General features: G+C 60.4%; 38 protein-coding genes and 6 pseudogenes. 32 read left to right on the top strand and 12 right to left on the bottom strand.

What is annotated here, in order from left to right:
- Positions 1 to 327 precede the first annotated feature (327 nt).
- Both AC3WRR_RS29940 and AC3WRR_RS29945 read left to right on the top strand, forming a co-directional pair.
- Entirely contained in the window at positions 328 to 837 is a 510-nt protein-coding gene (locus tag AC3WRR_RS29940; RefSeq protein WP_492298857.1) for a TniQ family protein, read from the top strand.
- A complete protein-coding gene (locus AC3WRR_RS29945; protein ID WP_492298859.1) occupies positions 749 to 1636 on the top strand; it encodes a CoA transferase in 888 nt (295 codons plus the stop codon). The genes AC3WRR_RS29940 and AC3WRR_RS29945 overlap by 89 nt, the downstream gene beginning before the upstream one ends.
- Before the next feature lie 53 nt (positions 1637 to 1689).
- Here AC3WRR_RS29945 and AC3WRR_RS29950 read toward each other — a convergent pair whose 3' ends face one another.
- From AC3WRR_RS29950 to AC3WRR_RS29960, 3 genes are all read right to left on the bottom strand, one after another.
- Positions 1690 to 1827 carry a hypothetical protein gene (locus AC3WRR_RS29950; protein ID WP_492298861.1) on the bottom strand — a complete coding sequence of 46 codons (138 nt, stop codon included), beginning with the start codon at positions 1825 to 1827 and terminating at the stop codon, positions 1690 to 1692.
- Between the two features lie 400 nt (positions 1828 to 2227).
- A complete protein-coding gene (locus AC3WRR_RS29955; protein ID WP_492298863.1) occupies positions 2228 to 2659 on the bottom strand; it encodes a hypothetical protein in 432 nt (143 codons plus the stop codon).
- Positions 2660 to 2953: 294 nt separating this feature from the next.
- Positions 2954 to 4153 carry an acyl-CoA dehydrogenase family protein gene (locus AC3WRR_RS29960; protein WP_492298865.1) on the bottom strand — a complete coding sequence of 400 codons (1200 nt, stop codon included), beginning with the start codon at positions 4151 to 4153 and terminating at the stop codon, positions 2954 to 2956.
- 209 nt (positions 4154 to 4362) lie between these two features.
- On the opposite strand from AC3WRR_RS29960, the gene AC3WRR_RS29965 reads away from it, so the two are divergent.
- From AC3WRR_RS29965 to AC3WRR_RS29980, 4 genes are read left to right on the top strand one after another with little or no spacing between them, the layout of a single operon-like run.
- Complete coding sequence (locus tag AC3WRR_RS29965; protein WP_492298867.1) at positions 4363 to 5826, top strand: benzaldehyde dehydrogenase; 1464 nt, start codon at positions 4363 to 4365, stop codon at positions 5824 to 5826.
- 54 nt (positions 5827 to 5880) lie between these two features.
- Positions 5881 to 7056: a mandelate racemase/muconate lactonizing enzyme family protein gene (locus AC3WRR_RS29970; protein WP_492298869.1), complete on the top strand. Its 1176-nt coding sequence runs from the start codon at positions 5881 to 5883 to the stop codon at positions 7054 to 7056.
- On the top strand, positions 7056 to 8228 hold the full coding sequence (locus tag AC3WRR_RS29975) for a CaiB/BaiF CoA transferase family protein (RefSeq protein WP_492298871.1): 1173 nt from the start codon (positions 7056 to 7058) through the stop codon (positions 8226 to 8228). Before AC3WRR_RS29970 ends, AC3WRR_RS29975 begins: the two co-directional genes overlap by 1 nt.
- Positions 8229 to 8253: 25 nt before the next feature.
- A complete protein-coding gene (locus tag AC3WRR_RS29980) occupies positions 8254 to 8697 on the top strand; it encodes a hypothetical protein (RefSeq protein ID WP_492298873.1) in 444 nt (147 codons plus the stop codon).
- A gap of 48 nt (positions 8698 to 8745) precedes the next feature.
- On the opposite strand, the gene AC3WRR_RS29985 is transcribed toward AC3WRR_RS29980, so the two are convergent.
- Both AC3WRR_RS29985 and AC3WRR_RS29990 read right to left on the bottom strand, forming a co-directional pair.
- Positions 8746 to 9465: a TetR/AcrR family transcriptional regulator gene (locus tag AC3WRR_RS29985; RefSeq protein ID WP_492298875.1), complete on the bottom strand. Its 720-nt coding sequence runs from the start codon at positions 9463 to 9465 to the stop codon at positions 8746 to 8748.
- Positions 9455 to 10684: a CaiB/BaiF CoA transferase family protein gene (locus AC3WRR_RS29990; protein ID WP_492298877.1), complete on the bottom strand. Its 1230-nt coding sequence runs from the start codon at positions 10682 to 10684 to the stop codon at positions 9455 to 9457. Before AC3WRR_RS29990 ends, AC3WRR_RS29985 begins: the two co-directional genes overlap by 11 nt.
- Positions 10685 to 11011: 327 nt before the next feature.
- Here AC3WRR_RS29990 and AC3WRR_RS29995 point away from each other — a divergent pair.
- Positions 11012 to 11206, top strand: a pseudogene (locus AC3WRR_RS29995) (tyrosine-type recombinase/integrase); the annotation flags it as partial.
- 142 nt (positions 11207 to 11348) lie between these two features.
- On the opposite strand, the gene AC3WRR_RS30000 reads toward AC3WRR_RS29995, so the two are convergent.
- Both AC3WRR_RS30000 and AC3WRR_RS30005 read right to left on the bottom strand, forming a co-directional pair.
- The gene (locus tag AC3WRR_RS30000; protein ID WP_492298879.1) at positions 11349 to 11543 is read right to left on the bottom strand and encodes a DUF2783 domain-containing protein; all 195 of its coding nucleotides are present in this window, start codon (positions 11541 to 11543) and stop codon (positions 11349 to 11351) included.
- A gap of 21 nt (positions 11544 to 11564) precedes the next feature.
- Positions 11565 to 12569 (bottom strand): annotated as a pseudogene (locus AC3WRR_RS30005) (FAD-dependent monooxygenase); the annotation flags it as partial.
- A gap of 298 nt (positions 12570 to 12867) precedes the next feature.
- Between AC3WRR_RS30005 and AC3WRR_RS30010 the strand changes: the two are divergent.
- Complete coding sequence (locus tag AC3WRR_RS30010) at positions 12868 to 13101, top strand: helix-turn-helix domain-containing protein (protein WP_492298881.1); 234 nt, start codon at positions 12868 to 12870, stop codon at positions 13099 to 13101.
- Between the two features lie 122 nt (positions 13102 to 13223).
- Here AC3WRR_RS30010 and bluB read toward each other — a convergent pair whose 3' ends face one another.
- Entirely contained in the window at positions 13224 to 13892 is a 669-nt protein-coding gene (bluB, locus tag AC3WRR_RS30015; RefSeq protein ID WP_492298883.1) for a 5,6-dimethylbenzimidazole synthase, read from the bottom strand.
- A 164-nt stretch (positions 13893 to 14056) separates the two neighbouring features.
- Here bluB and AC3WRR_RS30020 point away from each other — a divergent pair, with 164 nt between their 5' ends.
- Together AC3WRR_RS30020 and tnpC are read left to right on the top strand one after the other, a co-directional pair.
- On the top strand, positions 14057 to 17056 hold the full coding sequence (locus AC3WRR_RS30020; protein ID WP_492298885.1) for a Tn3 family transposase: 3000 nt from the start codon (positions 14057 to 14059) through the stop codon (positions 17054 to 17056).
- Positions 17049 to 17393: a Tn3 family transposase post-transcriptional regulator TnpC gene (tnpC, locus tag AC3WRR_RS30025; RefSeq protein ID WP_037024439.1), complete on the top strand. Its 345-nt coding sequence runs from the start codon at positions 17049 to 17051 to the stop codon at positions 17391 to 17393. Before AC3WRR_RS30020 ends, tnpC begins: the two co-directional genes overlap by 8 nt.
- Positions 17394 to 17471: 78 nt before the next feature.
- Here the strand turns inward: tnpC and AC3WRR_RS30030 are convergent.
- Positions 17472 to 17872, bottom strand: a pseudogene (locus AC3WRR_RS30030) (EamA family transporter); the annotation flags it as partial.
- A gap of 462 nt (positions 17873 to 18334) precedes the next feature.
- Positions 18335 to 18547, bottom strand: a pseudogene (locus AC3WRR_RS30035) (ATP-binding protein); the annotation flags it as partial.
- Between the two features lie 1522 nt (positions 18548 to 20069).
- Here AC3WRR_RS30035 and AC3WRR_RS30040 point away from each other — a divergent pair.
- The 6 genes from AC3WRR_RS30040 to AC3WRR_RS30065 all read left to right on the top strand — a co-directional run bounded on the left by AC3WRR_RS30040 (position 20070) and on the right by AC3WRR_RS30065 (position 26602).
- On the top strand, positions 20070 to 20465 hold the full coding sequence (locus tag AC3WRR_RS30040; protein WP_010811935.1) for a MerR family transcriptional regulator: 396 nt from the start codon (positions 20070 to 20072) through the stop codon (positions 20463 to 20465).
- A gap of 42 nt (positions 20466 to 20507) precedes the next feature.
- Positions 20508 to 21395 (top strand): transporter substrate-binding domain-containing protein, encoded by an 888-nt coding sequence (locus AC3WRR_RS30045; protein WP_010811936.1) that lies wholly within the window; start codon positions 20508 to 20510, stop codon positions 21393 to 21395.
- 74 nt (positions 21396 to 21469) lie between these two features.
- Positions 21470 to 24586: a sensor domain-containing protein gene (locus tag AC3WRR_RS30050; protein WP_492298888.1), complete on the top strand. Its 3117-nt coding sequence runs from the start codon at positions 21470 to 21472 to the stop codon at positions 24584 to 24586.
- Between the two features lie 272 nt (positions 24587 to 24858).
- On the top strand, positions 24859 to 25428 hold the full coding sequence (locus AC3WRR_RS30055) for a TetR/AcrR family transcriptional regulator (protein WP_081050394.1): 570 nt from the start codon (positions 24859 to 24861) through the stop codon (positions 25426 to 25428).
- Positions 25429 to 25495: 67 nt separating this feature from the next.
- The gene (locus tag AC3WRR_RS30060; RefSeq protein WP_010811939.1) at positions 25496 to 26071 is read left to right on the top strand and encodes a carboxymuconolactone decarboxylase family protein; all 576 of its coding nucleotides are present in this window, start codon (positions 25496 to 25498) and stop codon (positions 26069 to 26071) included.
- Between the two features lie 102 nt (positions 26072 to 26173).
- Positions 26174 to 26602 carry a hypothetical protein gene (locus AC3WRR_RS30065; protein WP_144062253.1) on the top strand — a complete coding sequence of 143 codons (429 nt, stop codon included), beginning with the start codon at positions 26174 to 26176 and terminating at the stop codon, positions 26600 to 26602.
- Positions 26603 to 27333: 731 nt separating this feature from the next.
- On the opposite strand, the gene AC3WRR_RS30070 is transcribed toward AC3WRR_RS30065, so the two are convergent.
- Positions 27334 to 27501 carry a hypothetical protein gene (locus tag AC3WRR_RS30070; protein ID WP_161940243.1) on the bottom strand — a complete coding sequence of 56 codons (168 nt, stop codon included), beginning with the start codon at positions 27499 to 27501 and terminating at the stop codon, positions 27334 to 27336.
- A gap of 268 nt (positions 27502 to 27769) precedes the next feature.
- Between AC3WRR_RS30070 and AC3WRR_RS30075 the strand changes: the two genes are divergently transcribed.
- From AC3WRR_RS30075 to AC3WRR_RS30125, 11 genes and pseudogenes are all read left to right on the top strand, one after another.
- The gene (locus AC3WRR_RS30075; protein WP_492298891.1) at positions 27770 to 29890 is read left to right on the top strand and encodes a putative bifunctional diguanylate cyclase/phosphodiesterase; all 2121 of its coding nucleotides are present in this window, start codon (positions 27770 to 27772) and stop codon (positions 29888 to 29890) included.
- A gap of 272 nt (positions 29891 to 30162) precedes the next feature.
- A complete protein-coding gene (gene flhD, locus AC3WRR_RS30080; protein WP_492298893.1) occupies positions 30163 to 30483 on the top strand; it encodes a flagellar transcriptional regulator FlhD in 321 nt (106 codons plus the stop codon).
- Positions 30480 to 31088, top strand: a complete 609-nt coding sequence (gene flhC / locus AC3WRR_RS30085; RefSeq protein ID WP_010811942.1) for a flagellar transcriptional regulator FlhC — start codon at positions 30480 to 30482, stop codon at positions 31086 to 31088. The genes flhD and flhC overlap by 4 nt, the downstream gene beginning before the upstream one ends.
- Before the next feature lie 478 nt (positions 31089 to 31566).
- A complete protein-coding gene (locus AC3WRR_RS30090) occupies positions 31567 to 36027 on the top strand; it encodes a PAS domain S-box protein (protein ID WP_492298896.1) in 4461 nt (1486 codons plus the stop codon).
- A gap of 157 nt (positions 36028 to 36184) precedes the next feature.
- Entirely contained in the window at positions 36185 to 37369 is a 1185-nt protein-coding gene (locus AC3WRR_RS30095) for a response regulator (protein WP_010811944.1), read from the top strand.
- 92 nt (positions 37370 to 37461) lie between these two features.
- Entirely contained in the window at positions 37462 to 38679 is a 1218-nt protein-coding gene (locus AC3WRR_RS30100) for an EAL domain-containing response regulator (RefSeq protein WP_492298898.1), read from the top strand.
- Positions 38680 to 38873: 194 nt separating this feature from the next.
- On the top strand, positions 38874 to 39269 hold the full coding sequence (cheY, locus tag AC3WRR_RS30105; RefSeq protein ID WP_010811946.1) for a chemotaxis response regulator CheY: 396 nt from the start codon (positions 38874 to 38876) through the stop codon (positions 39267 to 39269).
- A 497-nt stretch (positions 39270 to 39766) separates the two neighbouring features.
- Entirely contained in the window at positions 39767 to 39979 is a 213-nt protein-coding gene (locus AC3WRR_RS30110) for a hypothetical protein (protein WP_010811947.1), read from the top strand.
- A gap of 137 nt (positions 39980 to 40116) precedes the next feature.
- The gene (locus AC3WRR_RS30115; protein ID WP_144062254.1) at positions 40117 to 40341 is read left to right on the top strand and encodes a hypothetical protein; all 225 of its coding nucleotides are present in this window, start codon (positions 40117 to 40119) and stop codon (positions 40339 to 40341) included.
- A gap of 659 nt (positions 40342 to 41000) precedes the next feature.
- Positions 41001 to 41528, top strand: a complete 528-nt coding sequence (locus AC3WRR_RS30120) for an OmpH/Skp family outer membrane protein (RefSeq protein ID WP_492298901.1) — start codon at positions 41001 to 41003, stop codon at positions 41526 to 41528.
- Positions 41529 to 41622: 94 nt separating this feature from the next.
- Positions 41623 to 43315: pseudogene (locus AC3WRR_RS30125) on the top strand (site-specific integrase).
- Between the two features lie 245 nt (positions 43316 to 43560).
- On the opposite strand, the gene AC3WRR_RS30130 reads toward AC3WRR_RS30125, so the two are convergent.
- The gene (locus tag AC3WRR_RS30130) at positions 43561 to 44799 is read right to left on the bottom strand and encodes a tyrosine-type recombinase/integrase (protein ID WP_492298903.1); all 1239 of its coding nucleotides are present in this window, start codon (positions 44797 to 44799) and stop codon (positions 43561 to 43563) included.
- Positions 44800 to 45046: 247 nt separating this feature from the next.
- On the opposite strand from AC3WRR_RS30130, the gene AC3WRR_RS30135 reads away from it, so the two are divergent.
- The 5 genes and pseudogenes from AC3WRR_RS30135 to AC3WRR_RS30155 form a co-directional block, all read left to right on the top strand.
- Positions 45047 to 47092, top strand: a complete 2046-nt coding sequence (locus tag AC3WRR_RS30135; RefSeq protein ID WP_058697625.1) for a hypothetical protein — start codon at positions 45047 to 45049, stop codon at positions 47090 to 47092.
- Between the two features lie 3 nt (positions 47093 to 47095).
- Complete coding sequence (locus AC3WRR_RS30140; RefSeq protein WP_058697626.1) at positions 47096 to 48076, top strand: ATP-binding protein; 981 nt, start codon at positions 47096 to 47098, stop codon at positions 48074 to 48076.
- 1 nt (position 48077) lies between these two features.
- Complete coding sequence (locus AC3WRR_RS30145) at positions 48078 to 49520, top strand: hypothetical protein (protein WP_058697627.1); 1443 nt, start codon at positions 48078 to 48080, stop codon at positions 49518 to 49520.
- A 259-nt stretch (positions 49521 to 49779) separates the two neighbouring features.
- Positions 49780 to 50973 carry a DNA-binding protein gene (locus AC3WRR_RS30150; protein ID WP_492298906.1) on the top strand — a complete coding sequence of 398 codons (1194 nt, stop codon included), beginning with the start codon at positions 49780 to 49782 and terminating at the stop codon, positions 50971 to 50973.
- Positions 50957 to 51062, top strand: a pseudogene (locus AC3WRR_RS30155) (H-NS histone family protein); the annotation flags it as partial. The gene AC3WRR_RS30150 and the pseudogene AC3WRR_RS30155, both read left to right, overlap by 17 nt.

The following is a 51062-nucleotide window of genomic DNA, read 5'->3' on the forward strand; positions in this document are numbered from 1 at the left end:
ACATCAAACTAACTGATTGATCCGTAACGGATTTCTCATCTGCTGTGACGTGGACCACCGTTGCTTGCAGACAACGCATTTTGAGGCGCCGCATCCACTAATTCCGCCAGCGTAGGTCGCCGTTCAGTAAATCGCCTAATGTGTGTGAGACTACGTCGAACTGGCCAAAATCGCAGTTGCTTCGCAGAGCGTGTGCAGCGCCCCACAGGAGCATTGTTTCGCATTGAAAAGCTACGCTAACTGGAGAAGCGTCGCGCGTCCTGACAGTTTCCGCAGAACTCGCGATCCGGGATGGGCAGGAGGCCATCGACCTTGGTCACATAGAGAATGCAGTGCGAACCTTGCTCTCCTGAGGGTGTCAGGCCTTGGCCTGTTGCTCCGCGCCCATTCGATGACGAAGCGTTTGGCGGTTGGCTAGGTCGCCTGGCCGCAAGGTATCAGATCAGTGTTGACCAGTTGTGGCAGATTGGCGACCTTGGGGCGTTTCCCGCGTCGATCAATACAGGCTGGCTTCTATTCCCTCCGATGGACGAGCAGGCACTGTGCCGCCTTGCGCTACTGACCCATGTTGGTCTCCCAAGGCTGGAAGCACTTCAAACACCGATGGCCTGGGTGACAGACCGAGATCAGCTCCCATACTGCTTCGACTGCCTGGTTCTGAATCCCGTCGACGTTTGCTCGCCTCGCTGGAAGCGGGATTGGCTGGATCCGAACACGGCTGTCTGCCAGGTCCCTGGCCATAGGCTGAATGCGCTCCCGCCATGCGCCCTACGCATCTGCAGCAACCTCGCTGTGGTGCTCCGTGCGATCAGCAAGCGACAGCGCAAGGGTAGGTAAAAGCGTTGAGATTTCGATATTGGCGGAAATAACGATCTGCAACAACATCATCCAGGCGTCGTGTGGGCTGGTCGGCGTCAATATGATGGGCCGCGAGGTCCCCGACTATACCGCGAGCCTGATTGCCGACAAGACCACCGGCCTGGCGCTGGCGAATGCCTTGCTGGCGGCGCTGGTCTGTCGCGAGCGGCAGGGGATCGGTCAGTACGTCGAAGTACCGATGCTGGAGACGATGACCGCCTTTATGCTGACCGAGCATATGGGCGGCATGACGTTTCCGGGGCACGAGGCCCCCGCGGGGTATGCAAGGCTGTTGCAGGGCGGGCGCCGGCCGGCGCCTACACGGGATGGCTGGGCGGCGCTGCTGCCTTACACGCCGAGACACTGGCGCGCCTTCTTCGAATGTGCTGGCCGCGACGATCTGTGCGAGAAATACGATATCGACAGCCGTCATTCCCTGAACGGGCTGATCCGGGCGCTCTATGCGGAGCTGTGCGAGATCACGCCCACGAGAACCACTGCGGACTGGATCGCAATCTGCGAACGGATCGACGTGCCTTGTGCGCCGATCTACTGGCTGGACGATCTGCCGCAGCATCCGCACCTGCAGGCGGTGCGCTTGTTCGAGGAGATCGAGCATCCGACCGAGGGGCGGATTCGTCAGATCCGGCCGGCCGCGCGCTTCAGCCGGACCCCGCTGCGGGTACGCAGTCACGCTCCCACGCTGGGTCAGCACACCGGGGAGGTGTTGGCGAGCTTGGGCCTGTCTGCGGAGGATGGGGCATCGTCGGCGAAGTGAAGCCGCCCGATCCAGGGCGCGAGCGAAATGAGCGTCGTCTATCCGACTTTCGCTCATTCGCTGCCTCGCCGTCTGGCGATTTCCATTTCGCGCACGAGCGCGAGACTGCCCCGCACACGTGCCAGTTCGATAGGCTGCAGGCATGAAAAGAAATCCTCTTCGGCTTGAAGTATGTCGCGATTGCTGCGCATGTAGGTTTCCCGGCCCAGATGGCTGCGCTGGATCAGCAGGTACGGGCGTCTTCCGTGCTGCTGGTGCGCTCCAGGAAGCCTCGCTGCTCCAGTGTCTAGGCCGACCCTCCCATGGCTTGCGCGGTCATGTGGGCGAGCCGCGCCAGTTCCCGAAGAGCAGGGCTTGTGGGTTGCCAGCAGATCGAGAAGCAGGAAATGTCGGGCCGTCATGCTTTCCCTTTCCAGGGTTTTCTTCTACGGCCGGCACATGATGAGTCGATTCTGGGCGTGCTACGCAACCCGGTGCGCTCCGAGATCCCGGAAAGATGCTGACGCGTGCGTCGCCGAGTTACGTTGGAGCAGGCTTGGACACTTCCAAGGCCTTGCCTCATACAGAAAAACTGAAAAACTGCAATGAACCCTACCTAAGGGATAAGAGCAACGATTGAGCAGTTGAGATCCAACTTAAGGCAAGTACAACGGCGTTTCCAATTGAGGAGGCACGTCGCTGCATCATGACCGGCACCGACCGCGACGCCATGGAGCATGGGCGGCGTTCGTGATGGCGAATCTGTGAGATTTGAGCAAGAACGATTAGGGAAGTCGGAGCGCTTCCCTCAGGGATCGTGCACGCACGGCCCTGAGAGAAGATGTCGCCCTTATTGTCTCCAGCAATGAAGGAGACGTTTGCTTGCAGCCACACCTTGGCATCCGCGAGCGCGATGCGAGTGCGGCCCTCTGTACTGAATGTCTTCAGTGGATTGGCACGGTGGAGCACGTCCACATCCTGCGCCATTTTGTTAACGACGTCGGTCTGTGTCGGGCGAGCGTCGGTAACAGCAGTCATCGCCATGCCGTCCATCCGGTTGGTTGATATTATGGCTTTTCATTGGATGGGTTTCCAGATCGGGGTGGCACGTTATCAGAACTCGGCCCGTTGCCGCGGGGTAAGGCAGGTGTCGCGGACAATCAGTCGGCCTCCCCAAGTAGCCAACTAGGGAGGCCGCAAAGTCGCCTCTTGCCGTCATATCCCTCGGCAGCAACCGGCCGCGGGTGACTTTCCTGACGTCCGCGCCGACGAGGCCGGTTGAAGGATCGGCACGTCCTCGGTTGGGGCCACCATTATCGATCGTGCAAGGGAGCGCGTTCACATCGTACGCGCGATCAGATCCTTCAGCGTCTCATTCGAGCCGCCATAGATTCTGGCCACGCGGGCATCCATATACAGCTGGGCGATCGGGTACTCACAGATGTAGCCGTAGCCACCGAACAGCTGCAGGCAGCGGTCGATGATCTGGCACTGCTTTTCGGAGCCCCACCACTTCGCCATCAAGGCGTCGTTGCTTTGCAGGGGCTTGCCGTCCACCAGGTCCTTGATGATGCTGTCGATGAAGACGCGGCCGATGCGGGCTTCGGTGGCGCATTCGGCCAGTGTGAACTTGGTGTTCTGGAAATCCCACAAGGTCTGACCGAGCATTTTGCGGTTCTTGGCATGGTCGACGGCCAGTTCGATGGCGCGCTCGGCACATGTGATGCCCACCACGCCAATGGACAGGCGCTCGCGCGTGAACACGTCCATGAGTTGGAAGAAGCCTTTGCCTTCGACGCCGCCAATCAGGTTTTCGGCCGGCACGCGTGCGTCCTCAAGGAAGATTTCTGCGGTGTTCAGGGCGTTCTGACCGATCTTCTGCAGAACCTTGCTGACCTTGAAGCCGGGGGTGTTGGCGGTTTCGACCATGAACAGCGAGATGCCCTTCGCACCTGAGCCGGGATCGCCTGTCCGGGCGGCCACGAGCGCCAGATCGGCCTGCTGCCCCAGCGTGATAAAGATCTTGTTGCCGTTGAGCACATACTCGTCGCCTTCTCGGCGAGCGGTGGTGCGCATCGCCTTGACGTCAGTGCCGGCGTCGGGCTCCGTAATGCAGACGCACAGCATTTTCCTGCCCGACGCAATGCCGGGCATCCACTTGAGCAGTTGCTCGTGCGTAGCCGTGCCATGGAAGAAGGCGGGGCCATTCAACGCGCCCGGGATGAAGCCGAAGGTGGTATCGCAGATGCGCGCTTGCTCCTCCATCACCACGACCTCATGCGCGAACGTAGCACCATACCCACCATATTCCTCGGGGATGCTCATGCACAGCAGACCCAATTCTCCGGCCTTTTCCCATACATCGCGGTCAATGTGGTGCTGGGCGCGGAATTTGTCCGCCTTGGGGGCCACCTCTTCTTCAAAAAAACGGCGCGCGGTGTCGCGCAGCATGTCGAGCTCGTCGGTCATCCAGGGCGAGCGGTAGGTCGTTGGCGTCACATTCATCTCCGGGTCATTGATCGCAGCAATGGCGCCCACATGATGTGGCCGTGCTGGTAGCGACCAATTCTGCGTCAGTCGTCAACTTTTTGTCAACCAACCGGTTGGTTGACATAACGCCGAATCGGCTATACATTTGCCCTAACTCGAGAACGCGGCGAGGCGAGACATCGCACGGGCGGCAGCCTGGCGGCATGCCGAAACAGCCACAGCGACACCAGCAAAGGCAATTGCAATAGGAGAGCCAAATGACGAATAGTGTATTGACAGATGTCGATTGGTCGGGCAAGGCATTCGCAGGGGAATGGCAGTACTTATCCGGCGGACAGATAGACATCAAGGAGCCCGCAACGGGTCAACCGCTCGGTGGAGTGGCTCGCGCGACGGCTGGCGATGTGCGTGCCAGTGCGGTGCGGGCCAGGCAAGCCCAGAAGGGCTGGGTGAGCATGCCCTATGGGGAGCGGGCCAAAGTGTTCCGCAACGCAGCAGCGCTGCTGGAAGCCAACCGCGGCGATTTCGCATCGTGGATCATCCGCGAGACCGGTGGAATCCCGCCTAAGGCGATGTTCGAGATCGATTCCGTGTTGCACCACTTGCACGAGGCGGCCGCCATGCTGACCCAACCGAAAGGGCTGGTTCTGCCCAGCGCGGAAGGCTGCACCAGCATTGCGCGCCGTGTGCCCCACGGGGTGGTCGGGGTGATTTCGCCGTTCAATTTTCCATTTCTGCTGACGAGCCGATCCGCGTTGCCGGCGCTGGCCACGGGCAACGCCGTGGTACTTAAACCCGATCCGAGAACGCCGGTCAGTGGTGGCGTGCTATTGGCGCTATTGCTGGATGCCGCAGGCCTGCCCAAGGGCGTACTTCATATGCTGCCTGGCGATGCCGAGGCGGGTGAGGCCCTGGTGACGGACCCCGACGTGACGATGATCTCGTTTACAGGATCGACGGCGGTGGGGCGCCGCGTCGGCGAACTCGCCGGAAAGCACCTGAAGAAGGTTGCACTGGAACTCGGCGGCAAGAACGCACTGATCATCCTGGCCGATGCCGATCTGGACCTGGCGGTCTGTGGCGGTGCGTGGGCATCGTGGCTGCATCAGGGCCAGATCTGCATGAGCGCCGGTCGGCATCTCGTACACAGAAGCCTGGTCGCCGACTACACGCAGCGCATGGCGGACAAGGCCAGGACGCTGCCGGTGGGCGACCCGCACACCCAACCGGTGGCACTGGGCCCAATCATCACGCTGCAGCAGGTGCAACGCGTGGATCGGATTGTGAAAGAGTCCGTCAGCATGGGTGCAAGACTGCTTGCGGGTGGCAACCCTGACGGGCAGTTCTTTCCGGCTACCGTGCTCGCTGGCGTCACGCCCGACATGCCGGCGTTTCGCGAGGAAATCTTCGGGCCGGTGGTTTCGATCACCGAGTTCGATAGCGAAGCGGAAGCGATTGCGCTCGCCAATGACAGCGAATATGGGCTTTCCGCCGGTATTTATACGCGGGACGTCGGGCGTGGCATGGCCATCGCGGAACAGCTCAATGCTGGCTTGGTGCATGTCAATGACCAGACCGTGAACGACGACGGCACCATGCCCATGGGTGGCCGCGGCGCCTCTGGCAACGGTTCCAGGCATGGCGGCCCCGCCAACTGGGACGAATTCACGCAGTGGCAATGGACCACGGTGCGCAACACCGCGCCGACATATCCTCTGTGAGCGATCCGCACGTACCGTTTTCAGACCCACAACATCTTCCAATCGAGTACTGCCATGACCAGAATCGTCGAGGTCGAATGTCTGCCTGTGTCGACACCGCTGAAAAAGCCGGTGATCATGCCGAACACCCGCATCACCTCGATCGACAGCGTGGTGTTGAAGATCACTACCGATGACGGCACCATCGGATTCTCCGACTCCGGCGATACCTCATCGTGGTACCGCGGCGAACTGCAGGAATCGATCATCGGCATGATTGCCAACGTGATCGCGCCGCGCATTTTGCTCGGCGAAGACCCGCGCAATATCGAGAAGATCGTCGCCAGAATGGACCTGCTGGTGCGCGACAACAACCAGGCCAAGGCCACCGTTGATTTCGCCTTGCACGACCTCAAGGGCAAGCTGCTCGGCGTGCCGGTGTACGAACTGTTGGGCGGGCGCACCATCGAGGCGGCGCGACAAGGCTGGGTGCTGTCGGCGGGTAAGCCGGATGACGTGGCCGCGGAGGCCGCAGAGGCCAAGAAGATCGGCTTTGCCCTGTTCAAGATGAAGATCGGCTATGGCACGTTGCAGGACGACATCGACATGGTGCACGCCGTGCGCGATACGGTGGGCCCCGATGCCTACCTGACCATCGACGCCAACGGCTTCTGGAGCTACGAGAAGGCGTTGCACATCATTCGCAAGATCGACTCTGCCGGCCTGGACCTGATTGAGCAGCCGCTGCCGCACTGGGATATTGAAGGCATGGCTCGCTTGCGCGCGCAGGTCAGGACGCCGATCTATGCCGATGAATCGGCTCAGGAATTGCATAACCTGAAGGAAATCATCGACCGCCGCGCCTCTGATGGCCTGTTTATCAAGCTTCAGAAGGCTGGCGGCCTGGTCAAGTCGCAGCGCTGGCTGACCCTGGCTCGCCTGGCCGGATTGCCGGTTCACTGCGGTTGCATGATCGGTTCGGGGCTGGAACACAGCCCCTCCGCCCATCTCTGGACCGCCAACGAATGGGCCACGCAAGGTCTTAACGAATCGATCGGGCCACTGATGATCCACGGCACGATGGAGAGCAAGAACATCGCGCACGGGACCGATATCGCGCTGAACATTCCACGTTTCGAGGCAGGCCTGTGCTATCCCAATGAGGGTCCGGGCTTCGGCATCGACCTCAACGAGGCTTTTTTGGTGAGCAACAAGACGGCTGGCAAGGAAGGCCGGGCGGTGGCCCTGTGATGGGACGCTCCGGCCCCTTGTCCCACCTCACCGTGGTTGAATTCGCTGGCCTAGGGCCAGCACCCTTTGCGGGCATGATGCTGGCGGACCAAGGCGCCCGGGTCATCCGCATTGACCGTCCTGCGCGGCACGGTGGCAAGTCCGGCGGTATGGCCGCGTTGACCGCGCGTAGCAGCGATGTGCTGTCGCGCGGGCGTGAGTCGATCGCGCTGGACCTTAAACAACCCGAGGCCCGCGAGATCGCTTTGCGCCTGATTGAGCGTGCCGACATCCTGATCGAGGGTTTCCGGCCTGGAGTCATGGAGTCTTTGGGGCTGGGGCCAGACTTGTGCCTGCAACGCCGTCCGAGCCTGGTCTATGGCCGGGTTACCGGTTGGGGACAGACCGGACCGCTGGCGCAAGCGGCCGGTCACGACATCAACTACATTGCCCTTACCGGAGCGTTGCATTCCACAGCGCGACGCGGCCAATCGCCTACACCCACGCCCGGACTGATTGGTGACTTTGGCGGCGGCGGTATGTTGCTGGCGTTTGGCGTACTGGCCGCCGTTTCTCACGCACAAGCGACCGGAAAAGGACAGGTCGTGGATGCGGCGATTACCGATGGCTCGGCCTTGTTGACAGCACTGATCCAGGGCTGGCATTCAGCGGGATTATGGAACGCCGAGGCCGGCACGAATAACGGCGATGGCGGTGCGCATTTCTACGACGTCTACGCGTGCGCCGACGGCAGGTACGTCTCCATTGGGTCCATGGAGCCCCAGTTCTATGCGTTGCTGCGCGAGAAATGCGGGCTGGACGCCTCTGCATTCGATGCCCAGTGGGACCAGACCTCCTGGCCGGCGCTCAAGGAGCGGGTCGCCGAAGTATTCAGCGAAAGGACCCGCAGCGAGTGGTGCGAGTTGCTGGAAGGCAGCGACGTCTGCTTTGCACCGGTGCTGGACCTCGACGACGCGCCCCGCCATCCGCACAACCAGGCGCGCGGGACCTTCATCACGGTCAATGGCATTACCCAGCCGGCCCCTGCGCCGCGCTTCAGTCGCACCGGGCCGCCGGCATGCCGGCCGGTGGGGATCGCAGGCGCCGAAACGCGAGCGCTGCTGGCGGAGTGTGGTCACGCGGATAGCGAGATCGCCAGCCTGCTGGCGCGAGGCGTTGCCGCTGCCGCGTAGTCCATGCCATGCCTGGCTATTGCGCGTGACTAAGAGCCTGATGCGCCAGGTTCGCGAGGCCATGGTCGACGCTGCGCCGTGCGAGCCCATTGTGTCTGCCCGCGACAGAGAGGCTGCGGTGGTCCTCTTGCGGGAGGCCATCGCCGGTCGCGATCCGCTCCAGACCATGATCAGGCTGGCGGCGGCCGTGGAACTGCGGGCAAGCATCAGCAAGGAGCTTTGGCATCGCTGTGGCGAGACGGCCGACACACATGACGATGCGGCGATCCGGCGGTTGTTCCGTAGCGCCAGGGGCCGGTCCTTTGTGCTCGGCCAGCACATCCCGCGCTCGCGCTCATGGGCTGCGTCCCGACACCAGGAAAACCTGCCTGGAGCCCGTTTGGACAACGCCATGTCGCTAGTTCGCGGTCCCGGCGAAGGCGACGCGGACCCGGCGTCGCCCGCGTGCGGCATGCGCTTCTTAAAATAATTGGGTCTGCTGCCTTCGCGGGAGCGGCGGGTATTGCCAAATCGTCTTTTATGCCGGGTGGATGTTGGCGATGCCGGAGTTGACTATATCGAGGAAGGCGTCGACCACTTGTTCAAGGGTCAGCTTGCCGCGGTTATCGAACCAGCGCGGAACCCAGTTCAGCGACCCGAACAGCATGGCCGACACCAATCCGGGATGACAGGGCTTGATGGTGCCGTCCGCGATGCCTTCGACCACCAGCTGGCGCACGGTGGCGTCGAGGCGCCGCTGGAACTTGCGGATCTCGCCACCTGGCATCATGTCCAGCGGACGCGATCCAACCAGGACAAGGCAACGCCCATAGTCATTGTTCTGGGCGAGGGCAAGGCTGCGGGCAAACATGCGCAGGCGCTCGAGTGCCGGGATGGTCCGGTCCTCCATCTTCTCGATGACCGTATCCAGGTCGGCAAAGGACTTGAGCAGGCACTGATAGAGAATGCTCTCCTTGTTATCCACGTAGTGATACAACGTGGCTTTGTGCATGCCCAGCACGTCGGCAATCATGTCCAGCGATGTGGCTTCGTAGCCGTTTGTGGCAAACAACTGTGCAGCCGTGCGCAAAATCGCCGTGCGCTTGTCCTCGTGGCGCACCTCGGTCTGCTTTCTTCTGCGGCTGGTCTTTGCCGCGGGCGGCGCAGGGGCTTGTGCGGGCACCGCCTCGGTATCCGGCTCGCCGCGACCTTCAGGGAGTTCGTGTGTCAGGGATGGCATGGCGAGATTATGCAGCAAAGATCGTCCCGGCTTCGAGCAGGGCCTCGATCTTCGGTGCCTGCATGTCGAGCTCAGCGAGGATTTCACGCGTGTGCTCGCCCAACATGGGGGCGCGGTGACGTACTGCGCCAGGCGTCGCGGAAAGCTTGACGGGAATGCCCGGTACGGTAACGGGGCGGGCACTGCCCGGCTGCTCCACTTCCGGCAGCATCTGGCGCGCCGAAAAATGCGGATCCTCGAAGATATCCTGCGCCGTGTAGATTGGGCTGAATGGTACGCGTCCGCCGAACAACGCGCGCAGCTCACCTTTGGTTTTGGTGCAAGTGAAAGTTTCTATCGCCTCCAGTAGGGCGGCATTGTTTTCCCAGCGGGCGCCCTCGCTATTGAAGCGGGCGTCGGTGATCAGTTCGGGCATGCCGATGAGCCGGCAGAGTTCTGCCCATTGCACATCGTGCGGCGCTGCAATGGCGATAACGCCGTCCTTGACCTTGATGGTGCCAAACGGGGCCAGCCCGGGGATTCCATTGCCGACCGGGACGGGCGATACGCCGCGGTAGCTATATTGCGATACCACGAGTTCCGACATCGCGAGGATACTGTCCGTCATGGCAATGTCGACATACTGACCTTCTCCGGTCGAGCGCGCATGCCACAGGGCAGTCATGGTACCAAACGCCGCAAACAGGCCAGGCACCGTATCGCCGACGCCGCCGCCGACTTTGTAAGGGTGGTTCGCATCCTCCCCAGTGATGCCCATCCATCCGCCCATCGCCTGCGCGACGATATCGAAGGCGGGCCACATCATATAGGGACTCTCTCCGCCGGCCTTGTCGCCAAAACCTCGCACGGAAGTGTAGACAAGGCTGGGCTTGATTGTCTTCAGCGCCTCGTAGCCGAGGTTCAGTTTGTCCAGCACGCCGGCGCGGTAGTTTTCCACCACGGCATCCACGCCCTTGACGAGTTCCTGCACCAGCGCTTGCCCATCGGGATCCTTCAGGTTCACAGCAATTGATCGCTTGTTGCGATTGCAGGACTGGAACAGCCCCCCGAAATGGCGCTGGGTGTCGTCGTCGCGAAACGGTCCAATGCGGCGGAAAAAATCGCCTTCGATCGGTTCGACCTTGATGACATCGGCCCCGTGGTCAGCCAGAACCTGGGAGCAGAAAGGGCCGGCCAGTGCGTGCGTCAGGTCCAAGATGCGGAGTCCTTTGAGGGAACCCGTAGAAGGCTTTGTCATGACTGTCTCATCTCCATAATATCAACCAACTGGTTGGTTGATATTATGGGCAAGAGCTTCGCTTGACGCAAACCTTTTGTTCGCCGGCCGGGTGCGGAGCCCGCGTCTCTGATTTTTGCCCGTGATGCTAGCCGCCCCTGCCTTTGGCGCCGCAGCCTTTGCCCGTCACGGCGGAAGGCTCGACTTTCGCTTCGTGACAGTTGGCCGTGATGCCAATGACTGCGTGAATTCATCACGCGCGCACCATTGACGCCAGGAAAGCGGTTGGGGTGCTTAATAGTACATATTAAGAGGAGTATCCTTGCTATCAGCGAGCCAGTCACGCGGGCGCCGCATCTCGTCATGAAGGAAGTGTTCGCCATGGCGGCCGCCTGCGGGCGGGCCCGAGTTAGAGCCCGGGCAATTCTGGCCAGTGCCTCGGCGCACTGGCTGCGCCATGCCGCCGGCTCGCACATGAGCGACCGGCACGTCGACCCGCGCCATGTGCGCGGCAACTTTGGACACGCCTCGTTGAGGAGTACTCGACGAACATCTGCAGGATTCCCACGCACTCCGTGCAGCCGCGCATTTCTTGCTGTGCAAGAAATGATGCCGGCGCCCAATAGCCAGCCTCGCTTGCATTACCAATGAAACGACGGCCGTTGGGAGGAAGACGTAGCGCGCTTCACAGGCCCTTCAACGCGACCTGCACGTGTTGCTGGAACTGCTGTGGATTTCCCAGCGCGTTGGCGTTGAGCAGCGCCAGCTTGACTAGGAATAACTCCATCTTGTCCGCGCCCGCCTGATCGATGGCACTCGCCAGGGCGTCGTAAACCGACTCCAGGCCGGCAATGGTGAGGCTTTTGTGGTGGGCAGTCATAGAGGCTCTCCTGAGGGATTTTTACTGAGGCAAGGCCGTGTGCAGGGCCGCTTGTAGGCGCGTCGCATCCAGCGTCAGCCAGCGGGCACATATGTGCTGGTCGGGACGCAGCAGGTAGGCGGCGCCGCTGGCCAGCACGCCATAGCGCTGGCGGAAGTGGCCATTGACGTCTTCAAGAGTCAGGTCAGCGCCGGCCACCGGTTGTGCCGCTCCGACGGCGATGACCCGCAGTGGCACGCCGCGGGAGCGGTTCGCTCGGACGACGTCTTGAAGCGGGTCAGGCAGCGCTGGCGCCTCGGTGAAATACAACAGATCGAAGCCGCCACCCAGATGATCGAGCAGGAAATCGTCAGCTGACAGGCGAATGTTTTGCGGCGGGGCACCATGCGCAGGACCCTTCACGAATAGCGCGTTGTCGTCCCCCCGACTGTTGAGCGCCGAATCTGTATACTCGTGCGGCCGCGATGTGCGCCAGTGATAAAGCGGTCGCACAAACGCCTCACTGAGCGACAGCGACAGGACCGCGTCGCGCAGCAGGCGGAAGCCTTCGCTGGGCGGCGTCATAAAGCGTGTGCTCTTGCCCGCCTCCTCGATGATCTCGCGGGCTGCGCCGACGCGCTCGCTGCTGTAGTTGGCCAGCAGCTTGGGGCCGGCCAGCCCGTTGATGACGAAGGCGAGATGCCAACCCAGGGATTGCGCATCCTGGAATGCTGTATTTGCACCGCGCACGCCGAAGATTGGCAGCAGGTGGGCCGCGTCGCCGGTGAAGATCACACGGCCGTGTACATAATCAGGCAGCGTCAGGGTGCGTGCCGAGTAGACAGAACACCAGTCCATCTCCCAAGGGGTGCCGGCGTACCCAATCATCGCCAGTTGAGCATCGATGCGGGCCTTGAGCGACTCGGGCCTGAGCGCCTCCTCGGGCGTTTCACCCGCAGGCAGCTGGTAATCCACCCGCCAGATTCCGTGTGGCTCGCGGTGCATCAGAATCGTATTCCCGGGATTCCAATCGGGGTCAAAGAACGCCGCCGAAGCTAAAAATGCAATTAATCGCCAAGCTTCGCTTGCAACCATCAGTCGTTGGCTGGCATGAGGCTGTTCCCCGTCCCCCCCTCGGGATAGAAGGCAGCCAATCCTGTTTCGGAATGTAATTTCACTATCATGAAACAACATGGTGGGCAGCCTCCACGCGGGCGTCCCATCTTCACGGGACGGGCCTGCATGCCGCGACCATCCCCCTGATCCGATGCCACCTTCGCGCGCGACGATTCGCGCCATTCACCAAGCGGGCGATCGTATTCGAGCAACGCGGGCAAGGGAAGGGATGCCCATCGACCAGGCGGCGAGGCATTGCGGGGTCTCCATCGGCATGCTGTCCACGCTAGAAAGCGGCAAGGGCGCCAATCTCGAGCACGTCCTGAGTGTGATGGACGGACTGGGTTTGACGATGCTGGTCGTTCCCAAGGTCCATGCTCCTTGGCTCGAACAGGCAGCGGCCCATACGGCCAAGACCGGCGAGGATGCGGCCCGGAAACAGCATGCCTGGCTGGAAGAGTAGAGGGCGGCGATCAGGATGAGCGTCAGGGCTCGGAAGGGCTCCTCGATTGGGGTGCGGAAACGCTGAGCGCGTCAACTTATGGCCATCGTGATTTTCTAAGAACACAATTGCCGGATCAATAGTCAGCCCGGGCGATTGAGGGGGCTGGGGTTGGTCCAGCCATTCTCGAACACCATCTCGTCCAGGGATTGCCGTCTGGCCCAGCCTTCCTGTTCCAGCATCGGCTTCTCATAGAAGGTGTCGACCTGGCCGAGGCACAGCACAGCCACTGGCCGGGCACCGGGCGGCAGCCGCAGCAGCCGGCCAAGCTGTTCAGGGTCGAACAAGGAAACCCAGCCCACGCCGATTCCTTCCGCGCGCGCGGCAAGCCAGAGGTTCTGGATGGCGCAGGCCACTGAAGCGAGGTCCATGTCCGGCATGGTGCGCCGACCGAAGATATGCCGCTCACGTCCATCCATCAGCGCTGCCACCAGGACTTCCCCGCAGTCCAGGATGCCCTCCACCTTGAGTCGCATGAACTCGTCCTGGCGTTCGCCCAGGGCGACCGCGGTGCGCTGGCGTTCGGCATCGACCAGCGCGTGGACCTGCGTTCTCAGGCTCCTGTCAGTGATGCGGATGAAGCGCCAGGGTTGCATGAAGCCAACGCTGGGGGCGAGATGCGCAGCGTGCAACAAGCGTTCCAGCAATGCAGGATCGAGCGGGTCCGGCCGAAAGTGGCGCATGTCGCGACGCTCCCGGATGACGCGATAGAGGGCGGCAATTTCACTGTCGCTGTAACGATATGGGTTCATGGTTTGAATAGGGGGTCACGCCAAGATAAGGGCAATCGGCTATCATAAGCCAATAGGTTATATAGGCTAGCAAAAACATTCCCGTCAGTTATAACGCGGGTCTGGAAGTTTGCCATCGTCCTCGGCTAGACTGGCTGGCCCTTCAGAGATTGCCGAGATCCTGTATGGCCACCGTCGAGCGTACCGCCTACCCGCGTTTCCCGAAGGTTTTCTCCACCAAGGAGCTACAGGCGTGTTACACGCCGGATGCCGAGGAACTGGAGTGGGCCACCCGCTCAACCCGTGGACAGGGTCCGCGACTTGGCTTGCTGGTGCTGCTGAAGGTCTTCCAGCAACTGCATTACTTCCCCAACCTGGACAGCATTCCCGTCGTCGTGATCGACCACGTGCGGGGCAGCGCCGGTCTGGCGCCAGATGCCGCGTTTGGCTATGACCGCAAGCTATCCCCCACGCTGTACCGGCATTACACGGTGGTGCGCGAATTTCTCGGCGTCCAGTCCTACATTGGCACCGATGCCAACGAGGTCACGATCCGCGCCGCGCGCGAAGCCGCGGAAACGATGGACCAGCAGGTGGACATCATCAACGCCACCATCGATGCGCTGATCCTGCACCAGGTCGAGCTGCCAGCGTTCTCCACCCTAGACAACATTGCCGAGCAGATTCACACCCGCACGCAGACCGCGCTGTTTCGACGCGTCGCAAGGCGCTTGTCCGATGAGGAGCGGCAGCGGCTGGACGGGCTCCTCACCCGGGAATTCACCAACCGCCTGACCGCCTACAACAACATCAAGCGCCACGCGCGCCGTCCATCACGCAAGCATCTCAACCTACTCATAGAACACCTGACCTTACTCGATGGTCTCGGCGATTTCTCTCGCGCAATCGCAGGCGTGCCCGCCTCGAAGCTGCGCTCGCTGGCCAGCCAGGCCATGAGCCTGGATGCGGCCAATCTACGGGAGATCCTGCCTGAGAAGCGCTACACGCTGATCGCCACCTTGCTCAACCATATGCGCGTGCGCACCCGCGACGATCTCGCGGAGATGTTCATCCGTCGCATGGGCGCCATCCACAAGCGGGCGCGCGATGAGATGGAGCGCATCCAGTCTCGTCAGCGCACGCAGATGGAGAAGCTGGTCACCTTGCTCGACGGCGTGGTCGATATTGTCGCCGATGGCCAGGACGACGCGCTAATCGGCCGGCAGGTGCGCTGCTTCCTCGCGCCGTCCGGCGATCTGGAGCCGCTGCGCGAGAGCTGCGCCGAGGTGCGGGCCTTCAGCGGCAACAACTACCTGCCGCTGCTATGGCGGCATTTCCGTGGGCACCGCTCCGTGATGCTGCGCCTGGCGCAGGTGCTGGAGTGGGAGTCGACCAGCCAGTCGCGCACGCTGCTGGCGGCCCTAGCGGTGATGCTGGACAATGAATCCCTGCATCGCGAATGGATCGCCGCGGAGGTGGATGTGAGCTTCGCCTCGGAACGGTGGCGAAAGCTGGTGCGCCGCCCCCACGACCAGGGCGCCCCCACCAACCGGCGCTACCTGGAACTGTGCGTGCTCTCACATATGGTCAACGAGCTGCGTTCCGGCGATTTGTGCGTGGTGGGGTCGGATGCCTTTGCCGATTACCGGGCACACCTGCTGCCCTGGCGCGAATGCGAACGGCGCCTGCCCGAATACTGCGCCAAGCTGGACATGCCGGGCAACGCGCAGGACTTCGTGGCGCATCTACGCCAATGGCTGGCCGATACGGCGCGTACCCTGGATGCCAGTTTTCCCGACAAGCGCCAGCACGTCACCATCGGCCAGGACGGCGAACCCGTGCTCAAGCGGACGATCGCCAGGGAGATCCCGGCCAGCGCGATCGCCCTGCAACAGGCGCTGATCCGGCGCATGCCGACGCGCAATCTGCTGGACGTGCTGGCCAACATCGAGCACTGGACCCACTTCACGCGGCACTTCGGCCCACTCTCTGGCAGCGACCCCAAGATCCGCAATGCAGCCGAGCGCTACCTGCTGACCATCTTTGCCATGGGCTGCAACCTGGGGCCCACCCAGGCCTCCCGCCATATGGGGGATCGGGTCACGCCGCACATGATGTCGTTCGTCAACCGCCGGCATCTGAGCCTGGAGCGTCTCGAAACCGCGCAGCGGGAATTGATCGAACTGTATCTGCGGCTTGACCTGCCCAAACACTGGGGGGATGGCAAGACCGTCGCCGCTGACGGCACCCAGTACGACTTCTACGACAACAACCTGCTGGCCGGCTACCACTTCCGCTACCGCAAGATGGGTGCGGTGGCCTACCGGCACGTGGCCGACAACTACATCGCGGTGTTCCGGCATTTCATTCCGCCCGGCGTGTGGGAAGCCATCTACGTGATCGAGGGTCTGCTCAAGGCCGGTTTGAGTGTCGAGGCCGATACCGTGCACGCCGACACCCAGGGCCAGTCGGCTGCAGTGTTCGCCTTCACGCATCTGCTGGGCATCAACCTGATGCCGCGCATCCGCAACTGGCAGGATCTGAAGCTTTACCGTGCCGATGCCGACACCAAATACAAGCACATCGACCGGCTGTTCTCGGACACCGTGGACTGGGACCTGATTGCCTTCCACTGGCAGGACCTGATGCAGGTGGCGCTATCGATCCAGGCCGGAACAATCTCCTCGCCGCTCCTGCTGCGCCGGTTCGGCTCGGAAAGCCGCCGCAACCGCCTGTTTCTGGCGGCGCAGGAACTCGGCAAGGTTGTGCGCACGGCGTTCCTGCTCGAATGGATTGGCAGCCGCGAACTACGCCAGGAGATCACCGCCACCACCAATAAGATCGAGTCCTACAATGGCTTTGCCAAATGGTTCTCATTCGGCGGTGACGTGCTAGCCGAAAATGACCCCGACGAACAGCAGAAGCGCCTGCGCTACAACGACCTGATCGCCTCGGCCGTGATTCTGCAGAACACGGCGGACATGATGCAGGCCCTGCGCGCGATGGTAAAGGAAGGGATCAAGATCGACGTGGCCGACATTGGCTTCCTGAGTCCCTACCTCACCAGCAACATCAAGCGCTTCGGCGACTATAAGCTGAACCTGGAACGGGTGCCGGAAGCCTGGATTCGCGACAGCCTCTTTGCCGCGCCCGCCCATTCCGTCCGCAAGCCTCGCCATGCCTGACACCGATACCCCTTACGGCAGGGTCGACGCCGAGGCGTTGCAAGCGCTTCGGGACACGTTCGACACGACCACCATCCTGCGCGTGGTGGACCAACTCGATGCGATCCGTGCGCGTTGCTGTGAGCCAGCCGGACTGCGCGACGATCTGCTGCGCTTGCACGGCATGGCACATACTCTGATCAACGGCGCCGCATTGTCGTATCCAACCACTGGTCCGACCCTCGTGGACCAAGCCGAGGCCATCATAGAGGAACTGGACGACTGGATCGTGCTGCTCAAGCAAGCCGTGCAAGCGCTGCGCCCGCTGGAGCCACTTCGTCCCGGCGAAGGTGGCTGACCTGGCCCGGTTGCCCGCGTCGGTCACACTGGCCAGTATTGGAACCTGTGTCGTTACGAAGCGGTTCAGTGCGGATGCCTTGTGATGAATATCCGGGTAGTGAGGATGCTTGTGGACGATCGGAGCATGCCGGTGTGCGTGCACATGTGGTTCCTTCCCGTTCCACGGAAAATCATGCTCATGCTGATGATGCTCATCATGGCGATGAGCATGCGTGTGTTCCATCGGCTCATGGGTATGGTCGTGCTCGTGCCGTTCCCGGAGATGCAGACATACGCCTAGCGCCATGAGCACCGCCGCGAGCCAGAACAGGAAATTTGGCACCTCAGGCCACAGCAGGAAGGAGATCACCACGCCAAACAGGGGGCCACTGAAAAATAGGCCCCTGTCCTGGCCGTACCAAGATGGCGAAGGGCGATCACGAACAGCGCCAGGCTCACGCCATAACCGGCAAAGCCGATCACCATCGCCAATGCTAAAAGAGCAGCGCGCGTGGCGACAAGGCAGCGGCCTCTGGTTGCCACGAAAGGATGATGCCCCCAGCACCGGCAGGCGGGCCAGCGGGGTGGCAGCGTGCATCTGCTGCATATCATGGCCCTTCGTGTTGTGGGTGACCCGTCATCGCGACCGATCCTAGGCGATTTGACGCGCGCCAATTGACATCGGAGCATCGCAAAAAGAAGCCGCCAGGTCTTGGCGGCTTGCGGGAGTCGCGCTGTGGGGAGTGAATTAACCCATACGCATATCTGATCTTAAAGCAATTGAATACGAGATGTCACGCATCGAGAGGGCACCCCCCTCCAGAGTGGGGTATGACCGGAAGGACTTGTAAATCAAATCGGATCGAGCCGACGGGTGTTGCGCTGACACGCCTGGAGGAAACCGCGGCGAGGATGGTCTGACGTCGATGGTCAGGCGGAACACCGAGCGCGCACTTGCCGCCAGCCGATCTCGTCGACCACCAGCAACCTGGGACCCATCACCGCCCGATTGAAGTATTCGCGCGGCCGCCCTTGCTGCCGGGCAGTCGCCAGTTGCATCATCAGGTCGGCCGCCGTCAGGAAGCGGCTTTTGATGCCAGCCTGCGTGGCCCGATAGGCCAGCGTCGCCAGATGTGTCTTGCCTACGCCGGACGGCCCGAGCAGCACGACGTTCACCAAGAGCACTTTATAGAATTCCGGCGCCACGGATTTGAAAACTATTCTTGGAGGTGTTTAGCTTCGCAGGCGCGTGGCGAGCACTCGATCCAGGTGCGAAATTTGGCGTTGAATGAGGTCGCGTCTACGTCGGCGGCGCGCTGAGACCATGGTCAGCACGCATAGCATGAAGCTGAGTCCAACTACGAGGGCAACGGTAGCGAGGGAGTTCATTTGATGTTTGCCTTGCCGATTTCGGCGTCCAAGCCTGGAATCATAGAACCCGGACTCTTGGATGCCTATGTCGAAATAAGGCCTTATTCGGTGCAATGGACTACTGCAAAAGGCGGTAATCTGTGCTATTAATCCTGTTTCTCCTTTGTCGACGAGCACACACCGGTGCCGGCTCGTCGTGGAAGGCGCCCACGCGGAAAGGCGCGCCTCCGCTCCGTCTCCAGCTTCGACACGCGGCGCCTCTCGGTAGGCGGGCGGCCGCCGAGAGACTCGGCTAGACCTGCCGTGATCGGATTGACGAAATACGCCAGCCGCTGCATCCGGAGGGAGACGCTCACGTGTCTCATAGAAGGCATTGACTCTCGCGCTTGTAATCGTGGACGAGGGCTTCCAGCATCAGCCACTGCGACCGTAGGGCGCGTTTGAGGAGGGACGTGACGGCCAGGTAAAAGTGCAATCCGGCCTCCCTCAGCGCGCGACCGGCCCGCTGGGGCCGCTAACGTACTGCGCTCCCGCGAACGGACAATACGTGCTGCTCCACTCGAGTACAGGCGGTTTTCCCTGTTTACGTCTTTGACGCTGGTTAGTTCTTGAATGTCTCCATTATAACGCTGCGCGCTTCCGATCGGGCAACACTGAGCGCTGAAACGACGTCTGCTGCGTGCTTAGCTCTATCGCACACACCTCGCGGCAAGATTCGCCGCCTGGCACGAATTCACCGAAGTGGCCAAAACCCGTCAACTGCGTTCTGAGCAGTGGGCCCGCAATGCCACTGCCTGTCCCGCTATCGACAAGGCTGCGCTAGCGATTCGTTGAGCTTGTCGCAGTTTTTCCGCCAGTTACTGTCCTGTGAATTTCTGGCAACTAGCGTAAAAAACTCGTCCATATTTTTAGATGGACGACTGCCGTTTCAATCCACACTTCGAAAAAAATCCCGCATCGGGAGTGTATGCGGGAAGCGCCAAAACGGGGTAAGGCGCTTGGTAACTAAATTATTTACTGGGCAGCCAAAAATCAGGTTATAAACGCTCTCTCGGGCCCAGTAAATTAAAAATGCTTCGGCATAATTAATCTCCACTGCGGTCTTTTGCAAGAAATTTACGGCAATGCTATAACCCCGAACGCGGGGCGCAAAAATCAGGAGTGATGTTATATCTTCAATGACTTGCGATTTTTTTAATGCTTTGTTACAGTCTATAAAAATTAAATCTATCCTACTGGGTTCATCGTTGAAGCTCCGGACTAAGGGTCCCTGCCCTCTGCGCGGAAGGACTTTAACTCCGTAGGGAACTACAGAGTCAAGCAGGTGGGTTACACGATTGGTCAATTGGCGCAGCAAGCGGGTGTCGGCGTTGAGACGGTCCGCTACTATCAATCCTTGGGCTTACTGGATGTGCCAAATAAGCCACTTGGCGGACAGCGCCGTTATGAGGACGCACACCTCCGGCAACTACGTTTAATTCGTCGCGCCCAGACTTGTGGGCTTTCCCTTGCAGACGTCGGGATTCTTGTTGGGCGGGATTCCTCTTGTCAGACAATCTGTGGCGTGATCGCAAGGCGTCTAGCGATGATCGAAGCCAAGCTTTCCGAATTTCAGACAATGAAAGCCGAGTTGCATGGTCTTCTGAATCAATGTTCCAATGCAGCTCCTGACTCCTATTGTCCGGCGCTGGACCATCTTGCGAATAAAACACGTAGCTAATGATCCGAAACTCCTCCGATTCTGGTTGTCGAGGATGTGCAAATGACCTTCTACTCGGCAGGCATACATTTGATTAAGCTGTTGCGACGGCCTTACCTCTTGGCGGCCACGCTGGTGGGCCTAGTCAGTGTTTCGCTGGCAATATTCGTGCTCGACATGAACCATGAGGACACGCTGGCCCGCTATCAACGTGGCCAAGCGTTGCGAGTAGGGTACGCCATCGAAGAACCATTCGCGATGGTCGAAGCAGATGGCAGAGTTACCGGCGAGGCGCCGGAGGTCTTGCGTCATGCTTTGCGCTCCCTCGGCAGGGAGAATGTGGTCTGGCTGCAGGCGGATCTCGCTAGTCTCATTCACGAACTCGAAAGCGGTCGCATTGACATCATCGCCGCCGGCATGTTCGTCACGCCTGCGCGCGCGCAGCGCGTGCTCTTCACTCGCCCAACGGCAACAATTCAGCCAGGTTTGTTGGTTCGTTATGGGAATCCACTTCATCTTCGTTCGCTAAGCCACATAGCAGCGCAGCCGACCGTAAAGTTGGCCGTTATCGACGGCTCCGTCGAGCAGCAGTTGGCACATAAAGCAGCGCTGTCGGAAGCGAAAATTCAAGCCTTTCCGGACGCGGCTGCAGCGGCGGGCGCAGTTAGAACAGGCCTAGCAGATGTTTTTATGCTCTCTTTCGTATCGCTGCATTTTTTGGTCACAAGAGCAGAGGCTGGCATATTCGAACTCGTCGTGCCGGATACCACGCGCGACGGGAATTTCGCAGGCCTGCCGGCATTTGCCATGCGTCTGGAAGATAAGCGACTGCGCGATGCTATCGACAATGCATTGGCGGACTTCTTGGGTAGCCCCGCGCATCTGGAACTGATGCGACGGTTCGGCCTTCTCGACGACAATATTGCAGTTGCACCGGGCATCTCGGGATAATGACCAGGCATCCGAACCAGTTTCCGGGTACTGCGCCACTTTTGGTTGCGCTCACGTTGTTCGCCTGCATAACGATGGCGCTGATGACCTGGTCAAATTACCGTTCCGATCAGACATTGCGTGAAGGCTTGATTGCCCTCGACCGTCTATCTGAGAGCCGCCGCGCGGCCACTGCGGCCGAGTTGCACCTGGAGCGTATCCTAAATGGCGATCCCTCCTCGACCCGAGGTCTGCTGATTGCAAGTCTCGCTCGTGCGCGTGAGGCCGGCCATGGCCTTGTGAAAGGCGACGGGAAACTTGCTGATTTCGCCGTCACGCAGGGCTCCACCGTCCGCATCGACGCGGCCGCGATCGCTTATGGTGACAAGCTCGAGACGATGGCTGGTGCTATTCGTCAGAGGCTCGCTAATCCACGTAGTACTACGCAGCTCGAATTGCGGATGCATTACAGAGCGGTCGAGCAAGCGGCGTCAGAAGTGGAGAGCATCCTGCTTCGAGAGATCGCTGCCCGGCGTAGCACATTGCATCGGCTCGATGCATTGAATATCGCGCTTGTCGGCCTGTTGACACTGGTCCTGTTTGCGTTACTCGCGCGAACCGAGCGACGTCATGCCTGTGCTCTGGAAGAGCTCTCCAAGAGGGAGTCACATCTACGCGCCTTTGTCTCGGCGATGCCCGGCGTATCATTTCTACTCGATGCTGAGGGGCGGTATCTTGGAGTATTTGGCAGCGACACCGAGCTACTTCTTCAGCCAGCCACGGCCATCCTGCAACGCAGGGTCACGGATATCTTGCCGGCAGACGCCGCTGACGGCTGCCTCAGTGTCGTCAGGGGAACACTCTCGAGCCGACGCACTACGGCATACGAATACCGGTTGACAATCGATGGAAGCGAACGCTGGTTCGATGCCCGCGTTGCTCCGATTGGTAATACCGACAGCGTGATCTGGCTGGCTTGGGACGTCACCGAGCGGCACGGCGCCGAACAGCGTGTGCGTGAACTGTCTCGCCTATACGGCTTCCTAAGTCACGTGAACCAGGCAAGCATGCACGCGAGCACGCGGGAGATACTGTTTGAGCGTGTGTGCGATGCTGCGTTGCGATTCGGCGGGTTTCGCCGGGCCTGGATCGAAGCGATCGATATTGTCGGCATAACAACGCGCAAGGCAGACACTAAGGCCACCGTCCCTGATTCGGTCGATCTCCGCAACGGCGATCCGATCGATGCCTGGAGCCGCGGGGAAGTCGTTTATATCACCGGCTTTCGGGATGGTGACATCGCTCCGAATTGGGCGGTCGGAGACTTGACGGGTGGCATGAGCGCCTGCGCCGGGATTCCATTGCGGTGCGATAATGAGCTGATCGGAGTGCTCCATCTCGCCAGCGACGTGCTTGATCTCAAACGTAGCGAGGAAATGGATCTGCTGCGAGAGATCGGCGGCGACATCTCCCTTGCGCTGACTCGCCTCAATATTGTCGCCAAGCATGCTGCACAGGCCGCCCGGATTCACCTGCTGGCAGCAGCCTTAGAAAGCTCGCGAGACGGCATCATCATCACGGATCTGGATACCCGTATCGTTTCCGCCAACCGCGCGTTCAGCAGTCTAACTGGCTATGACGAGGTCGAAGTAGTAGGCCATCCCCTCAGTCTTCTGCGCTCGGGCATGCACCCGGTCGAATTTTATCGGGAGATGCACGATACGCTCGCGCGCGAGGGCTGCTGGCAAGGGGAAATTTGGAATCAAAGCAAGAGCGGCAAGGTACTGCCACACTTCCTGTCTATCAGCACCGTCACAGGCGACAACGGGAAGGCTGAGCATTATGTCACCGTATTAACCGACTTGACACGTTTGAAGCAGGCTGAGAATCGGCTGGACGCCCTGACTCATTTCGACCCATTGACAGATCTGCCGAATCGTCTCTTGATTCGTGCGCGCTTAGAGCAATCGCTTGCCGTCGCGCAGCAAGGCGGACGTCGCCTGGCAGTACTATTCATCGATATTGACCATTTCCAAACCATCAATGATGGACTCGGTCACGCGGTAGGTGATGAATTGTTAGTTGCTGTCGCACAACGTCTGCAGGCTCAGATGAGATCTCACGACATCCTCGGCCGGCAAAGCGGAGACGAGTTTGTGGTGGTTCTCCATGACATCGAAGTCGTCAGTGGGGCGGATGAGTTCGTCCGTCAACTCATTGAGGTTTTTTCTGCGCCATTCTGCTTGCCAACGGTCGGCGAGTTGTTCGTGCAGGTTAGCATCGGCGTTGCGGTCAACCCAGCGCATGGGAGTCATGCTGCGGAGTTGATCCGGAACGCGGAATCCGCCATGCACGAAGCGAAACGCTCAGGTCGTGCTACCTGGCGTACCTATGTCCCCGGCTTCACCTCTGCAGCCAACTCAAGACTGGCCCTAGAGGCGCGCTTGCGGCGAGCGCTACGGCAGGGGCTGTTCGAACTACACTACCAGCCGTTGGTCAACTTGGAAGATGGCAAGGTGATCGGGGCCGAGGCCCTGGTTCGCCTGCCGCGGGACGGCGGAAGCGACGTCGGCCCGTCCGAGTTTATTCCCCTGCTGGAGGACACCGGTTTAATCTTGCCGCTCGGCGCGTGGGTCCAACGCGAGGTCTGCCGTCAAGGCCGACAATGGCTTGATGAGGGCAAAGCAATCGAGGTGCTTGCCGTCAACTTGTCCGCTGCGGAGATTCGTAGCGGTCATGTCCAAGAGCAGTTGCGGGACATACTTGCAGAGACAGGTTTCCCGCCAGAACGATTGGAGCTTGAAGTCACAGAATCTGGGCTGATGTCGCGCGGCAGCCAGGCGGTGGAGTTTCTGCGCAGTCTGAAATCGCTGGGCATCAAGTTGGCCCTTGACGATTTTGGCACAGGCTACTCTTCGCTAGCCTATCTAAGGCGCTTCCCTGTTGACAAGTTGAAAATTGATCGCAGCTTTATCCGGTATATACCGGACGAAACCGGAGATATGCAACTCGTGGCCACCATTGTCGCGATGGCAAGGGGGTTGGGTCTGCGCGTACTAGCCGAAGGGGTAGAAACCGAAGCCCAGCGACTCTTCCTGAGGAAACTCGGGTGTGACCTTTGGCAGGGGTACCTGTGTAGCCCGCCGTTACCAGCAGCGGCTTTTGCGGACCGCTTTCTTTCCTCGTCGGGCCCTTCGGATGGGACACCGTAGGAGTACCGCCACCCGCCCGGTCTATTTCAGGGTCGGCATGGTTGCCATGACCATCGACAAGCGAGCGTTGGCTGCGTGCAGGAGTAAAAAAGGCGAGTGGCATGTTCGTCTGCCCTCCGCGCTGGACGCACCTCCTGGGCGCTATTGCGAGCGGCGTCCGGGCTTGCGGAGCCACGATGGCGTCGAGGCATCCTTGCGTAGACAAGGAGCAGTCTTTGATTGTTCAATCAATATTATCATTGAGACTGCCCCTTGGCAGACTCTGAGCAGCAATGGCACGATCCATCGAATTCGATCGAGATGAGGTTATGGCGCGTGCTGTAGACGCCTTCTGGCGCTATGGCTACGAAGCCTTGCCTGCGAACGTCCTCGCAGGGGAGATGGGCGTGTCAAAGTCTTCCCTTTATAACACCTTCGGGTCAAAACGGCAGCTGTTTCTGGAAGCCATCGAGATTTATGCAAATGCAAAAGCTCTTGCCATTCGAAACGCTTCCGAGGCACCAAGATTGCAGGAACAACTTCGAGGGATCCTGTTGCATATCGTAAAAGACAATGATGGCGGCCGTGGATGTCTTCTCGTAAATACTTCCATAGAATTTGGCTTGCATGACCCCGAGGTGCGTCGGTTGGTCCGAACCGGATTCCAATCCATCAAGGCTGCGTTTGAATTTCTATTAATTTCCGGCCAGCGATCTGGGCAATTTAAAAGAAATATAGACCCTGCAATCTGGGCGATGACGCTAATTGCCGGCATTGCCGGACTGCGGGTGCTGGCAAAAGCAGGTTACACAGAGCGTCAATTGTCCCCTGTGATTGATAATCTTATGCGCATTGCAGCATAATTTTTTGCGCCTTTTTGGACCGCCTCGACCAGAATCAGCAATACCTACTTGTGCACCAGGTGACCCGATGACTCTATGCGCCCGTCTCTCCTTGCCTCTTGTGACCGTGGATACAGCAAGCCCCAATGCCAGGGACATTCTCGACAGTGTTAGAGACGAGATCGGCAGTATTCCCAATATGTATGCGGCGATGGCCAACGCACCGGGGTTGTTTGATGCATACCTTTACAGCTACACCCAATTCCGCCAGGAGTGTTCCCTGACGCCACTGGAACAAGAGGTGATACTTCTGGCGCTATCCGTTGCCAACGGCAGCTCCTACTCAGTGGCGATGCATAGCGGCATCGCCGCTACAGTCATCAACGGGTCCCCAGAAGTTGTAAATGCAATTCGTGATGGGCGGAGCCTATTGGACGCAAGGCTTCGCGCGCTGGTGGGATTCACACATGCAATGTTCGCCCATCGAGGGCGACCGAGCGCAATCGAACTAAAAGCATTTCTCGATGCTGGCTATAGTGAGAAAAATGTCTTGGACATCATTCTAGCCATTGCAATCACGACGCTCAGCAACTATACCAATCACGTATTCGAAACGGAGGTGGATAGATGCTTCCGACATTTTTCCTGGATTCCACCCTGTTAGTCTTCATATTGCAATCGCATCGTTAATCATTTCACGTGGGAGGAATTTTGTTTTTTGCGTTATCCGTCAGGAGACGTAGAAACAGCATGAAAGGCGAAATCAATGTCAAGGAAGAATTTTATTATGAAAATGCGAGTCAGCGATGTTGATCGACTCGTTTTTGGTTTCAATACGTTGAATTTCCTGGATTTTGCGTGGTTATACGAACGGATGGCGGACGCGAATCCGAAATTTGAAAAGAACCACGCAACTCGCTTCAGAGAGGTCTTTCCGGACCTTCCATTCACGCCGGAGTGGCTGGCGCAGGCGTGGTCACTATATGTGTCTTATGCGCCAGATTGCGCGCGAGAAATTGGGCGCGAGGTTACCTTCTTGTACTTTATACTGGGGCTACAAGACGCTTGGCCGAAGCAGACAGCCTACTCGAAAGCCGTAGTGCAGATAGCTATGAAAAAAGGAGCGAAACGCGCACATCAGATACTAAATATTGTCACGATTTTTCATGAAAGCGACGGTGAATTACCCAGCTGACGCCGGCAAGTCAAATTGCGCGACCAAACGCGAACGTGAATATTAGCCGCAGGATGTAAAATATTTGTGTTGAAAGCTGCGCATATAATATCTAATGAGAACGCCGCTTAGTTCGTGGCGCCCCACGTCGTTTACCTAAACATAGATTCCGGCAGGATGGCTAGAACACCTCCGCATATTGGGCCCGTTGCAGCAGTTGATGCGCAACCACTTCTTACGCTCGAACGCTGGCGGGTGTATGAGACAAATCGAGGTGATCGCCATTTCGTCGGATATTGCGTGGAAACGCATGATGGCCGTGTGACAACTGCGATTCTTTCGTTCAATGCTAGTACGAAAACTGGCGTTACGACGAGCGGGCGGCGATATTTGCTGAAAGGCTGGCCCTGCTTCGATAGTGATGCAGAGCATGTCTGGTCCTTTTACACATCGCAGAATGAGATAACAGAAACAAGAGATGTTAGTCTGGAATACTTGTCATCAGACCCTTGATGGCCTGACTTCGAGTTCCACACTGCGTCCGCATGCATGAGCAGCTGGCTGTCGAAGCGATCGCACGTGCCCGCCGCCGGGGCAGGGCAAGCTTCCGGTGGAGGCCAAGGCGATCGTCATGCCGGGCGCTCCACCGCTTTCGTGGCCTTGGCCACCAGCCGCAACCCCGTTCCCTCGTCGCCGGTGCGCGGCCGTTTCACCTCGCCCGCCAGCAAGAGGAACGGGTCCTCCAGCTAGGTTCACGCGCCATCCCACCCCAGCTTGCGCGCGACGACTACCGGCCCGGCCTCATCGACGCCTTTCAGCAGGACGTCGGGCGCGAGCAGGGTGCCGCAGGTCAGACGTTCAGCAATCTGCCTTGGCAAGCTCGCCAACCGCATGGGCGGAAAGTCCTGCGGACGCTCCATACCATTGGAACACCCTCCGCGTCGTGGGTACCGCTGGCCGTTACATTAGTCTAATCTTTCATTTATTCTCATACCCGGAATCGGGGGCATCATTTTGGACATAGTTTGGGACATATATTGCACGGCCGCCCCAATTGACTGAGGCAGTTCAATCTTACTGCGGCGAGCGGAACTCTGGAGAACTCTTATGAAGTGTCCCCCAGTATTGGCGACCGAGGCAGAACGACTAGAGGCGCTGTCCGGGTATGGACTCGAAAGCGATAGACCGTTGCCCAGCCTGGACCCAGTGGTCAAAATTGCCGCACGTGTCTTCAAGATGCCTGTCGCAGCGGTGAATATGATCGGCAGCGATCATGTCTTCTTTGCGGCAAGCACTGGTCTTGAGGGTGCGCAAGTTGACATGAGCCGCGACGTTTCGTTCTGTGCGCATGCAATCACCCGGAATGAAGTCATGGTGGTGCCGGATGCCACGCTCGACGAACGCTTTTACGACAACCCATTGGTCACGGGGCCGACCAAGCTGCGCTTCTACGCCGGCGTTCCCCTGATGTCGCCGGATGGCCATGCCGTAGGAGCGCTCTGCGTGATTGATGGGCAGCCGCACCGCGATTTCTCAGAGGAAGACTGCGAGCGTCTGCGCGAGCTGGCCAAAATGGCAGGGGACAGGCTGGAGTTGCGCCGCGTCGAAATTGCCGCGCAGGCGGTACGGCGGCGTTCCTCGGAGGCATTGGCTGAAGACCAGCCCACCGCATTCGTGCAGTTCGATGAACGACGGGGTGTCGTCGCCTGGAACGACGCTGCTGCTGCCCTGTTTGGATATGAGCCGAGCGAGGGCCCCGGCCGAGCCTTTGACAGCCTATTCCCCGAGCGAGAGAGGGCGGCATTGCACCAACTGATCTCGCGCGCGGAGGTCAGTTCGGTCAACGAACCGTCCATGCTCGCGCAACTGCACGGCTTGCGCAAAGACGGAACGGGATTCCTTCTCGGGTTGTCCCTGACTTGCCTGCGCACGAACGCGAAGCTGATATGCAACGCCCGTCTGCAGGATCTAACAGCGCTGCGGCGTGAGGAACAGGCGTTGCAACGGCTAGCGAACATCGACATGCTCACCCGACTCGCCAACCGCGCGTGCTTCTATCGGTGTGTGGAAGAGACGCTCACGCTCGCCTTGCCGGCCGCAGTAGTCATGGTCGACCTCGATGGGTTCAAGGACGTCAACGCCACGCTTGGCCACGCGGTAGGCGATGGCATTCTCCGCGAGGTGGCTCGCCGCTTGGAGAAAACCGCGAGACCGAACGATACGGTCGCGCGGATCAGCGGGGACGAGTTTGCTATCCTGCTACCGGAATGCGACAGTGTCGGGCAGGCGAAGGATGTCGCTCATGCGGTGATTGCCAACATGGCCGAGCCGATTGCCATTGATGGACATGAGGTGCGGCTATCGGTCAGTTGCGGCGTGGCCATGGCGCCGCTCCATGCACGGGAAGCGCTGGAACTGATCGCCAATGCGGACCTGGCTCTGTTCAAGGCAAAGAGCATCGGCCATGGCCAGTCGTTCGTCTTCGCCACCGCGTTACGGCATGAAGCGGTCGCGCGGCGGCTCTACAGCATGGAGTTGCATCGGGCAGTCAGCGACGGCGAATTCGTGCTCTTCTATCAACCGCAGGTTCGCCTGGCCGACGGCTCCCTCACCGGTGCTGAGGCACTGATCCGCTGGCTGCATCCGCAGCATGGTCTTTTGTCTCCTGCGGCTTTCCTGCCCGCGTTGGAAGAGGGGGCGCTCGCCGTGAGTGCTGGATCGTGGATTCTTGATGAAGCCTGTGCGCAGGCAGCGCTATGGCGCAGAAGTGGCGCAAAAGATTTCCGTATCGGCGTCAACCTGTGCGGCGCGCAGCTTCGTGCGGAGGACCTGGATTCACAGGTCGTCTCGGCCCTGGAGCGGCATGGCCTGCCGCCGCAGGCGCTCGAGCTTGAGATCACCGAAAACATCGTGCTCGAGGGCGACGACCGAGCCGTGGAAATGCTTCAGCGCTTGCGGGACCACGGCGTGGCGATTGCCTTCGACGATTTCGGAACCGGCTATGCATCGCTCAGCCTGCTCAAACGCTTCCCACTTACCCGGATCAAGATCGACCGTTCCTTCGTGCAACACATACATGAGTCAGATCGGGACGCTGCCATCGTCCGCGCGCTGCTCGATATGGCACGGAGTTTCGGCCTGGAGACGATTGCCGAGGGGGTCGAAACCGAAGAGCAACGTGACACCCTGCACCACCTTGGGTGTGAAGAGGGGCAAGGCTATCTATTCGGTCGCCCCTTACCAGCGCTGCAATTTGCCGAAATGTTCGAAATCGGGCTATGCGTGAGCCGACTGCGTCAATCGCCATAACGCGGTCGTCTGCGAGGTGTCGGCCGACGACATTCCATTATTGATGGGGTGGAAGTTGCATCGGGCAGTGCCTGGCCCTGCACCCATTGTCTTGGATGTGTAACATTCCCATTTTCTCGCGCAGATCGTTTGGCAAAGGGAAGAACCGATGCTATAACGCACTCCTGATCGTTACATCTCGTTACCAATGTTACTTAATGTTAAGGGTCGGGCGACGCGTTTGTGGTGCATCCGCCCCTCCTTGTAGAGCCAGTAGGGAAGAAGAGAAGAAGATGGAAGAAGCTAGCAGATTTCTGGATGAGATCAGGGAAGTTAACCTCGCTTATCTGCTGCTCGCGCAACAGCTGGTGCGCGGGAACCAGTTAGAAGCCATGTACCGGCGGGGTGTTGGCAAGGATATCGCTGACATCCTTGCCAAGCTCACGCCTGCGCAATTGGTCAAGCTGGCGGCATCCAATATGGTCTTGTGCCGGTTCCGGTTCGAGGACCATGCCTTGCTGTCGACGCTCACCCACAACCCGAAGAGCCATGATATGCAGCAGATGCACGCTGCCATCTTGCTGGCCCGCCAGCCGGTGGAGTCCTTCAATTGAGTGCGCTGCTGCAAGCTGCCCCGGCCCGGAGCCTTGCGGCCACTCCGGTGACCGGCCGCAAGAGCGTGCTACAGGATGCCAAGCAGACCCAGCTTGCCATTGAGTTGATCGGGCTGGGCGCGCGCTTGCAGGTGTTGGAAGCCGAGACCACGCTCTCGCGCGATCGCCTGATCCGGCTTTACAAAGAGTTGCGCGGGATCTCGCCGCCCAAGGGCATGCTGCCATTCTCGACCGACTGGTTCACCACTTGGCTGCCAAATATCCATTCGTCTCTGTTCTTCTCCGCTTACCAGTTCATGGTGCAGCAGGGCGGGGCGAGCGGCATCCGTACTTTGGTGGCCAGCTATCGGCTCTATCTCGAGCAAGTATCGCTGCTCGGCGGCGAGATTGTCTTAAGTTTCACCCGTGCCTGGACGTTAGTACGGTTTATCGAGCGCAATATGCTGCAGCTTTCCACCTGCCCCCGTTGCAGTGGGCAGTTCGTGACGCATGCATATGAGCCGCAGGCGAATTTTGCATGCAGCATGTGCCGCCCCCCGTCGCGCGCAGGCAAGACCAGGAAGCTCTCGCAGCGCACCGTCCTCAACCTCGTCAGCGATCCATAGCAGTCGACGCCGATGCCCCAAGCAGACGCTAGTGCGATACCACATTGGCGGGCGCGGGACCGCGAAGGGGCCGGGCGCACGCTTTTCTGACGAGATTCCATCATGCCAGTAGCAGCCAGTCACGCGGTCATGCGCGGTCATGCGGGCGGCAATGCGTAGCGGGCCCGCTTGACTCGGCGACGCATGGGCGCGTTCTATCAATCAGTTGAACTTGTCGTCTTTGGCAGAGCGGTGCTCGGTGCCTTAGTCAGCGCTATCGGCGCTGACTAACCAGCGCCCGCTAACATTATCCCGGCGGCAGTCTCGATCCACCCCGCAAGCAGGGCAAGACCTAGACCGGCACCCGACGAGAAACTTTAGATACGCAAGCACGCCGCGATCACCAGGAAGGCGAGCGCCCTGGCGAGCGATAGAGCCGGCTTGAGCAAATCACTCAAAGCACAAGAGCCATGTTGGCCAACATGGCCGCAGAAACAAGATGATCAGTTCTCCCATATCCGAGACACGAGTCGCCCAAATAGCAAAGCGCCGATATTACTTGCCAGGAATGGCACTTGTCATAGCGCTTTGGCTCGCGCTTGGAAGCGCTATTGGCTGGGATGCCGACTCCGAGATTCGCACAGCACAGCGCCAGACAGAGGCACTGATTGACGTGCTCGATGCACATACCACGCGACTGATGCGCGAGGCAGAACAACTGGCCAATCTGGTTGCATGGCAGGTTGAAAAACATGGGGTGCAGCTTCCCATGGATGCGTATGTTAAATCTAATCGAGTCAAACTAGACGTCTTCCTGCAGATAGCCGTCATTGACCGAGACGGCATCCTACGGTCATCCACGGTGCCGGACTTCAAACCGGTCGATCTCTCTGACCGTGAGCATTTTCGCGTCCATCTCGAAAATGGCAGCCGTGGACTATTTATTGGCAAACCTGTATTTGGCCGAGCCAGCGGTAAGCCATCGATTCAACTATCGCGCCGTGTTGAGAATGACAAGGGCGAATTTACTGGCGTGGTCGTTATATCGATGGACCCGGCGTATCTAACACAATTATACGATGACCTTCGGCTCGGCAATCACGGGCTGGTCGCGGTCCTTGGTGCGAATGACTATGTCATACGTGCTCGACGCGCCGGCCCCAAGGATACAGTCGGTACAATCGCGCCGGAGCATAGTGCTCTGCGTCAGGCGCTCAAGAACGCACAATCTGGATCCTATCAATCGAAGAGCTTTATCGATGGTATTGATCGCATCACCAGTTATAAAAAGCTACGGGATTATCCACTTTTTGTTGTCGTCGGATTTTCCAGATTTGAGTATTTAGCCTCGTTCCGAGCGCGCCGCGATTTTCTTTTGATCGCCGGTCTCATGATGACCGCGCTTATTCTCTTCGCAAGTGCTCGCCAAGTAACGCTATTGAGGCGTGTCGTCGTATCGGGTAATCAGGAGCGCGCGGCGAGAGAGCGCGAGGCGAAGAAAGCAGAACGCATAGACGCGCTGTTTCAAGCCATCCCCGATGTCGCCTTCGGTCTATCCCCCGAGGGCAAGTTGGACGGGCTTAACCCGCATTTCCTGAAACTGCTTGCGGTCTCTAAGGAAGCAATCTGGAATGCGACGCCAGACGATATAGCGGCGGCCTTCTTTCGTAGCGACCTTAGCGCCGACCGCCTTGCCAAGCAGGGGACCTTGGGAACTGCCCTGAACAGCCCCACGGGTGAACGTGAATGCCTGAATTTCCGGGTCAAGAGTCCCACTGCGCTTGTGTACGAGGTTCGTCTTGAATCCCGCCGAGGCGGTGGTAGGGTGGTGTTGATTCGCGATATCACGCTGCAGACGCGCGTTCGCGAGAGCGAACGTGACCTCGACATTACGCTTCATGCCATCAACGATGCTGTCATCTCCACCGATGAGCAGGGACGTATCAAGCGGATGAATCCGATGGCCGAGCAGCTAACTGGCTGGCCGAAGCAGGAGGCGCTAGCTCGCCCCCTTGGTGAAGTACTTCGAATCGTCGGTCCAGACCCCCAGCGGGAGGTAATGGACCCGGCACAGGAAGTACTCGGTACGGGTGTCGATCTGCACTGGGACGGTCAAAGACTGTCGGCCGCCAATAACAACATGCTTCGGGATGTCATGATCAGCGCTGCGCCGATCCGCGCCGAGGATGGCGATGTCCGGGGTGCCGTACTTGTGTTACGCGACGTGAGCCGCGAGCGCGCCAATGCTCGCGCGTTGGAGCTGAGCGAAACGCGATACCGCCAGCTTATCGAGCTCTTACCATACGCGGTCTTCGTCCAACGGGCGGGGCGGATCTGCTATGCCAATCCAAAAGCGGTGGAAACGCTCGGAGCGCCATCGCAAGCTTCCTTGCTGGAACGGGAGGTGCTCGGCTTTGTCCACTCGGATAGCCAGTGGCTCGTCCGAGACCGCATGCAGCAGCTCCAAGAAGCGAGGATAGCCGTGCCGACAGCCGAGGAAATATGGCTGAGACTCGATGGATCAATACTGCAATGCGAAGTGGCTGCCGCCCCATACGACTGGGATGAGGAACCTGCGGCGCTCGTGCTTCTTCAGGACATTAGCGCGCGAAAGAATGCGGAGGCGCAGCGCGACCGATTCTTCGAACTATCGCTCGATCTGCTCTGCATTGCAGGGATGGACGGCTATTTCAAGCGCGTCAATCCGGCATTCCAGCAGGTGCTTGGCTGGACAACACAGGAACTCTTAGACCGACCCTTTACGGAATTCATTCATCCCGATGATCTCGCAGCGACGCGCCGCGAGATCGAGCGGCACCTGGCCGGAAATCCTACCGAGCACTTCGAAAATCGCTATCTATGCAAGAATGGCACAGTTCGTTGGCTTGCCTGGAAAGCCGTGCGGGCCCCAGACGGCCTCATCTATGCTACCGCGCGCGACATTACGGCTAGCCGTAGGGTGCGCCAACAGCTGGAGCGAGCCAAGTCTGATGCCGAGTCGGCTTCAAGGGCCAAGAGTGCCTTCCTCGCGACGATGAGCCACGAAATCCGCACCCCAATGAATGGGGTCATCGGCATGGTTGAAGTGCTGGCTCAATCGCAGCTGTCCCACGATCAGTCGAATATTATCCGAACAATCCGAGAGTCGGCCGACTCGCTCTTGAGAATCATCGATGACATCCTCGATTTTTCGAAGATCGAGGCCGGCAAGATGGAGATTGAGCGAACCCCCATATCGATCCGTCATATAGTCGAGAGTTTATGCGGATCGTTGATGCCGGTTGCTGGAAAGGCGGGAGTGCGATTAACCAATTTTGTCTCGCCAGGGATTCCTGATGAAGTCTTGTCGGACGGCACTCGCCTCCGGCAACTGCTTTATAATTTGGTCGGTAATGCAATCAAGTTCTCCGGTGGTAGATCCGACCAAGCCGGACGCGTCGAAATTCGGGCAGAGACGGTCGGTAGTAACAGGGCCGCTATACAAGTTCGTTTCACCATCTCCGATAACGGTATCGGCATGTCCCAGGACACGCTGACCAATCTATTCACGCCATTTACACAAGGTGAAGTCTCAACAACGAGGCGATTCGGAGGGACCGGCTTGGGCCTTGCCATCTGTCATCGCCTCGTCGAGCTGCTGGAGGGTGACATATCGGTCTCCAGCCAGCCGGGTGAGGGCTCAGTGTTCAGCGCGACGTTGCCATTCGAGATGGCAGAACAACCCGCCCCGCCGTGTGATCCGGCATTACCTGGCATCGATTGTATTCTGGTCGAGAGCCGTCTATTTTCCGCTGAAGATCTTGGCACCTATCTCATTGACGCGGGCGCGAGCGTAAGGATTGTGCAAGCGTCTCCTGGCTCGCTAAGTAATGAAAGAACGCGTGATTCAATATTAGTACTCATCGATGATGGCATGAATGACGAATGTCATAAAAATGGCTATCTCGAGGATGAGGATGTCCATCGAGATGTTGGACGCGTGGTGATCGCGCGAACAAAAGAGCGAATTTCCCGTGCTGAAGATGCTAATGTAGTTTTTTTGGGAATTGAGATGCTGGGCTATTCGTCACTTCAGGAGGCCGTGGCAACGGCGGCCGGTCTGGCCTCCTGCCAGAAGACGTGCGGCGATAGCAGTCGCCAAGATAGACCCCCTGCCGGCCCCGAGGAAGGGGATGACTTGGAACCGCCAAAGTCCGGCTTGATCCTTGTCGCCGAAGACGATGCCATCAACCAGCAGGTCATTCTGCGTCAACTTGGCCTGCTGGGATATGCAGCCGAGCTGGCCAAGGATGGCAAAGAAGCTTTGCTGCTGTGGCGGAGTTGTCGATTCAGCCTGATTCTGACCGACCTCAATATGCCCGAGATGGACGGCTATGAATTGGCCACTGCTGTCCGGCAGGAGGAGGACCTTGGCTCGCGCATCCCTATCTTGGCGCTGACGGCGAACGCACTTCAGGATGAGATGACACGGGCCAAGGCGGTAGGCTTCGATGGATATCTGACCAAGCCCTTGCACCTGAATTTGCTGAGGGAAGCCCTGGAGCGGTCCCTGTGTAGCGTTGAAGCGCCTACGCCAGTGCCGCCAAAAGCAGAACAAGCATCGTGCAACAGCTATGCATCGCAGCTAAAGCTGTCGGTGTTGACCGACCTCGTTGGCGACGACCGCGACATCGTCAATGGCTTGCTCTCTGATTATCTGATCGCGTTGAGAGGGCAGACTAAGGATCTACGCCTGCATGCGAGTAACGGCAACGCCCGCCAGGTCAGCTTGATCGCCCACAAGCTGAAGTCCTCCTCTCGGTCAGTTGGAGCTCTGGCGCTGGGCGACCTGTGCGCGAAGCTGGAGAGCGCCGGGAAAGCAGAGAATTATGAAGAGATCGATCACTGCATGTCACAGGTAGAGACTGAAGTGCCACTCGTCGAAGCCGCCATCGATACTTGGTTGGGCCAGGAATCATGAACGCGCCACCGTCTCGCCGCGACCTTTCCCATGCATTTGAGATACCCATAAGTCAGAAAGTAGGAGAAATCATGGATTTTATAGTTGCCAAACTGCATGGCAGACTGCCATACAGAACCCGCCGTGCGTTGCGGGTGCCAATCGCGAGGCGGGCATCATGAAGGGCAATCCACCCATCCTGGTGGTGACACCCGCGGTCGCTGATGCGGAGCTGGTTGCTGCCCTGCTGAGTGAAGAGTTCGACAACATCCGTGTCTCAACCAAGCCCGAGTTCGCCGTCAGCGACTTCGAGGAGCACCGGCCTGAGGTACTTGTCCTCGCTTTCGACAAGCTGGAGGATGCGGAACAGTATTATCGAGACCTCTTCCGTTTGAGCTCGGTTGCGCCCACCGTGCCACATCGCACGCTCGTCTTATGCACTGGCAGCGAGCTGTGGAAGGTCTATGAACTATGCAAGAATGCGCATTTTGATGACTACGTCCTATTCTGGCCAGCCACAAATGACGCGCCGCGGCTACGCATGGCTGTGCATCACGCCCTGCGACAAACGCGCCAGCCGCCGCCAGACACGGTGTCAGCCGGGCAGCTAGTCGCCTGCGCCAAGCAACTCGCCAGTTACGATGTCCAGCTTGACGACCAGGCTGCCGAGAGCAGAGAACGTATCGACCTCGCGACCCGTTCGCTCAGCCTAGCCGAGCAAGCCATCGCGAGGGAGCTCGATGGTTTTTTGCACAAGGTTCGCGCAATGCCGAGCACGAGAACCATGGTTACCGGTGATGCGTCGGATTTCCAGCGCACTATCGAGCAGTTGAAGGCCGAGGCAATCGGTAACCACTTGGCGTCCATCAGACACACCATGGAGGATATTCGGGAATGGCTTGGCAGTCTCTCGCTGCAAGCGGGGCCGCGGATCGAATCCGCTCACGCACTGAGAGAGCTTGCAGAGAAGTTCCAGCCGCTAGTGCTAGTGGTGGAAGACGATGAGTTTCAGCACGACCTGTTGCGCGAGCTCTTGCGCGGTGCAGGCTTCAGACTGGTATTTGCTACCACTGGGCTGGAGGCGACGGCCGGCCTGCGCCAGTATCGGCCCGACCTAGTGCTGATGGACATCGAGCTCCCGGATATCAGCGGCATTGAAGTGACGCGGAGGCTGCGCCGCTTGCCCTACATGACCGATGTGCCGGTGATCATGATCACGGGAAACAGCGAACGAAGCGTGGTGATCGAGTGTCTGAAGGCTGGCGCCACGGATTTTGCGGTCAAGCCATTCGACAAGATCAGTCTGATCGCCAAGATTAATAGCTCCCTGAGCAAGCTCGGCGTTGAAAGCGGCAAGTCCTGATCTCGCTTTGGAATCCGTCGGGGTTGGGCTGCACGGCAGCGCGTTGACGCGATCCATGGGCAGAGAAATTTGTGCGGATCGACCTAATAAACATGGAAAACGACATAGAACGAATGAAAGTGCTGGTGGTCGATGACGATCCGTTCGTCCTCAATTTATTGACTCGTCAATTGACGCAACTGGGCTTTCGGGACATTGTCGCGTTCGAGCGCGCGCCGGAGGCCCTGGCTCTGCTGGAGAAGGAATCGCGGTCGATCGGTTTAATTTTCAGCGACTTGCAGATGCCGGATATGGACGGCGTTGAATTCGTCCGGCATCTGGTGGCAGCCGGCTATGCGGGGGGATTGCTGCTGGTGAGCGGAGAGGATCCCCGTGTCATACAGAGCGCCCAGAAGCTTGCCAGGATCCGAGGGCTGCATGTCGTCGGGGCCTTGCGCAAGCCCGCTTCGGCAAGCCAACTGAAGGAGCAACTGCTGGGCAAGCCACTTGCCTCCGCTCAAACCGGTCCGACTGCTCAGCGTTGCCGCTTTCAAGCGGGAGAGCTGCGACGCGCGATTGATACCGGGGAGATCATCAACTATTACCAACCCAAAGTATCGTTGCAAACAGCGGCGCTGGTGGGTATGGAAGCGCTGGCGCGCTGGCAGCATTCCAGTGCGGGCTTGGTGGCCGCAGGGCAGTTCATCGAGTTGGCGGAAGAGGGCGGGTTCATCGCCGAACTAACACGTTCGGTCTTGACAAGCGCGTTACGTCAGGCACGGTTGTGGCAAGACGCAGGCATACCGTTGTCGGTAGCAGTCAATCTATCCATGGACAACCTGACTGCACTGGACCTCCCGGACTTCATTGAACACACAGCCGACCAATCGGGGGTCTCCCTTTCCCGCCTGGTGCTAGAAATCACGGAGTCGCGGGTAATGGCCGAACCGATGCTGTCATTGGATGTGCTGACGCGTTTGCGGCTCAAGCGCATCTCGCTTTCCATCGACGATTTTGGCACTGGGTATTCATCTCTGGCACAGCTGCGGGATATCCCTTTCGATGAGATGAAGCTGGATGGGAGCTTCGTCCACGGAGCATGGAGGGAACCACCGCTACGCACGATTCTTGAGGCCACGCTGGGGATGGCACGTGAATTGGGGATCCATACCGTGGCGGAAGGCGTCGAGGACGTCCAGGACTGGCAATTTCTGAGGGCGAGCGGCTGCAATCTGGCTCAGGGCTATTTCATTGGTCGGCCGATGCCTGCCGGGGAAGTGGAAGCGTGGATCGCATCTTGGGAAGCGCGGCGTGCTGGCTTGACAGGCTAACTCTCGGTACCGTTCCACGCGCCGACGTCGCCTTCACGACGGGATGCATGGAATGGTACCGCAGTAGAGCGTCAGGGCATGGGCGTCAGATTGCTTTTTGGCGCGCCTAGCGAGGTTCGGCCGCAAGCCTGCATAATTAGTGGAGTAACAGGCACTAGGATTAGTGCATCCACAGCTGTTTTGGAGTCATTACCGTGGACACAAGCCTCAAGATCTTAGTGGTCGACGACTTCCCTACCATGCGTCGGATCATCCGCAGTCTGCTCAATGAGCTCGGCTTTTCGAATATCGAGGAAGCCGAGGACGGCGCGATCGGCTTGGAGAAGCTTCGGGATGGTCGATTCCAATTTGTTATTTCAGATTGGAATATGCCCAATATGGACGGCCTCACTATGCTGCAGACTATCCGCAGTGACCCGACGCTGGCCAAGCTGCCGGTGCTGATGGTGACAGCTGAGGCGAGGAAAGAGAACATCATCGCGGCGGCAAAGGCGGGGGCCAATGGTTATGTGGTCAAGCCGTTTACCGCGGCAACGCTGGAGGGGAAGATCACCAGGATTTTTGAAAAACTGGCCGCCGAAGGGTATTAGGAAGGTATTCTTGCGACAGGTCGCGCTTGAACACAGCATTTGCCCACCTTGAGTCCAGCAGCGCCGGAAGGGAGTAGCGTCGCGCACGCAGGCGGCACGATAAACGTGCCCTGGTCCAGCCGGTGGCGGACCATTGTTTTCAGCTGTTCAAGGACCGGTTATCCGCATCGACGCCCGTTGGCTAGGGCCGAGCCATCTATGTCGGTGCATGCGCTGATCGGAGGCGCGCTTGCTGCTGGTCTTCGCGCGGAGCACTCTCACCACGCAACGAGGTGTCCTCGCCGGTAACGGGGAAGCGCTGCTGTCAAGGCGCTGGATTACAGAATCATAAACTGGCTGGGCCGAGGCGCGGCTCGCTGGCGAGGCGAGCGTTGGTTCGCCAGGCCCAACGAGGAAAGGTTGCCAAGCAGGTGTCTTGCGCTGCGTGCTAGGCTGTTGCGGGGCCCGTTCAATGAGCGACGGCCCGCGCTCGGGTGTCGATTGGAACGAGACCAACCATGTCTATCGAGAAGTATCGAGGATACATTATCGAGGGATTCGCAAAACCCGCAGGCAGCGGGGAATTTGCATCCCTGGGGCGCGTGACCAAAGATCGCCACGTCATCGTGGAGTCGGAGGTGCTCGGGCTCTACGAGAGAAACGAGGACGCACAGGGGCATGCGATTCTGTGGGCTCAGGATTACGTCGATCGGCTGGAGAACCCTCACTGAGCCTAGTTCAAGTGTTGACGCTCCAGTGGCACAATCACGCCACTAAGAAATAGGGAGTGCCCGTTATCATGCTGCGGTCCTGCGCCGAGTGAGCTATGGGGCAGCTATTGCGATGGATTGTGGAGGAGTACCGGGGGATGTACGTCCACGCGACCGCCTTCAAAGTTCAAGTCTCAGACGACGTTGGGGCGCCCGAGCAGATGTGGCGCTACATCGTGGCAATCGGACGCAACGCGGACCACACCGATTGGGAGTGCGGGCCGGAAGCCGATTTCGCCAGTTATTTAACGCGCGAGGCCGCTGAGCAGGCCGGACTGGAGATCGGGAAGCGTGTGATTGATGTCATTCAAGATTTGGGCTAAGTTCACGGCGTAATTCTCGGATAAGGGCAAAAATGGCAAATCATGCAGCCACGGACCTGGCGCAGCGGCTGGGTGAGATCGTCGTCGGCGACGTAGGCGACGGTCATGCCGATATGCAGGCCGGTGGCTCTCCAGGCTCATACCCCACGCTGGAGGGGAACGCCCTTTCGATGCGTGACATCACCTATTCGATTGACTTAAGATCAGACATGCGTCGAAGTTAATTGACCCTTCCAACGCACTCCCGACAAGCCGCCAAAACCTGGCGGCTTCTTTTTGTGCGTGCCCAGCACGTCACGCATCGATGCTGCGCAGCTGCGCAAGAAAAAAACGGGGTGATCTTTCCGTTAAAATCTGGCGGCATGGTCGGAATTTCTCATTCAAATCAGCCGGTTGTAGCCATCTGGCCTTCTTGGGAGATCCCGTATAGACGTTGTCAGATAGGGCCTCGCGGGCCAGCGACCGACACATTTGCATGGAAAGTACTACAAGGGCGATTTGGAAGATCCTAGCAGGCGGGCGTCCAGGCTGACTTTTCTACCGGCGAGTTGACTTTGGGCGAAACAAAATTCCCATGGGGAACAGAGATGCGCTCCCATAGGCGAGGACAAGGCTTGCGGTTCCAGATTGCCACGGCGTGCTGACAGAGGCTCCGGTTCATGAAGACGTCAACCCCCCTGCTCAAATCCCTGACCGCCGCCGGGTTGGCCGCTGTCGCGCTGTGCGCGACAGCGGCGGCGCAGGCGCAACCAGTGCGCATCGCCGCTGTGAATTCCGAACGGATCCTGCGCGACTCGCAGCCCGCCAAGCGGGCTCAAAACAAGCTTGCGCAGGAGTTTGACAAGCGCGACCGTGAACTGCAGGACATGGCCAGGAAGATCCGAGCCCTGGCCGCCCAACTCGACAAGGACGCCGGGGCGCTAGTTGATGCCGAGCGGCAGCGCCGCCAGCACGAAGTGGCCGAGCTGGACCGCGAGCTCCAGCGCAAGCAGCAGGCATTCCGTGAGGACCTGCAGCAGCGACACGACGAGGAGCTGGCCCGGCTGGCGAAGCGCGCCAACCGGGTGATTCGCCAACTGGCCGAGCAGCGCGGTTACGACCTGGTCGTACAGGAAGCGGTCTACGTGAATCCGCGCATCGACATCACCGACGACGTCATGAAAGCGCTGAACGCCAGCAGCGAGTAAGAGCGTATCCCTCGATTCGTGCTAAAGGTGGCTATTGAGATAACTAACCTTATCGCAATAGCTGCATCGGTGCACTAAACTGGCAGACATGAAAATGCTGTCAGCCACCCCCCAGACCCATCCCGCGCCGCCTGACTTCCCCGATGCGGCATCGCTGGCCGCGCTACGCGCCTGGTACGAAGGGCTGTCCGCCCGCGACGCAGTGGTGCGCTACCTGGGCGAGCGCAAGGCCAGCGGCCAGTCCGCGCGCGGCATCCTCGGCCATATCCGGCGACAGTTGGCCGATTTCGCGTGCCGCCGGCAGCGCCATGACCTGGCCGCCTTGTTCGCACACGGCGCGGCTGAGCGAGTCGGGCGGGCGAAGGCCATCCACCAGGCGGTCGACTGGCTGCGCCGCTTGCCCTCGCCGCAGCCGCAGGTCGGCGACGACATCGGCGAGTGGCTGCCGCCTCGTGCCGTGGCGGCGCTGCGCGCCCACGGCATTGAGACGCTGGCGGACCTGACCGTGAGTATTCCGCGCCGGCGTCGCTGGTGGACGGCGGTGCCTGGCCTGGGCCCAGCGAGCGCCCGGCGCATCGAAGCCTTCTTCGCCGAGCATCCTGCGCTCACCGAGCGCGCCCGCGCGCTGATCGCCGCGGCGGACCGCGGGGTGATCGTGCCCTGGGAGCACCTGCGCCTGCCCAACGAAGTCGACGGCTCGTCCGGGACCTTCCGCGCCCCGCGGCAAACCTGCACCCTCAATGCCGACAACGACTACGAGGCCGTCCAGGCCTGGCTGGCGTTGCATGAGTCACCGGCCACCCAGCGGGCCTATCGCAAGGAAGCGGAGCGGCTGATCCTGTGGGCGATCGTCGAGCGCGAGCCTCCGCTGTCGTCGCTGACCACCGAGGACGCGATTGCCTATCGCACGTTCCTGCGCCGGCCGACACCCCACAAGCGCTGGGTGGGACCGCCCCGGCCACGCACCTCGCCCGAGTGGCGGCCGTTTGCGCAGGGCCTGTCGGCCCGCTCGACGGCCTATGCCTTGTCGGTGCTCGGGGCAATGTTCCGCTGGCTGATCCAGCAGCGGTACGTGCTGGCCAACCCGTTTGCAGGCATCAAGGTGCGCGGCAGCGCGCGGGCTGCGCCGCTGGATACGTCGCACGTGTTCACCGAAGGGGAATGGCTGCTGGTGCGCACGCTCGCCAACGGACTGGAGTGGTCCTACGGGTGGGAGGCGCCGGCGGCCCAGCGCCTGCGATTCCTGCTCGATTTCGCTTATGCGACCGGCCTGCGCGCCAGCGAACTCGTCAGCGCGACCCTTGGCCGTATTGAAATTGATCCCCATGGCAACCACTGGCTCAATCTGGTTGGCAAGGGCGCCAAGCCGGGCAAGGTGGCGCTGCGCGCCGTTGGCGCGCGCAGCGCTCGACCGTTATCTGTTGGAGCGCGGCCTGCCAGCCACGCGAGCACGCTGGGACCCGCGTGCTCCGTTGATCGGCAGCCTCGGCCAGGACCCGGCCGGCGGCATCACCGGCACGCGCCTGTGGGCCGTGTTGCGGCGCTTCTTCAGGCAAGCGGCGGACCTGATCCAAGCCGACCATCCGATGGCCGCCGAGAAGCTGCGACAGGCCAGCCCACACTGGATGCGCCACACCCATGCGACCCATGCGCTGGCGCGCGGCGCGGAATTGACGACGGTCCGGGACAATCTCCGGCACGCGTCCATCTCGACGACCTCAATCTATCTGCACGGCGACGAGGTGAAACGGGCACGCCAAATCGGGGCGGCGTTCTCCGCTCCCTAGCGACTTGGTGGTGGGCCAATTGGGGGTGGTCAGCGAATCCTTGCTTATATCGAAATGAGGTAGTCCTTTTCTTTCAATATAACCGCAAAGCTTATGATAGCGAACGGGCTGTATCTTGGCATGACCCCAATAGCGTGGCGGTGGCGCTTGGGCTGGAGGGAAAGTCGCAATGCAGGTAGCTTGCCACGATGGTGCCGTGACGATAGATGGCTTTGCCCTGTGCGGTTTGGCGATGTGGGCTCATCCTAGGTCTTGCTGGTCCAATCGATGCGGTGCCGCTCTTGGGTGGCCTCATGCCGCGCATCCTCTTCGCTGTGCAGGTAGCCACTGGTGGTAGCGATCGAGGCATGACCGAAGTTGTCTCGCACAAAACGCAGGTCGACTTGCTGGTCGGTCATGTGCGAGCCGGCAGTGTGGCGCAGCCAGTGCGCCGAGGCGCTGGCCAGCACGGCGGCTTGCGCCTCCCATTCGGGCCCGCGCGCCCGCAGGCGTTCGGCCGCCAAGCCGAACACTTCTTTCAGAATCAGGTGCAGCGCCCCGCGTGACAGGGCTTTGTCGCGACCTGTCTCTCGGCCGATGACCGGCAGCACCAGCGGGCGCGTCTCCCCGGGCTGCGGCGTGACCGGCAGTCCGTTGGCGCGGCGGTAGCGCGCCAGTTCGGCGATCAGCTCGTCGGTGGCCGGCACCAGCCGGGTCTGGTTGCCCTTGCCGGTCACCTCCAGCCACCAGCGCTCGATGCCTTGGGCATCGCGCCGGCAGAAGAAAGCGCCCATGTTAGTGGCTGTCAATTCGGACGCACGCAAGCCACCCAGATAGAGCACGGTCAGTACCCACCGGCAGCGCGCCGCATGCAGGCGCTCGCGCTCGGTGGCAGTCGGCATCGCCGCGACGGTGTCTTTCACGGTCGCCCACCAGTCATGGCTCAGGTAGCGCGTGATGCGCGCCTTGGTGGGCGCGCGCCGGCGGCGGGCCAGCGCGAGCGGATTGCCGGCCAGGTAGCCGGCTTCGGTGAGCCAGGCGAAGCAGGCATTCAGGATGACCATCGCCTGGCGCACGCTGCCGGGCGACAGCGGCCCGGCAAAGGGGCGCCAGTCCGGATGGCTGCGCGCGAGCTTCTTGCTGCCGGCCAGGACCCAGCGCGCCGCCGGTTGCGGATCGGCGAGGAAGCGCTCGTACGCGAGCAGGTCTTCGTGCGTGAGCGAGGACAGTGGCTTGCCCAGCTGCAGGACCGCCCAAAGGATCAGCCGCTCCACCTCGCGTCGGTAGGTTTGGAGCGTCGCCGCGCTGTCGGCATAGCGCGCGAGCCAGGCGGTGACGGCCGCCAGGTCGTCGGCCGCGGCGATCCGCGTGGCCGTGATGGGGGCGCGGTTGCTGCCGGCCGCGCCGGACAGCGCCAACGGCAGGCGCAGCTGCTCCAGTGGCGTTGGCAACGCGGCGAGGAGGCCGGACGCAGGCGGGGAGGACGGATGGGCGGGCGATTCCAAGGTCGGGTTACGTTAGTTTGCACAATTTTGTATCCGAGACGTGGCCGTGAAATCGACGCCGCCCGGGCGTGCGAGAACAAATTTACTTCACGAAATTCTGCACCATTTTGTTCTCCCGGCGAACATTCGAAGCAATTTTGTATCTTTGCCAACGTTTGTTCCATTCTCGTCGTGCGATTTTTCCCAAATGTGCCCTAAGGTTTATAACCATCGCCTCTGGGGCGATCGGCCGATTTTGGAGCGTCGCATGGAAGAGGGTATTGACGACAATTCCTGTTGCTCCCGCCGGAGGATAGACGGGCGAACCGTCGACACTTCCCACTGGGCCAGCCCCGATGAGGGAGCGCTTACTGGTGACCGACGCGTCCTGTACCTTGCGAGAAAGCAGGCGGTTTCGCTGTATCTTTCCGGTGCCTCGGGCGAAAGCATCAGGCGGCTGACGTCGCTTGGCACAAGTCAGGCCTATCGTCTCATCCGGGAGCGCTGCCTTGAGACGCATCCCGACGGGCGTCCTTATGGCTGGCGCGGGCTTGTGCCATGGCTCCGAGTCAAGCCATACCGTCGTAGCACGAAGGTCCATGTCGACCAGTTCGGCCGCGGTGCTGCGGGCGCGATGCAGGCGCTGCTGGACAGTCAGCCGGCGCTTCGTCAGGCATTTGAGGCGCGTATCCTCGCGAGCGCCTCAGCCAAGCGACTAGTCGAAACTAAACAGTCGAGAAGGCGTCATTGCGCGTGGTTTCTGGACCAATTGCGTGGCTTCGGGTACGAAGCGCGAAACGAATGGCCGTTCAACACATTGAGCCTTGGCTACTCTTCGATCTGTCGGTATATCGACAAGGTGCTGTCGGCCAACCCAAGGGCGCTGGCCGCGGCGAGTGGCGGGCCGAATTTGGCTGTGAAGCTGAGGTCCGGTGACGGAACCGGGCGGCCGGTGCAGAGGTTCATGCAACGCGTCGAAATGGACGCGCACAAGCTAGACGGACGTTTCTGCGTGTCGCTTCCCCTGATGGGGGGCGGTTTCAAGGAGAAGATCGTTCATCGTCTCTGGGTCGTTGTGATCCTGGAGGTCGTTTCGCGCGCGGTGCTAGGGTACTACTTCAGCGTGAGACGGGAAATATCGAAAGATGACGTCATGCGCGCGCTGAAGCGGGCATTGGGCAGATGGTGCCTGCGCCCGGTCAGTTTTTGCGATACGCCGTATCTGCCTGAAGCCGGGCTTCTTTCCGCTCTGGGTAGCGATTTCGTCGGGCTATGCTGGGACGAGACCAGCGTAGATGGTGCGCTTGCCGAGACTTGTCAGCACGTGCGGGATGCGCTGCGCGACAGCGTCGGCTCCACGCTACTGGACCCGAAGACCTCGTTCTCGAAACGTCGAAGCAAGGATGACCGCCCGTTCATCGAGACGTTTTTCCGCAATCTGGCCGGACAGGGATTCCAGCGTCTTTCCAACACCACCGGCGCAAATTTCCAGGACCGCAAGGGAAGACAGCCGGAAGAGGTCGCCCTGGCGAGTCGATTCCAGTACGAATATGCGGAAGAGCTGCTGAACGTGCTCATTGCCAACTACAACGCGACACCGCACAGCGGGATTGGTAACCGCACGCCGCTCGCGTATGCGAAGTTCTTGTACCACCATTCCCAGCAGAGCTTCCGGCGAGCCGACCCCGCTGTCGTGGACACGCTATTCAGCATCCGCAAGCGCTGCATCGTGCGCGGGGGCGCTAAGAGCGGGCGTGCCCCGTTCGTTGAGTTCCATTACGGCCGTTATACCAACGACGTGCTGCACAACCGGCACGACCTTGTCGGCTCCGAGATCTGGGTGGTCTGCCACAAGGAGGATGACTGCCGGGTGGCGCTTGCCTCCACGCTGGACGGTATGTCACTCGGCGTGTTGCGGGCAGCACCGCCTTGGAACATGTCGCCGCACAGCCTGTCGCTACGTGCTGCAATTTGCCAGGCGTGCTCTCACGGAAAGTTTGCGATTCCGGCAGGCGTCGACGCCATCGATGTCTTCATGCGCTACGTGGAGAGTCAGGCGCACAACCGCTTGCCGGTCCATCCGGCCTACCTCGAGGCACGGCGCATACTGGCAGCCGCAGCCGATTCATCAATCGGGCCTTCCATGCTGGATGTAGCAATGGCTCGGGCCAAGGCAGGCAGCAGTTCTTCAAAGGGTAGCAAGGGGGCCGCTTCGGAGCCGACGGCAAGACGCGCGCAGTCTGGCGCCGCGGACCCGCTGAAGCCTTCTGCGGGTCCTACGCTGCCTCCGCGTCGAATGGCGCAGTCGAGGTAAGCCATGTCCTTCTCACTGCCCGAGCGCATCGATCCGCGGCACTGCATCGTGACGAAGCAATACGCGGTGTATACACCGCCCATGCACGAAATGATCGAGCAAATCGGCGAATGGATCGACCAGCAGCGCCCCGGCGGCTATATCTATGGTGCGTCACGCCTAGGCAAGTCCCGCTGTGTGCAGTGGTACGTTGCAAACGAATTGCAGGAGCGCTTCAAGGCCGTCATGCCCCTGGTGGTGTGGAATCGCCGCCCCGACAGTCACAGTAGTGAAGCGGGATTCTGGCACCAGCTCTTACTCGCCTCGCGTTTCGAATTCGCCAACCCGGCAAAGCCGCCGAAGAAAGCCGAAGGCATATACCTGTGCAAGCAACGCTTCATCGCCATTGCGAACAACGCGCAACGGAACTACATGGTGCTGCTTATCGACGAAGCGCAGGATCTGACGTTGCGGGAGTGGAAGTGGCTGGTCGGCCTGCAAAATGAGCTCGATTACGAGGGCTATTTACTCAGCGTATTTTCAGTCGGCTCACACCAGTTGAACTATCGCCACGAATATATGGCCATCACGGGCAACGCTCACGTCGCCGCGCGCTTTATGGCAGCGCATGCGCGCTTCCACGGCCTGCGCTCGCCCGAGGAGATCGGGTACGTGCTCAACGGCTACGATATCGACTCCGAGTGGCCGCCAAGCAGCGGCGTTCCGTACCTGGCGCACTTCGCGCCGGCGGATTATGCGGCCGGGCGCCGGCTCGCCGAATGCGCGGCGCTGCTGTGGAAAGCGCTGATGGAGCTTTCGCCCGAATCTGCGCGCGGGCATTTCGAATTTCCAATGCAGCATGTCGCGAAAGCCACCGAGGCGATACTCTTCCAACTGGCGCGGGGCGAAGACTGGGCCGACGTGACCTCCTATGAGAGCTGGTTGCGAGAACTCGCTAAAGCGAACTTCCCGGACCACATGAGGATCATCTCGACGGGTAGTTGACATGGCGGCCTACCCATCGGTGAACTGGTGGCCGGGAAACCTCCGTCCGTACGAGTCGAGGCTGTCGTTCGTCGCCCGCTTCTGCGCACTGAATGGCATCAACGTCCGAAAATGCGCGGAGTTTTTGAGTGTGGAGCCCGATAGCAGCACGCCGCTTCCGATCGACGAAATCAGGCGCCTGGCGTCCGTGCTGGGTGAGACCGCGCCGCTTGTCGAAGACGTTTTCTCGCCTTCCATACGGTTCATCGATGTCGGCCGTTATGGCCCGCCTCCCGATAGTCGCGAGCGACGTGCCATCCGCTATTGCGAGACCTGTGTGCAGCACGGCTACCACAGCTACCTGCATCAGCTTGGGTGGCTTTCGCGGTGCCCATTTCACCTGAGCGAGCTGAAAACGACCTGGGCGCAGAAGCACACCGCCAGGCTCGTGTCGCAGCGTGTGGGCGCGTTGGAGTTCGTGATGCGGCAACGCTGCAGGACGTGGCCGCACGGCATTGATGCCGGCTTTCCCGCCCGAGAGCCGGGGCGTGTTGCGTCGCTCGCCGGCTGGGTCGCACGGGCGAGCGTCGCTGCCGCGCGCATGTCGCTCGGCGAGATCTGGTCGTCGGGCAACGATGGCATGCCGGGGGCCGTCTCCCTCGACCAAGCGTTCGGTCAGCTGCGCGCGCTTGAGCCCCCGCCCGAGGACATCGAACCGCTCCTTACCGAAGCCGGTGATCGGTGGAGTCTGGAAAGCCACGCGTTTGCGCGGCAAGCGAAAATCCAGCTCGGCCGCCTCAGGTCGAGCCACCTCAGCTTTGCCGACGTTCTTCACTTCTATATACGCATCAACGCCGCTTCGGCGAATCCGTCTTCGTTTGTCACGCGCCTGAATGCCATGCAAGACCGACAGGCTCGCCATGGCACCTGTCGCTGTCGGTGGAGGCTGACTAAGGAGGGACGGCTTTCGCGCTGGGTCAGCGTGCGTCCAGAGGAGGGGCCCCGCTGGGGCCTGATCTGCCCATACGATATCGCGCTCAACGAACTTCAACTCGGCTGGGGCCGTTCGGACCTGGCGCTCTCCAATCGGCCGGCGGAGCAGGAACGGCGGCGCTTCTGCAGCGTTTCTCACGCGATGCGCGACTTGGGCCTCATCCGCTATACACGGGAGGCAGCGGTAGCGCCGGCGGGTTACCTATATGCCGATCAGGACGTCTGGACCTGCTGCGAGTGGGTCTGGGAGTCGACGCTAACCGCAGTGCTCGATATGGCGGTCACGTGGGAAATCGAGCTGACGTTCGATGCGTTGACCACTTGGCTAGATGACATCGATCGGGGTGTCGATCCGCTTGAGCGGGACGATTCCAAGTTTTGCGTCCGCCTGTGCGAAACCGACGATGGCCTCTTGCTGATCAAGTGGACGAGGGCAGAAGCGAATGTGCGTCGGGGGCGACCCCGGATCTGAACGCAACGTACCGTGAGCAACGTGAAGCCCGTTGGCTTGCGACGCATTGCGGCCAGAGTTTCGGCCCAGGGGGCTCGGAACAAAATTGTGCAGAAAACGCTAACAAAATTGTGCAAACCAACGCGGGGGTCTAAAAAGTCACAGCTAGCTTCGCAATTATAGACATAAGCGCAGTTATGTCTAAAGTATTGCCATAGAAATTAGCTTTATTACGTATTACGGTGTAGTATTTATCATCACTTTCGCGTTTTTTGTCCCCATGGCCGCTGCCGACCTGGATCTGACCGACGCCGCGCTGCAAACCGACCTGGCCGAACTGCGCGGGCGCTTCCCCGAAACCCGCGCGCTCTACCGCGAGGTCTGCGGGCTGCTGTTCTTCCGCTACGGCGTCACGCCCACCGCCAACAAGCTCTACAGCCTGGTGCGCAAGGGCAGCATGGGCACACCCGCCGAGGTGCTGCAGGCGTTCTGGCAGGAGCTGCGCGGGCGCACGCGCGTCACCATCGACCATCCCGACTTGCCGGAGGCGTTGAAGGACATCGCGGCCGGGGCGGTGCAGACCATCTGGCAGGCGGCCAACGAGGCCGCCACCGGCGAGCTGGCCACGCTGCGCGCTGAGGCGCGCGCCGCCGCCAGCGCAGCCGAGGCCGAGCGCGATGCCGCGCACGCCGGGACCGCGCTGGCGCGCGAGGAAGCCGCGGCGCTCGTCGCGCAATTGGACACCGCGCGCCAGACCATCGGGGAGGGTCAGGCGACGCTGGCCGCGGAGCGGCAGGGGCACGCTGCGACCCAGGCCCGGCTGGAGGCGGGGCGGGCGGAACTGGAGGCCGCGGGCCGGCAACTGGCGGAACTGCGTACCCAATTCTCGACCGAGCTCGAGCGGGCCCGCGAGGCGGTGACCCTCGCCCAGGAACGGGCCGAAGCCAGCGAGCGCCGCGCCTTGCGCGAACTGGACGCGGAGCGTACCGCGCGCCAGCAGAGCGAGCGCACGGCCGAAGCGTTGCGCGGCGAACTGGTGTCGGCGCGCAACGAGGCGCGCGATGCGGCCGTGGCGCAGGCGGAGGTCCGCGCCCGGCTCGAGACCCAGGTCGCGGCGCTCACCGATCGGCTTGCGGCCGCCGAGCAGGCGCAGCGCAAATCGGCGCACGACCTCGACGCGGTGCAGGCGGAGTGGGGCGCAGCGCAGCGCCGGGCCGAACGGGCCGAGGCCGAAGCGGCGCTGGCGCGCCAGCTGCTGGCAGAATTGCGGATGGGGCCGCCCGAGCGAGATGGTGGTGGGCGGCGGCGCAAGGCCGGGAGCCCGGCGTCGACCGAGCAAGAGGCGCCAGGCGCAAAACGGGACCAACAGCAGGGCGAACAGCAGGACGACAAGCAGGGCGCGCCGACGGCCGCCTCCAACCCGGAAGACGGCAGCGACAGCAGTGACGACAGCACCGATGACAGAAATCAATGAGCGGGCGGCGGCGATCCGCTGGATCCAGAATGAGATGGCCGACTACGGGCTGACCATGGAGGAGCTGGCAGCAGCGGGGTGCTTCGACC

The organism is Cupriavidus sp. FW305-3-2-15-C-LB2 (assembly GCF_058787575.1).

Bases quoted from the DNA above. Each gene is read 5' to 3' on its own strand.
- AC3WRR_RS30050 (WP_492298888.1), top strand. From the start codon at position 21,470: ATGGCGCTGATGACCTGGTCAAATTACCGTTCCGATCAGACATTGCGT.
- AC3WRR_RS30095 (WP_010811944.1), top strand. From the start codon at position 36,185: ATGAAGGGCAATCCACCCATCCTGGTGGTGACACCCGCGGTCGCTGAT.
- AC3WRR_RS29950 (WP_492298861.1), bottom strand. From the start codon at position 1,827: ATGCGCAGCAATCGCGACATACTTCAAGCCGAAGAGGATTTCTTTTCA.
- AC3WRR_RS30000 (WP_492298879.1), bottom strand. From the start codon at position 11,543: ATGACTGCCCACCACAAAAGCCTCACCATTGCCGGCCTGGAGTCGGTT.
- AC3WRR_RS30110 (WP_010811947.1), top strand. From the start codon at position 39,767: ATGTCTATCGAGAAGTATCGAGGATACATTATCGAGGGATTCGCAAAA.
- AC3WRR_RS29975 (WP_492298871.1), top strand. From the start codon at position 7,056: ATGGGACGCTCCGGCCCCTTGTCCCACCTCACCGTGGTTGAATTCGCT.
- AC3WRR_RS30060 (WP_010811939.1), top strand. From the start codon at position 25,496: ATGACTCTATGCGCCCGTCTCTCCTTGCCTCTTGTGACCGTGGATACA.
- tnpC (WP_037024439.1), top strand. From the start codon at position 17,049: ATGCCTGACACCGATACCCCTTACGGCAGGGTCGACGCCGAGGCGTTG.
- bluB (WP_492298883.1), bottom strand. From the start codon at position 13,892: ATGAACCCATATCGTTACAGCGACAGTGAAATTGCCGCCCTCTATCGC.
- AC3WRR_RS29970 (WP_492298869.1), top strand. From the start codon at position 5,881: ATGACCAGAATCGTCGAGGTCGAATGTCTGCCTGTGTCGACACCGCTG.
- AC3WRR_RS30145 (WP_058697627.1), top strand. From the start codon at position 48,078: ATGGCGGCCTACCCATCGGTGAACTGGTGGCCGGGAAACCTCCGTCCG.
- AC3WRR_RS30065 (WP_144062253.1), top strand. From the start codon at position 26,174: ATGTCAAGGAAGAATTTTATTATGAAAATGCGAGTCAGCGATGTTGAT.
- AC3WRR_RS30140 (WP_058697626.1), top strand. From the start codon at position 47,096: ATGTCCTTCTCACTGCCCGAGCGCATCGATCCGCGGCACTGCATCGTG.
- AC3WRR_RS30090 (WP_492298896.1), top strand. From the start codon at position 31,567: ATGATCAGTTCTCCCATATCCGAGACACGAGTCGCCCAAATAGCAAAG.
- AC3WRR_RS29940 (WP_492298857.1), top strand. From the start codon at position 328: ATGCAGTGCGAACCTTGCTCTCCTGAGGGTGTCAGGCCTTGGCCTGTT.
- flhD (WP_492298893.1), top strand. From the start codon at position 30,163: ATGGAAGAAGCTAGCAGATTTCTGGATGAGATCAGGGAAGTTAACCTC.
- AC3WRR_RS30055 (WP_081050394.1), top strand. From the start codon at position 24,859: ATGGCACGATCCATCGAATTCGATCGAGATGAGGTTATGGCGCGTGCT.
- AC3WRR_RS29955 (WP_492298863.1), bottom strand. From the start codon at position 2,659: ATGGCGATGACTGCTGTTACCGACGCTCGCCCGACACAGACCGACGTC.
- AC3WRR_RS29945 (WP_492298859.1), top strand. From the start codon at position 749: ATGCGCTCCCGCCATGCGCCCTACGCATCTGCAGCAACCTCGCTGTGG.
- AC3WRR_RS30135 (WP_058697625.1), top strand. From the start codon at position 45,047: ATGGAAGAGGGTATTGACGACAATTCCTGTTGCTCCCGCCGGAGGATA.
- AC3WRR_RS29965 (WP_492298867.1), top strand. From the start codon at position 4,363: ATGACGAATAGTGTATTGACAGATGTCGATTGGTCGGGCAAGGCATTC.
- AC3WRR_RS30020 (WP_492298885.1), top strand. From the start codon at position 14,057: ATGGCCACCGTCGAGCGTACCGCCTACCCGCGTTTCCCGAAGGTTTTC.
- AC3WRR_RS30100 (WP_492298898.1), top strand. From the start codon at position 37,462: ATGGAAAACGACATAGAACGAATGAAAGTGCTGGTGGTCGATGACGAT.
- AC3WRR_RS30045 (WP_010811936.1), top strand. From the start codon at position 20,508: ATGACCTTCTACTCGGCAGGCATACATTTGATTAAGCTGTTGCGACGG.
- AC3WRR_RS30115 (WP_144062254.1), top strand. From the start codon at position 40,117: ATGTACGTCCACGCGACCGCCTTCAAAGTTCAAGTCTCAGACGACGTT.
- AC3WRR_RS30070 (WP_161940243.1), bottom strand. From the start codon at position 27,501: ATGGAGCGTCCGCAGGACTTTCCGCCCATGCGGTTGGCGAGCTTGCCA.
- AC3WRR_RS30150 (WP_492298906.1), top strand. From the start codon at position 49,780: ATGGCCGCTGCCGACCTGGATCTGACCGACGCCGCGCTGCAAACCGAC.
- AC3WRR_RS30120 (WP_492298901.1), top strand. From the start codon at position 41,001: ATGAAGACGTCAACCCCCCTGCTCAAATCCCTGACCGCCGCCGGGTTG.
- AC3WRR_RS29990 (WP_492298877.1), bottom strand. From the start codon at position 10,684: ATGACAAAGCCTTCTACGGGTTCCCTCAAAGGACTCCGCATCTTGGAC.
- AC3WRR_RS30010 (WP_492298881.1), top strand. From the start codon at position 12,868: ATGCCCATCGACCAGGCGGCGAGGCATTGCGGGGTCTCCATCGGCATG.